This window comes from Bacillus piscicola, from assembly GCF_022458745.1.
Classification (GTDB): Bacteria; Bacillota; Bacilli; order Bacillales; family Marinococcaceae; genus Alteribacillus_A; species Alteribacillus_A piscicola.
In genome coordinates, this window is sequence record NZ_JAJJJF010000004.1 from 173,014 (window position 1) to 214,138 (window position 41,125).

Here is a 41,125-nt window from a genome sequence, read left to right on the forward strand (position 1 = left end):
TGCATAAGCGAAATAAAAAATCACTGTAAAACCTTGCAGAGCCATCACGACTTCCAACAAAGGAAATAGGTTCCAAGTCACCATGTACAAAGCGCTTCCTTCTTCCACCCCTATTATAAATATAACGGACACAATTAAATAGTACCAAAGCACAGCTCTTGGGAAATTCCACTCTCGGAAAGGAGGAAAGGCCTCAAAGTCCATACGTAATCGTTTCAAAACCGCATAGGCAATCCACTGCGAAATAACAGCATAGCTAACAGCCGTCGCCACAATCAGGACAGGACCGAGATAACCGATTTGATCAATCATTTCATTCCACATCTCTAAATTTTGAGCCGTTTCCTGGCCAAGTGCCCCGAGCATCGATTCTGCCTGTTCCGTTGATTGCCGCATGATATCTTGCAGCGCGGCAAGCGGATCAATATTCAAGATGAGAAGGGATGCAGCATATATAAGGAGGAGAACACTTATGTATGCTAAACTGCTGCCCGCCAAAACGAGAAAAGCATCTTTTTTCCTTCTGATTAACTCTCCGGCCAATATCCCCCCTGCCCCAGCCAGCAGTGCATTCGGGAGTCCAACCAGTCCTCCAACAACAAATGACAGAAAGAGAGTGACCGTTCCCATAACCAGGGCCGATTTTATGCCGTAGCGGGCTGTGTAAATAATAAAGGGCAAAGGCATAAACCATAGCAAGATAGAAATAAGAAAAGGAACAAACAGAGCCAAAAATAACATTACGATAAAAATCCCGCTTACTATGGCGCCTTCCGTTAACCTCCTTGTTTGCTGCACGAACGTCACCTCATTTAAAATACGAATCAATCCATTCGTTCATTGTAATGGATTCTTATAAAAAAAGAAAGATGAACCCGATATACTGACACTATGCAATGGCCAGTACATCGGGTTCTCGGATCATTTTTTCATTCTGTTTTTTCTATTCATGTACTCTTCTATTCGTTATGTTTTGTTAAAATCCTGCTGATTCTTCCTCTTTTTCTGGAAGAGTAAACGTAAACGAGTTTGCCGCAGGCTCTTCCAGATGGTTCCATTTCTGGTACCCTTTTTTCAATGTCTCCAACTGCTCATTAATACGGGTAATAAACTCCTCAACGCTCACGCTGTTTTCCCTCCTCTAAGTCTTGTAGTTCTCTCTAAAAGAAGCACAGGAAGAAGTGGTGCATGGTGCGGTATGCTCTGTATTATCCTATTACCCGACCTTGTTGAACGTTCAAACATTTTCGGAAAAAAATCTTTTCAAGAACAGCCTGGAGTGATACTGCCACAGCCAAGGGCACAATAAAAAAACCCTCGGAGGGCGGCCGAGGGTTTTGACTTATTGTTCTTTTGTATATGGAAGCAAAGCCACGTGACGTGCACGTTTGATTGCTCTTGTAAGTTGACGCTGGTATTTAGCAGACGTACCAGTCACACGGCGGGGCAGGATTTTGCCACGCTCGGAAATAAACTTTTTCAACAACTCTACATCTTTATAGTCAATCTTCTCGATCTTATTGACCGTGAAGTAACAGACTTTTCTGCGCTTTCCTCTGCGACGTGCCATGTTTTCACCCTCTTTCCACTAAAAATTATCGCAGCTGTTTGGGAGTCCTTCTTAAAACGGTAAATCGTCATCGGAAATGTCAACCGGCTGACCGTCATCCGCAAAAGGATCATCATTCAAGTTAGTGGAATTCCTATTTGGACTTTGACTGTAATTTCTGTCTCCGCCCCCTTGATACCCTTCGTAATCATTCCGAGGCCCTCCGCCTCCTCCGGCGTTTTTAGGCTCTAAGAATTGAACACTCTCCGCTTGAACTTCCACGACGTTCACACGACGCCCTTCCTGATTTTCATAACTGCGGCTTTGCAGACGGCCATCTACTCCAGCCAAACTACCTTTCTTCAGGTAGTTGGCTACGTTTTCGGCCTGCTTTCTCCACACCACACAGTTTAAGAAGTCAGCTTCGCGCTCCCCCCGTTGGTTCGTAAACGGACGGTTTACAGCAATCCCAAAATTGGCAACCGCAACCCCATTTGGTGTATATCTTAACTCCGGGTCACGAGTCAAACGGCCGACTAAGACTACACGATTTATCATCAGAACTCCTCCCTCAGCTCATTCCCTTACTCTTCGTTATTGACAATGAGATGGCGGATAACATTGTCATCTATCTTAATTAAACGGTCAAATTCTTGTGTAGCGGCCGGTTCAGCTTTCGTGTGAACGAGCACGTAATAACCGTCATTCAAGTCGTTAATCTCATAAGCAAGACGACGTTTACCCATTTCTTCGACTTTCTCAATTTCTGCTCCGTTTGTAGTCAACACGTTGTTGTAGCGCTCAATCTTTTCTTTCACGCCATTTTCATCAACGCTTGGAGCAATAATGTAAATGATTTCATAGTTACGCATATGCGTCACCTCCTTTTGGACTTAGCGGCTCTTCTCCATGAAAAGAGCAAGGAGCAAATGTATTTGTCTACTTTTACTCACATTAAAGGATTATAACAGAACGAGCCTTCAGATACAACAATAAAAGACAGTATCCCGCTTTTCCTTACACGTTAAAACGGAAGTGGACGACGTCTCCGTCTTTTACGATATATTCTTTTCCTTCCAGACGCACTTTTCCTGCTTCCTTGGCTGCTGTCATGGAGCCGGCTGCCGTTAAGTCTTCGTAGCTGACTACTTCGGCACGAATAAAGCCGCGTTCAAAATCGGTATGAATCACACCGGCTGCTTGCGGGGCTTTCGTTCCGCGCTTAATCGTCCAAGCGCGCACCTCTTGTTCACCGGCTGTGAAATATGTGTCAAGCCCAAGCAGGCTGTAGGCTGCACGAATTAATTGATCCAGACCAGCTTCCTTGATACCAAGTTCGTTTAAAAACTCCTGTTTTTCTTCGCCTTCCAGTTCCGCAATTTCTGACTCAATCTTGGCGCAAATCGTAATAACTTCAGATCCCTCTTTTGCTGCATGCTCTTTCACTGCTTTTACGAGCTCATTGTCTTCTTCACTAAGCAGATCTTCCTCGCTGACATTGGCCACGTACAAGACCGGTTTCATCGTGAGCAGCTGAAAGCCGTGCACCAATTTCTTTTCATCGTCGGTCAGTTCCAAGCTGCGCGCTGGTTGTTCATTTTCGAAAGCTGCCAACAGCTTTTGCAGTACCGCGTGTTCGGCAAGGGCTTCTTTATCTTTTGTTTTCGCAAGTTTCGCTACTTTTGCTGCTCGTTTTTCAACCGTTTCCAAATCAGCAAGAATGAGTTCCAGGTTGATGACCTCGATGTCCCGAATTGGGTCTACACTTCCGGAAACATGTGTAATATCCCCGTCGTTAAAACAGCGAACGACATGAGAAATCGCATCCACCTGACGGATATGGGACAGAAACTTATTCCCCAGTCCCTCTCCTTTACTGGCCCCTTCGACAATACCGGCAATATCTGTAAATTCAAAAGCGGTCGGAACCGTTTTTTTCGGTTTAACCAATTCCGTCAACTTCTGCAGACGCTCGTCCGGCACTTCCACAATCCCGACATTCGGATCGATTGTACAAAATGGATAGTTGGCTGATTCAGCACCAGCCTGTGTGATTGCATTAAACAATGTAGACTTCCCAACGTTGGGAAGGCCTACAATCCCCGTAGTTAAAGCCATATGTTATTCCCTTCCTTCTTCATCTTCACGATCTTTCCATTATATTAAAGAAAGATACAAAAAAACAAGGTTGAATCGTTTCCCAAAAGAAAAACGGAGACAACAGCGAGAGTTATCTCCGGTTAATTTTTCTAAATATTCTTCATTTTTGTTGATCTTAGTTACCTTATACCTTTACAATATAAATTAAGAATCAAAATAATCTGTAGGCTGGCGTTGACTGGCAGCTCTTTTAATCATCTGTATGCTCTATTATCTTCTTAAGTTTTTTGGAAAATTCACGTCGCGGCAGCATGACACTGTGCCCGCATCCTTGACACTTTATACGGATGTCCGCACCCATTCTAATAATTTTCCAACGATTCACACCGCATGGATGAGGTTTTTTCATTTCAACTATGTCATGTAACGCAAATGGATTTTCGCTCATTTTCCGTCACCTCGATTCTATTACTTCGTCTCCTCTAAATATATCAGCCTAGTCTTTTCTGCGCAAAAATTACGTTTATGAATTCTTTTTTCTTAGGTACAAAGGATGGATCAACACCATAATCAACAAATATAAATTTAGAAACCCGTACAGCGGGTATAGAAAAGCAATTAGACTAGAGAAGCCGAACTGCGTAACCGGAAGCATCAAGCATAAAAGAAGAAGCGCCAGCGACCATGGAGGGAGAGCAATAATAGAGCGAAATCTGCTCGTCAAACCAAAAAGTCCTGAAGCAGCGGTTGTGAAAATGGCAGTCCAGAGCAACACAGCCATAAAAGTTGTCATGTGTCTTGGAAATGATTCTAACAAAGCAAAAAGCGGAATTTCATACAACATAATGTCTTCAGCAGCTACGAGTAATGATTCGTTATAAAGCAAAGACACAGTGCCGAGGATAAGCCCGCTCCCAACACTTGCGACCCAAATTTCACCGGGCCTCTTAATTTTTCTCCCGGTGGCACCCAACACAGCAACGAGCGGTAGTAAATTTAATGAAGTAAACATGAAAGCAGCTGGCCAATTACGTTGATTTTGCCAGTTCACCGCATCTGCGTCCACATGGAGGGTATAAAAAGAAAACAACACGAAGGCAAGACTGATAATTAAAACCGGCATCAACAACGAATTAATGCTTGTCAACCCATTAATCCCACGAATTGCAATGATCAACAGCAGGGTGCACATGAACACGATGCCACCCATAAAAGGGATTTGAAAGTATTCAAGTGCTGCACCGCCACCGGCAATCATCACACCAGTCATCGTAAACAAGTAGAAGATAATGATAGCATCATACCCCTTAGACAGCCGGGGACCAAGGATTTCTACCAGCACCTCTGCGTAATCACTTGTTTGGTGACGATAGCTGATGCTTAATACGACATGACAGCTGATCACAAATAAGATTGTGAAAAGCACGATAGCCAGTCCGCTTTCATAGCCAAAAAATTGCCAGATTTCCCGGCCTGACGCATACCCTGCACCTATTGTAGTTCCGATAATTAAAAACATCCATTTTAGTCCATCAACTATCATCGCTCTCTCCCTCTGTTTCTACTCATCAATTCATGGATACATGTATAGAAATTAAATATGGTTCCTATACTGGAACTAATATGAGTAAGGAGAGACCAATATGCTTGGAAAAAAAACAATCTCCAGCCAATCGTCTTTTGCATTTCAAGTCCAGGCAAACGCTCCAAGTGCTTCTTCCCTTTTATCCGAACAAATAAAAAAGAAGCTGGATCCAGTGCCTTCTTTACGTGATTATGTCATTGTTTGCATTGGAACCGATCGTTCAACAGGAGATTCACTCGGGCCCTTAATCGGTTCTGCTTTAGAGAAAAATACCTTACAGAATTTTCACACTTACGGAACCTTGGCGAAGCCTGTACACGCCGTCAATTTAGAGGAACGATTGACAGCGATCTACGAGCATCATACCAACCCATTTGTGATTGCGATTGACGCCTGTCTCGGCCGACTGAAAAACGTCGGCAAAATAAACTTTTCTGAAGGACCGGTCATACCAGGAGCAGCGATGAAAAAAAAGCTTCCTCATGTAGGCGATATGCATATGACAGGGATTGTTAATGTAAGCGGGATGATGGAGTATTTCGTGTTACAGAATACCCGCCTTCATACTGTCATGGAGATGGCGGACTGTATTACAGAGGGATTCATTCAAGCAGATAAAATGTTAAAACGACGTGCTGTCTCTACTATTTTTAATAAACCTGACACCTCTCACTATCAATCAAAACATCTATCCGGTGCGGAAACAGCGTTTTCCTTACAGGATGAATGGGACCGGGACGGTAAATAATCGGAAGAGATCCGTTCCCCCATATTTTCTGTAAAAACGAAAAAAGGTCCTGTTTTACAAGGACCTCCTTCTATTTCTTTTGTTCTAGCAACTCTAGTATTCGTTCTAAATCTTCTTCCGTCATGAATTCAATCTCTATTTTCCCCTTTCTTTTTCCAGTTTTTATAGAAACCGAGGTCCCAAAGTACGTCTGTAAATCCTCTTCTTTTGTTTGAATAAATAAGGAACGATTATCTTCTTTTTTTGTTGTTTCACGTGGAACATTGTTGTGATTTAATTGTTGGACAAGTTCTTCTGTCTGCCGGACACTTAACGCTTCATTCATAATTTTTTCCGCAACGAAGCGTGCATTTTCTTTATCCTTTAACCCCAAAATCGTTCGTCCGTGACCCATTGAAATATTTTTTTCGGCAATGTCATGCTGAATTTCTTCCGGCAGTTGGAGTAAACGAAGATGATTTGCAATATGGGGCCTGCTTTTTCCGAGGCGTTTAGAGAGCTCATCCTGCGTTACCCCTAAATAGGTCATTAATTTTTCATAAGCTCGGGCTTCTTCCAGGGGGTTGAGGTTTTCTCTTTGCAAGTTTTCAATTAACGCAATCTCCATCATTTTCTCATCTGAGAATTCTTTTACGAGCGCCGGCACGGTCGTGAAGCCCCCTGCTTTTGCCGCTCTGAACCTGCGTTCACCTGCTACAATTTCGTACCCTTTAATACTTTTCCGAACAATCAATGGTTGCAGGATGCCGTGCTCGTTAATTGAATCTTTCAATTCACTGATCGCATCGTCTGTGAATATTTTTCGCGGCTGATAGGGATTCGGACGTAAATCCTTCACTTTTATTTCCTCTACGTTCTGATCACGTTTTTTAGACTCTCCTGGGAACAGAGCATCCAGTCCTCTTCCAAGTCCCCTACTCATCGCTCACCACTTCCTTTGCTAAATCTACATACACCTCTGCACCTTTTGACTTGGCATCATACAAAATAATAGGAAGTCCGTGGCTTGGTGCCTCTCCTAAGCGAACATTCCGCGGAATGATAGTCGCGAAAACTTTATCTTGAAAGTATTTCTTCACTTCTTCAATAACCTGCAAGCCAAGGTTCGTTCTAGCGTCAAGCATGGTTAATAGAACCCCTTTAATGGCAAGTTCTGTGTTCAAGTGTTTTTGAACGAGTCGGACTGTGTTGAGAAGCTGACTTAGACCTTCCAACGCGTAATACTCGCATTGAACAGGGATTAAAACGGAATCCGATGCGGTTAAGGCATTAATTGTCAAAAGACCAAGAGAAGGAGGACAGTCAATAATGATAAAATCATACTCTTTCTTTACGTCGCTTAATGATTTTTTTAAACGTATTTCTCTTGATATAGTAGGCACTAGTTCTATCTCAGCGCCGGATAGCTGAATAGTGGATGGCACAACATCTAAATGATCAACAGTTGATGGTTTTATGATTCGTGCGATCTCTGCATCCTCAACTAATAAATTATAAATACATTCATCAACATCACCTTTTTCAACCCCGGCTCCGCTGGTAGCATTCCCTTGTGGGTCCATGTCCACAAGCAGAACCTTTTGGCCTATATATGCCAAGCAAGCACTAAGGTTCACGGCAGTAGTTGTTTTTCCCACACCGCCTTTTTGGTTTGCAACAGCAATCACTTGCCCCATCAATACACCCACTTTCCTCTGACTGCTTGTTTATAATGATAATTTTTTCATTGTTTCATTTATTCTATCATGTTTTTGACGATTCTTTTGCATTAGTTTGGGTTAAAAAAATAATCTGCCGACTGTCTTGGCAGATTATTTCTTCGGGATGCGTATCGTGATTTGGTAGTAATCATCATGGTCCTCTTCGTCTGTGTTAATATCCATTCCGGTTTTCATCACCATATCGATCGATTGACGAATGGTGTTCATGGCCAGACGGGTATCTCTGGCGAAATGCTTGCGTGTTATTTTTTTTGGCTTTGGTTTCTCCTCTTTTGATTGTTTAATTAGTTCCTCGGCCTGCTTCACATTCAATTCTCGGTCGATAATCTCCTGAAGCATTTCATCTTGTTTCTCCGGAACTTTAATCGCAAGCAAAGCTCGGGCATGCCGCTCCGTGATCGCTTTCCTTTTCAATGCTTCCTGAACGCTGTCGGTTAAATGAAGAAGACGTAATTTATTTGCAACGGTGGACTGCCCTTTTCCTAAACGCTGCGCAAGGCTTTCCTGGGTTAAGCCGTGGAGCTCAATAAGCTTCGCATACGCTGTCGCCTCTTCAATAGCCGTTAGTTCTTCCCGCTGCAGATTTTCGATTAAGGCGAGTGAAGCAGTCTGTGTATCATTAAAATCTTTAATAATGGCGGGGATTTCTTGCATACCGAGACTTTGCGCTGCGCGAAAGCGTCGCTCTCCCGCAATAATCTCGTATTGATTATTACGTTTCCGTACCGTTATTGGCTGTAACAGACCATGTGTCCGAATAGATTGTGCAAGCTCCGCAATCTTTTCCTCTTGAAAAATCGTACGTGGTTGATAGGGATTGGCCACAATCTCTGTTACAGGAAGTTTTATAATTTCCTCTTTTTCTTCTTGAGGTGCCTCCACTTGATCCTCTTTATTATCTTGTGGATCCCCAAGACCCAACCACTTTTGAAGTGATTGCTTCATTGCCTGACACCACCTTACTAAAAGCTTCCGACATTTCTACTATTCGCTGTGAAACGACGAAAATCCTTCCCATTCTCCCGTTTCTCCTTGTCGCTCTCTCTTTTATTCTATCATGCCGGCCGCCGTTGTTCTATTGTCTAGTTTTCTTTGTATGCGTTTCTCAGCATGGTTATCAGAACAATACTTTCATTCGCTATTTGTTGCAACCGATATCCAATCGCTCTGGGCGGAGGCTCTTTTCATTTAAAAAAACTAAAAATCTTTTTTTGTTAGTTGCACAAACATTTTTTCTTAACAGCCGTGTGTGCTTACAGGAGTGGTTTTTTGGCGGGGGTTCCTGCTTTTCTTGGATAGCTTTTCGGTGTGGGTTTTATTTTCTTCATGCGCAAAATATAACGCTCACTGTTCTCGTTAGGCAGTTTTTGAGTAAACGAGTCAAGCCATTCACAGCCAAGCTGTTGACAAGCTTTATCTGCTTCTTTTTTCTCTACTAATCCCGAAGCCCCTTTCATGCCAAGAAATATTCCGTCTTTCTTGACAAAAGGGACACACAGTTCGGTTAATACCGGCATGCGTGCTACCGCTCTGGCAAGCGCTGTATCGTATTGTTCCCGGTGCCCTTTATCACGGGCAATGTCCTCCGCGCGACCGTGTACTAACTGGACATGATCAAGCTGTAAGGCGCTAACAAGCTCTTCAAGAAATGTGATCCTTTTTTTCAACGAGTCAACAATCACGATTGCAAGGTGCGGGTAACAGATCTTAATAGGCAAGCTTGGAAATCCCGCTCCTGCACCAATATCAATGACTTTCCCAGTATTAAGGAAGTCGTGAGCAAAAGCCGCAGTCAGCGAGTCATAAAAATGTTTTTCATAGACCTCATCTTCTTCGGTAATGCTCGTTAAATTCATCTTCTTGTTCCATTCCACTAATAACTGATAATACGTCTGGAATTGCTGCTCCTGCTTCTCAGAAAGGTGAATACCTTCTTGCTGCAGCCAGTCTGGAAAATGTAATTTACTCATAAATGAGAGCCACCTTACTTTGATATATGTATGAAAACTCCAGCGCCATCCCTTTTCTATCCTCTAAAAAGGATACGCAGGGACACTGGAGTTTCCTTGTTAATCTGCTGTTCTCGCTAATCTTCCTTGTTCTAAATAGACAAGCAGTATCGAAATGTCAGATGGATTGACGCCTGATACCCGGGAAGCCTGGCCGACAGAAAGAGGCCTTACTTCGGACAATTGGTATTTGGCTTCTGTGGCAAGTCCATTAATTTGATGATAATCCAAGTCTTCTGGTATTTTCTTTTCTTCCATCTTTTTCATCCGAGCTACTTGCTCAAGCTGTTTCGCAATATACCCTTCATATTTCGTTTGGATTTCCACTTGTTCAGCTACGTCCGGCAATACATTCTCTTCCCCTGGAGCAAACGGGATCACGTCTTCATACTTAAGCTCTGGACGTTTCAGAAGATGAGCTGCAGGCACTGCTTCTTTCATAGGGGATGATTGTTTTTCTTCTAACAACTTCTGTAGCGGAGCAGATGGCTTTACAATTGTATTTTCAAGCCGTGCTTTTTCACGGGCGATCGCTTCGCGTTTTCGAGTGAAGCGTTCATACCGATCTTCTGAAATTAAACCAACGCTGTGGCCGATTTCTGTTAAACGTAGATCGGCATTATCATGGCGGAGCAGTAAGCGATATTCAGCACGAGACGTGAGCAAACGGTAAGGCTCGTCCACTCCCTTTGTGACTAAATCATCGATCAGTACGCCAATATAGCCATCGGAGCGATTCAGGACAACTCCTTCTTTTCCTTGAACTTTACGGGCCGCATTGATACCAGCCATAATGCCTTGCGCACCAGCTTCTTCATATCCCGATGTTCCATTAATCTGGCCTGCTGTAAACAAGTTTTCAATCACTTTTGTTTCCAATGTCGGCCACAACTGCGTCGGAACAATCGCATCATACTCAATCGCATGTCCCGGCCGCATCATTTGCGCATTTTCTAGACCTGGTACCGATTTGATCATCTCAAACTGTACGTCTTCCGGCATGCTCGTAGACAAGCCTTGTACGTAAACTTCTGAAGTATTACGGCCTTCTGGTTCAAGAAAAATTTGATGTTTTGGTTTATCGTGAAAACGGACGATTTTATCTTCCACTGAAGGGCAATAACGAGGTCCGTTTCCTTGAATCATCCCGGAATACATCGGAGACCGGGAGAGATTATCATTAATAATTTGATGGGTTTCCGGAGACGTATACGTGAGCCAGCAAGGAAGCTGATCGGTAATATACTTCGTCGTTTCAAATGAAAAAGCACGCGGCTCTTCATCCCCCGGCTGCATTTCTGTTTTATCATAATCAATTGTGTTGCCATTAATTCGCGGCGGGGTACCCGTTTTAAACCGTTCCATGGCGAAACCGAGATCCTTCAGGTTGTAAGCAAGATTCACAGACGGCTGCATATTATTCGGCCCGCTTTCGTAAGCAAGGTCGCCGATGATAATTTGTCCACGTAGGAATGTGCCGGTTGTAATGATAACTGTTTTGGCGTAATAGGTTGTACCCGTGTTCATTACTACCCCTTTGCACACGCCATTTTCTACGATAAGTTCCTCTACCATACCTTGACGAAGCTGTAAATTTTCTTCTTTTTCGAGTGCTTTTTTCATCTCAGCTTGATAGAGCGCCTTGTCTGCCTGCGCACGCAAAGCCCTGACAGCTGGCCCTTTGCCTGTATTTAATAGCCGCATCTGAATGTGTGTTTTGTCAATATTCCGAGCCATCTCACCGCCCAGGGCGTCTATTTCTCGCACAACTACCCCTTTCGCCGGTCCGCCCAAAGACGGGTTGCACGGCATAAAGGCAACGGCGTCCATGTTTAAGGTGAGCATTAACGTTTTCACACCCATGCGTGCTGCTGCTAATCCAGCTTCCGTTCCGGCATGGCCTGCACCAATTACAATGACGTCAAATTCACCGCCTTTGTACTGTTTCATTTCGATAACCTCCAATAATTATATACAGCAACAAGCTGCTATTTATTTTCCTAAACAGAATTGGGAGAAAAGCTGGTCAATCAATCCGTCGTGGACGTTTTCCCCGATGATCTCACCGAGCTGCTCCCATGCCTGGGTAATGTCAATTTGGATCATGTCAACTGGCATTGCTGCTTCCGCTGCTTCCAACGCATCGTCTATCGCTCGTTTTGCCTGGTTCAACAACCCGATATGACGAGCATTGGAAACGTAACTTAAATCCTGCGTCTCAATGCCTTCTTGAAAGAAAAGCTGGGCGATGGCTCGTTCGAGTTCATCAATCCCTTCGTCTTTTAAAAGGGACGCATATAAGATGGGACGACCCTCCGCTAATTCACGGATACGTTTCTCATCCGCTTTTACAGACAGATCTGTTTTGTTCAATACAAGGACTGCGTTCAATCCCTGTATAGCTTCAAAGAGCGCCTCATCTTCCTGGGTCAATTCTTCTGCAATGTTTAAGACGAGCAAAATAAGATCGGCTTCTTTCAGGACTTGCCGGGAACGTTCTACCCCAATTTTTTCGACAATATCCTCGGTCTCCCGAATGCCGGCAGTATCGATGAGGCGAAGCGGAACACCTCGTACGTTGACGTACTCCTCTAATACATCCCGGGTGGTCCCTGGTACATCGGTCACGATCGCTTTATTTTCTTGCACCAGGCTGTTCATCAGGGAGGATTTTCCAACATTTGGGCGGCCGATGATCGCAGTGCTGATGCCTTCTCGTAATATTTTCCCTTGCTTTGCCGTTGCTAACAGTTCCTCGATTTCTTCGCGAACTGCCCCTGCTTCCTTTTTAATCATCTCAATCGTTACCGATTCGGCATCATATTCCGGATAATCAATATTCACTTCCACACTAGCCACGGTTTCAATAAGCTGCTGGCGTAAGCGGCGGATACGGTCAGATAGTCGCCCTTCGACCTGTTTTAAGGCAACATTCATAGCTCGGTCCGTCTTAGCACGGATAAGATCAATAACGCCTTCTGCTTGAGAAAGATCAATACGCCCATTTAAGAACGCACGCTTCGTAAATTCTCCCGGTTCCGCAAGTCTTGCTCCTTGAGAAAGCACAAGGTGAAGTACTTTATTGACGGAAACCAGGCCGCCGTGGCAGTTAATTTCCACGATATTTTCACGTGTAAAGGTCCGAGGCGCCCGTAATACAGATACCATTGCTTCTTCGACGATATCCTCGGTTTCCGGGTCGATAATATGGCCGTAATGAATCGTGTGGGAGGTAGCGTCCGTCAGTTGTTTCTTCCCTTTATACAACCGGTCGGCTATGGATAAAGCGTCATCCCCGCTCAAACGGACAATGGCAATTGCTCCTTCTCCAGAAGGAGTTGATATAGCCGCAATTGTATCAAATTCCATTTCCTTCCCTCCCTTTCCAACAGATTCTCTATTTAGTAAGTCTATCTAATAGTATAGACTCCTTGTTCCTCTTTTAAGGGGTTTACTTGTGAATTGTTTTCCCCTAACACAATAGACTATCACATTCCACTGTCCAGAGAAAGAGGGAATTATCCACATGTGGATAATTCCCTCTTATGTAAAGACATCCTGAGATATGCAGGAAACAGGCACGGGTGAGTGTCAGCAACAAAAAAATCCATCCCAGGCAACCAGGATGGATATCTACAGGAAAGAATCGGGAAGGGCAGTTAGCGTTTCGGAGTAATGACGACATGGCGGCGGGGTTCGGCGCCATTCGAATGTGTTTGCACTCCTTCTTTGTTCTGCAAGGCGGCATGGATAATTTTCCGTTCGCGGGCGTTCATCGGTTCTAACGTTACTTCTCCGCCGATCCGCTTCGCTTTTTCTGCAAGACGGTGAGCAAGCTGTACCAGAGCTTCTTGGCGGCGTGCCCGGTAATTTTCCGCGTCTAATACGATGTGCGTATAACGGTCACTCTGACGGTTTGCAGCAAGGTTCACCAGATACTGGAGAGAATCGAGCGTTTTTCCCCGTTTCCCGATCAAAACTCCAATATCTTCACCGCTTAAGAGAAATTCTACTTCTTTCCCATTCTCGCGTACCTCCACGGCAGCTTCTACATTCATGGCCTCGATGACATTCCGGAGAAAAAGAAAGGCTTCTTCCGTTGGATCAGGTTTTAGAGACGCTTCGATAAGCGCCTGTTTCGCACCAATAAAGCCGAGAAACCCTTTGGATGGTTCTTCCAACACAGTATATTCTACATTCTCTTTGCTGTCTGTTCCCAGTAGTCGAAGTGCCTCGTCGATCGCATCTGCAATTGTTTTTCCCGACACTTTTACTGTTTTCACTTTTTCTTCGCTCCCCCCGTTTTTGCTTCTGCTTTTGCTTCTGCGCGTTTTCTAGCACCAGGTCCTGTTATGAAATAGGTTTGCGTAATCATAAACAAGTTACCGACTACCCAGTACAATGCCAAGGCGGATGGGAAAAAGAAAGCAAACCCTGTAATCATAAAAGGCATCATATACATAAGTATTCTCATTTGCGGGTTGTCTTGCACCATCATCATGCGCTGCTGGATAAAGGTCGTAATCCCTGCTATCAACGGCAAAACGTAATCAGGGCTTCCGAGCTGAAACCATAAAAAAGTATGGGTACCGATTTCTTCCGTTCTCATAATGGCGTGGTAAAACGCAATTAAAATCGGCATTTGTATAAAGATCGGCAAACAACCAGCGAGCGGATTAATATTCTTTTCCTGAAACATTTTCATCGTTTCCTGCTGAAGCTTCTGTTGAGTCTGCTGATCTTTCGCGCTGTATTTTTCTCTTAGCTTCTGCATTTCAGGCTGAATCTCCTGCATGGCACGTGCACTCTTTGTCTGTTTAATCATAAGCGGCAGAATCAATGTCCGTATAATAATGGTGACGATGATAATAGATAAGCCGAAATTTTCACCAAAAAATTCCGCAACCTTAATAATGAATAGAGAAAGGGGATACACAAATATTGAATTCCAAATACCTTCGCTTTCCGCGGTGATCGGCTGATTCGTATCCATACACCCGGACATCAGCACCACGGCAGCAAGAAGCATACCTGTCAGTCCTATTTTTTTGTACACTAAAGGTTCCTCCTTGGACAGTTTTCACGTATGTTCTATATTTTATCGAAGAGCAGGCCAGAAATAAAGGAACAAATCAATTCCCCCTCGCAACAAAAAAGGATGATGACAAGGTCAACTCCCTTTCCATACGCCCGCAACCCGCAGCACGTGTCTTAAACTCTTTTTTATATCCTTATATGACATGTCCACTATCGGTTTTCTCGCAATAATAATATAATCTTTTTCCTGAACAAGCTGGCTGCCGATTTCGTGAAGAATCTCCCGAAGTACGCGTTTTATACGGTTTCTGACGACGGCGTTCCCCATTTTCTTACTTACCGTAATACCAACTCGAAAGTGAGACTGCTCTGGTTTATCCAGCACATAAACGACAAACTGACGATTCGCAGAGGACACGCCCTTATCAAATACCCGGCTGAACTCATGGTTTTTTTTAATGCGATAATCCTTTTTCACACCTAACCCCCTAATAAAAAACAAAGTATCACGCGTTAGGTTCTATCCTATACGAAAAAAAAGACCACTGGGAGACAGTGATCTTAAGCAGATAGTACTTTTCTTCCTTTACGGCGACGGTTTTTCAAAATGTTACGGCCGTTTTTCGTACTCATGCGTTCACGAAAACCGTGGACTTTTTTCCGTTTCCGTTGGTTCGGTTTAAACGTTGGTTTACCCATTTTTATCTTGCACCTCCCTCGAGGACACTTAACCTATCAAGACATTCCTGTAAATTATATAGAGGAATGAATTTAATTGTCAAGGCCTCGAAAGAAACTTCCAATTTTTTCAGCTGTCCTCGTAAAAATGATTAACTCCTTTCTAACGGGATCTGTTCCTAACATGTGGATAACGAAATATGATGCACAGCCATTTTTCGACAAGTTTATCTACAAGTTACACACATAATATAGTGGTGTGGATGAAAATATTGCACAAGTTATTGATTTTGTGGATAACCATGACGAATCCCGTTGTAACACGTCTTTTTTTTTGGTATGATATATTTGTTTTTAATTTGGATAACAAGTTCTAAAAAATATATTATCCACATATGTTGATAACAGTGTGGATAATTTTCCACACCCTTAGGATAGAACTATCCACAGTCCTGTGAACGATGTACATAACACTTCTTTATTCTATTGCATTCGCAATTGCCATCTCCCCTTACATCATCGATATACACACGTATTCGTGAAGGCTTCCTTCTTCATCACAAAGAGTGGGAGCCTTTCGTGCCTTCATCACGTTCAGAAGCTGTAACAGGGGATCGATTACTATATATATTTGAAAGGAGGGCGCAGCTGTTGGAGAATATTTCTGATTTATGGGACCAAACGTTAGAGGTTATGCAAAAAAAAGTGAGTAAACCCAGTTATGAAACGTGGTTAAAATTCACAAAGGCCTCTGAAATCCAAGAAGATGTAATTATTATCACCGCTCCAAATGAGTTTGCGCGCGATTGGCTGGAAAACCGCTATTCTACTTTCATTTCCGAAACACTGGAGGATATTACCGGTGCAAAACTGCAAATTAAGTTTGTTATCCCAGATAGCACCGGGGAAGAAGAAGCTGCGGCTGAACAGGAAGCTCGTTTGGCAAAAACGCCTGTCATGCAAACGGATGATGTTCCAAAAAGCATGCTGAATGATAAATATTCTTTTGACACGTTCGTCATCGGTTCTGGCAACCGCTTTGCCCATGCAGCTTCTCTTGCTGTTGCAGAAGCCCCGGCTAAAGCTTACAACCCATTATTTATCTACGGTGGGGTAGGACTTGGTAAAACTCACTTGATGCATGCGATTGGTCATTATGTCATTGATCATAACCCTGAAGCTCGAGTCGTCTATCTGTCTTCCGAAAAATTCACCAATGAATTTATTAATTCAATTCGTGATAACAAAGCGGAAATCTTCAGAAACAAGTATCGAAACGTAGATGTACTGTTAATTGATGATATTCAGTTTCTTGCTGGAAAAGAACAGACCCAAGAAGAATTTTTTCATACGTTTAATTCTCTTCACGAAGAGAGTAAGCAAATCGTCATTTCCAGTGACAGGCCGCCTAAAGAGATACCTACACTTGAGGACAGGCTGCGCTCTCGTTTTGAGTGGGGATTGATTACGGACATCACCCCACCGGACTTAGAAACGCGAATTGCGATATTACGAAAAAAAGCCAAAGCAGAGAAATTGGATATCCCAAATGAAGTGATGCTCTATATCGCGAATCAAATTGATACGAATATACGAGAGTTAGAGGGAGCGTTAATACGGGTAGTCGCCTATTCTTCTCTTATTAATCAAGATATGAATGCTGATCTGGCGGCAGAAGCACTAAAAGATATCATTCCAAGTGCCAAACCGAAAAAGATATCGATTCCTGACATTCAACAAATAGTAGCGGAGCACTTTCAGTTACAAGTAAAGGAACTGAAGGCGAAGAAACGCACAAAGGCTATTGCCTTCCCGCGTCAAATTGCGATGTATTTATCACGGGAAATGACGGAATCCTCTCTTCCTAAAATTGGCGAAGAGTTTGGCGGACGGGATCATACAACCGTCATTCACGCACATGAGAAAATCTCAAAGTTACTAGCAGCTGATGCTGACTTGCAAAAACAGCTTGAAGAAATTATCGACAAGCTGAAAACATAGTGTGTAAAACCGAGCGGCGGTATCCACAAGGTATCCACATGTGCACAACTTCATCCTGCAAGGTTTCTTTGGAATTATCCACATTTTACACAAGCCCTATTACTAGTACTACTACTAATTAATTAAAATATATATATATGTTAAAGGGAGATGTAGTATGCATTTTATTGTTCAACGTGAGCAATTTGTCCAAAGCGTTCAGCACGTCAATAAAGCCGTCTCTTCTCGAACTACCATCCCTATTCTTACTGGGATCAAGCTAAATGTTACCTTTCACGGTATTACATTGACCGGTAGTGATTCTGATATTTCGATAGAATCGTTTATCCCGGCAGCGGATGAAGAAAGAGAATTGGCAGAAATAAAAGAGGAAGGAAGTATCGTCTTACAATCCCGTTTTTTTGCGGACATTGTGAAGAAACTTCCTGGTGAGGAAATTGAGATATTTGTGAAAGACCAATTTGCAGCAACGGTGAAATCTGGAAGTGTCGTTTTTAATTTGAACGGACTCGATCCAGAAGAGTATCCACGCCTTCCAACATTGGAGGAGGATCAGACATTCAGCCTGCCGCAATCGTTATTAAAAGACATGATTAGACAGACTGTCTTTGCTGTCTCCACCCAGGAGACACGCCCCGTGTTGACAGGTGTAAACCTTGAAGCGGCGGACGGAATCTTGCTCTGTACTGCAACAGACAGCCACCGTTTAGCGATGCGAAAAGCAAGCTTAGAGACGGATAATGAAAGTTTAGAAATTAAAAATATCGTTGTCCCGGGGAAAAGCTTAAACGAATTAAATAAAGTTCTTGAGGAAACCGATGAACTCGTGGATATTATCGTGACAGACAGTCAGGTTTTATTTAAACTGGAACGTTTGCTGTTCTTTTCTCGGCTTCTAGACGGCAAGTATCCCGTAACGAGTACGATGATTCCAGATCAATTTAAAACGAAAATTGAACTATCCAAGAGGGATTTGCTGCAATCATTGGAACGCGCACTGCTTTTATCGAGAGAGGCCAAAAATAATGTAGTGAATTTAAAATCATTAGACGGCCGTCAAATAGAAATCACTTCTGTTTCGGTAGAAGTAGGGAAAGTCACCGAGCGTGTTGACTGTACAGAGTTAGACGGCGAAGAACTGCGTATTTCTTTTAACGGCAAAAACCTCATCGATGCCCTTCGTGTCATTGACAGCGATGTGATCAGCATTGCTTTCACCGGCGCCATGAGTCCATTTGTTTTGAAACCAGCAGATCACGAGCAAATGTTGCACCTATTTTCCCCAGTACGTACGTATTAAGCAGCCCTCCGAAAGGTGAGAGACCTTTACTTAAAACATTGGCTTTATGAGCAATTATTTAGTAAAATGGAATAAGCAATGACAACGGTAGCGTTTCTTTATGTGAAATAATGACAATGAGGCGGTCAGGGAGGATCATGCATGAGTCGTTCAGTTGAAATAGACACGGAATACATTACACTCGGACAGTTGTTAAAAGAGACGGGTGTGATAGACAGCGGCGGCATGGCGAAAATGTTTCTTGCCGAGCATGCTGTTTCAGTCAATGGCGAACCGGAACAGCGGCGCGGAAAAAAGCTATACGACGGATCTAACGTCCACATCGAAGGAGCAGGAAGCTTTACGATAATTTCACAAAAAAAATAGAGGGATCTCTTTGCATATTGACACACTCTATCTCAAACAATTCCGCAACTATAAACAGATGGGACTGGACGTTGATAATACAATTAATTTAATCCTCGGGGAAAACGCCCAAGGGAAAACAAACATGATGGAAGCTGTATACGTATTGGCATTTGCCAAATCTCACCGCACCTCTAAAGATAAGGAACTCATTCAGTGGGAAGAAGACTTTGCCAGAATCGAGGCAGAGATCTCGCGGAAAACGGGTCCCTTATCTCTTGAGGTCATTATTTCTTCTAGAGGAAAAAAGACAAAAGTAAACGGTCTGGAACAGCGGAAATTAAGCGAGTACATTGGCGCCCTTAACGTCGTCATGTTTGCTCCGGAAGATCTTAATCTTGTAAAGGGCGGGCCGCAGTTGCGACGCCGCTTTATTGATATGGAAATTGGCCAGATCAGCCCGGTTTACTTGCATAACCTTACCCTCTACCAACGGGTTTTAAAACAGCGCAATCAGCTATTGAAAAATATGTTCCCCGTCCCTGACCATGAACAGGAAATGATGTTAGACGTCTTAACCGACCAGCTTGCTCGAGCAGCAGCCCAAGTGATCGTACGCCGGTTTTCGTTTTTACGAATGCTTGCTCCTTGGTCGCAGGACATCCACCGGCAGATAAGCCGTGAAAAAGAAGAACTGTCTCTCACATATGTGCCGACTGCAGAGGTATCAGAAGGCATGGATTTGTCGATGATAGAAGAAAAAGTAAAAGAAAAGCTAATGCAAAACAGGCAAAATGAAATCCGCAGAGGTGTAACGTTAAGTGGCCCGCATCGTGATGAGTTATCCTTGTGCATTAACAATAAAGAAGTACAAACATTCGGCTCACAAGGACAGCAGCGAACTGCCGCCCTCTCGTTGAAACTCGCGGAAATTGAATTAATAAACGACAATATCGGGGAATACCCGATATTATTATTGGATGATGTTCTATCTGAATTGGACAATCACAGACAGTCTCACTTACTTCATGCCATTGAAGGAAAAGTACAGACGTTTGTAACTGCCACAGGTGTTAATGGTGTTGAGCACCAGACGTTAAAAAAAGCGTCCACCTATTACGCAGAGGCAGGCACACTAAGGCAAGTGAAATGAGGTGAAACCCATGTTTATCCACTTGGGAGGAGATACGGTAATCCGCTCCAAAGATGTGGTCGCCATTCTTGATCAAGATACACATGATTCCTCTTCCATTACGAGGGAGTTTTTGTCCTGCCAAGAACAAGAGAATATCGAAACGATTTCAGAAGAGCTTACGAAATCCATTATTATTACAGTCGATAAAATTTATTTATCCCCCATCTCCTCCTTGACGCTTAAACGGCGGGCACAAGTAATAGCAGGATTTGAGAATTTTAGTGAAGAGGCTGTAGAGGAGAACATGGATTCCTGATTATGGAAGCGAAGGTGAAGAAATTGTCAGCAAATCAACACTCCTATGATGAAAACCAGATCCAAGTGCTAGAAGGTTTAGAAGCGGTACGGAAGCGGCCGGGTATGTACATTGGATCAACGAGCAGCCGCGGTCTCCATCACCTAGTATGGGAAATTGTAGATAACAGCATTGACGAAGCGATGGCCGGCTACTGTGACCATGTATCCGTGACAATAGAAACCGATAATAGTATTACCATTCAAGATAATGGCCGCGGCATACCGGTCGGTATTCATGAAAAAATGGGCAGACCAGCTGTTGAAGTGATTATGACCGTTCTGCATGCAGGCGGGAAATTTGGCGGGGGCGGCTATAAAGTGTCAGGGGGCCTTCACGGTGTCGGTGCTTCTGTCGTGAATGCTCTTTCTGAAAAGCTTGAAGTGGAGGTACACCGCGATGGGCATATTTATTACCAACCGTTTGCGCGTGGCGTTCCCCAGCATGACTTGGAAGTAATTGGGGAGACCGACATTCAAGGTACAAAGATTCATTTCAAGCCGGACTTCCAGATCTTTGACGAGGAATCCGAGTATGAATACGACATATTGGCTACCCGCTTACGGGAGCTTGCCTTCTTAAACAAAGGTCTGCATATTACCCTTAACGATAAGCGCGATGCGGATAAAGAGGAAGTCGAATACCATTATGAAGGCGGTATTGCTTCTTTTGTTGAGTATATTAACCGGAAGAAAGAAGTGCTTCATGAACCACCTGTTTTTATTGAAGGGGAAAAAGCAACCATTCAAGTGGAGGCAGCCATACAATATAATACAAGCTATACGAGTAATATTTACTCTTTTGCCAATAACATTAATACCCATGAAGGCGGTACCCATGAGTCCGGCTTTAAAACAGCACTTACACGTGTTATTAATGATTACGCCCGAACCCATCAATTATTCAAGGAAAATGACCCCAATTTAATTGGCGATGACGTTCGGGAAGGCCTGACGGCAATTATTTCTGTGAAGATTGCGGATCCTCAGTTTGAGGGGCAGACGAAAACAAAGCTAGGTAATAGTGAAGCGCGGACCATTACAGACTCCCTGTTTAGTGAGTACTTTTCACGTTTTTTATCCGAAAATCCAGATACCGCAAAAAAAATCGTAGAAAAAGGGTTAATGGCCTCCAGAGCGCGTGATGCGGCGAAAAAAGCCCGTGAATTGACACGGCGTAAAAATGCTCTTGAAGTAAGTTCTCTTCCCGGGAAGTTAGCTGATTGTTCTTCTCGTGATGCTGCTATCAGTGAAATTTATATCGTGGAGGGCGATTCGGCAGGAGGGTCTGCTAAACAAGGAAGAGACCGGCATTTCCAGGCTATCCTGCCTCTGCGGGGGAAGATTATTAATGTTGAAAAAGCGAGATTAGACCGGATTTTAGCTAATAATGAAATCCGTATGATTATAACTGCGCTCGGAACCGGGATCGGGGATGACTTTGATATCGAAAAAGCCCGCTATCATAAAGTGTTTATTATGACTGATGCGGATGTGGACGGTGCCCATATTCGTACCCTCCTGTTAACGTTCTTCTACCGATATATGAGACCATTAATTGAAAAAGGGTATGTCTATATTGCGCAGCCGCCTCTTTATAAAATTACTCAAGGCAAGAAAATTCTTTACGCCTATGAAGAAAGAGAACTGCAAAAGATTTTAAGCGAGCTGCCGGCACAGCCCAAACCAAGCTATCAGCGTTATAAAGGTTTAGGAGAAATGAATCCATCCCAACTTTGGGAGACGACGATGGATCCGGATACACGTTCCGTCCTCCAAGTGAATCTAGAGGATGCGATGATAGCAGATGAGATTTTTGAAACATTGATGGGGGACCGTGTGGAACCAAGGCGTGACTTTATTCAGGAAAATGCTCATTATGTCAAAAATTTAGATATATAGGCTGCAATAATAATGCAGGAGCGAAACTGGCAGAAGCGTCTAGAAATTGGAGGTGACAGGGGTTGGCGGATAATCAATCAAGAGTAACGGAAATAAATATTGGGCAGGAAATGCGGACATCCTTTCTGGATTACGCGATGAGTGTAATCGTCAGCCGGGCACTGCCCGACGTAAGAGACGGTTTAAAACCGGTACACCGCCGGATTTTATTCGCGATGAACGAACTGGGAATGACGCCTGATAAACCTTTCCGTAAATCAGCACGTATTGTGGGGGATGTTATCGGTAAATATCACCCACACGGTGACTCAGCTGTCTATGAAACAATGGTAAGGATGGCGCAAGATTTTAGTTACCGTTATATGCTTGTAGAAGGTCACGGCAACTTTGGATCGGTTGATGGAGATGCGGCAGCAGCCATGCGTTATACCGAAGCAAGATTGTCTAAGATTTCGATGGAGATCCTTCGTGATATTAATAAAGATACGATAGATTATCAAGATAACTATGATGGAAATGAACGAGAACCGATCGTTTTACCAGCACGTTTTCCTAATCTACTTGTGAACGGGGCAGCTGGAATTGCTGTTGGTATGGCAACAAACATCCCACCTCACCAGCTGGGGGAAGTCATAGATGGGGTGCTTGCCCTCAGTGAAAATCCAGAAATCAGTATACCAGAACTAATGGAATATATCCCTGGACCGGATTTTCCAACAGGAGCAGCTATTCTGGGAAGATCCGGTATTAGACGGGCTTATCAAACGGGCCGGGGTTCTATCATTATTCGAGCCAATGCTTACATTGAGGAACAGAAGAGCGGCAAAGAAATGATCATTGTAGACGAGCTCCCTTACCAGGTGAATAAAGCACGGCTCATCGAGAAAATTGCCGAGCTCGTTCGGGAAAAGAAGATCGACGGGATTACAGACCTCCGCGATGAATCAGACCGTAACGGTATGCGCATTGTGATTGAAGTGAGGAAGGACGCGAATGCCAACGTATTATTAAACAACCTGTATAAGCAGACAGCCCTGCAGACAAGCTTCGGTATTAATATGCTTGCTTTAGTAAATGGCCGTCCAGAAGTTTTGAACTTAAAACAGTGTTTGGAGTATTATTTAGAACACCAAATAGAAGTGATTAAACGCCGGACCGCTTTTGAGTTAAGAAAAGCGGAAGCACGCGCCCATATTTTGGAAGGACTGCGTGTTGCTCTTGACCATTTAGATGCAGTAATTGAACTGATTCGCAGTTCCGAAACGACAGATATTGCCCGAAACGGCTTAATGGAGAAATTTTCACTCAGCCATGAACAAGCCCAAGCTATTCTTGATATGCGTCTCCAGCGTTTAACCGGCCTTGAAAGAGACAAAATTGAACAAGAATATCAAGAACTTATTGAGCGAATTAAGGAATTAAAGGCTATCTTAGCGAGTGAAGAGCGGGTCTTGGAAATTATCCGCCAGGAATTAACAGAGCTGAAAGAAAAGTTTAATGACGTGCGTCGAACGGAGATTACGGCGGGCGACAATAATATTGAAGATGAAGACTTAATCCCGCGGGAAAATGTGGTCATTACGATTTCCCACCACGGATATATAAAGCGGATGCCTAGTGATACGTATCGCAGCCAACGCAGAGGCGGCCGTGGAATTCAAGGAATGGGAACGAATGAAGATGACTTCGTTGAACATCTGTTTACCACAAGTTCTCATCATACGATTTTATTTTTTACCAATAAAGGAAAAGTGTATCGATTAAAAGCGTATGAAATTCCGGAATTGAAGCGGACGGCGAAAGGGATACCTGTCATTAATCTGCTGCAAATTGAAAAAGACGAAGAAATTAGCACGGTTATCCCTGTTGAAGAGTATTCCGATGATGCGTTCTTATTCTTTTTAACAAAACAGGGAATCGCCAAGCGCACCCGTTTGTCTGCCTTTACTAACATACGACGGGGCGGATTGTTTGCCATTAGTGTCCGCGAAGGCGATGAACTGCATGGCGTACGACTTACACACGGAAATGAAAACATTATTGTTGGTACGAAGCACGGAACAGCGATTCATTTTCACGAGAACGACGTGCGATTTATGGGCCGGACCGCAGCAGGGGTCAAAGCCATTTCTTTAGAAGCTGATGATGAAGTGATCGGCATGGATATTACGTCGGAAGATAAAGACGTACTCATGGTCACAGATAACGGTTTTGGCAAACGGACACCGATCCAGGAATTTCGGATCCAGAACCGTGGCGGGAAAGGTCTTAAGGCTTGTACCTTAACAGAACGCAATGGGGAATTGATTGCGCTCCGCTGCATCTCTGATGATCACGATATTATGGTGATGACAATCCACGGTGTGTTAATCCGCATTGAAGCACAGGAGATCTCCAAGCTTGGCCGTTACGCGCAAGGAGTCACGTTAATTCGCCTTGGGGACGGGGAGAAAGTTTCGACTGTCGCCCCTGTGGAAATGCCGGAAGCCGAAGAAGAACCAGTTGATAACGAGCAGCAATCTGGCGATATACAAGAAAATATGACTGAGACACCGAGCGACCTTGAGGATGATGATCCGCTTGGTGAAGAATAAACGCAACTACCTCCGGACCTCGGTCCGGAGGTTTTGTTTTTATCTTGGGAAGGAGTCTGTCTCCCCGATTTACCATATCATTGGGAAAAGTGTATAATAAAGCCAATGAATAAGTGGCAGGAGAGGGGAATGGCTAGTGAAGGTTAAGACAAAGGATCTGCAGGAAGGCTGTATTGTAAAAGAAGATGTGTTTGCGGTCACGTCACGGCCTCTTATCCGAAAGAAATCAGTTATTACACAACAGCATGTAGAAGTGCTGAAAGCCTTTCTAATAAATGAAGTGGACGTGGAAAAGACGCTGATTAACGGCAATTCATTCCAACCCGCGAGTGGAACGAATGAATCAGAAAGTGAGAAGGAATCTACCGAACAAACTAGTTTTCTTGACTGCTACAATCTCGCTGTTCTTACATATAAAAAAATGTTCCACTCCTGGGCAGCAGGAACAAAACCCGATACAGGAACCATTCGTAAGGTACTTTCTCCTCTTTTTGCCGAAGTGGAAAAAAAACCAGGCATCGTCTTTGTGTTAAATAAGTGGAATAAAAAAGAAGAATATCTTTACCATCATGCGGTTGCGGTTGCCCTTTTAGCGTATTCGTTAGCCAGGAAGCTTGGTTTACCAAAAAAAGAATGCTTGCAGGCTGGAATGGCGGGGGTATTATGTGATGCAGGCATGAGTCAGCTTTCACCTTCGCTTCTTTACAATAAAGGTTTCTTGTCAGAAAAAGAAATGAAGGAACTTCACAAGCACCCTACGTATTCCTATAAAATGTTGAAAGAGACACCTGGAATTTCCAACCACGTATTACTAGCCGTTTTGCAGCATCATGAACGAGAAAATGGTAGCGGATATCCGTTAGGCGTAACGGAAGCGAACATTCACACACTAAGCAGAGTGGTTGCGGTCGCGGACGTCTATCATGCCATGACTAGCGAACGCCTATACCGAAAGAGGCAGCTCCCTTTTCAAGTCATCGAAGAAATGGCAAAGAAACAGTTTGGGAAACTTCATGCCGAAACGATTTCGATCCTCATGGATGCGTTTTTGGCATTCGCTCTAAATACAAGTGTTTTACTAAGTAATGGAGAGACAGCTGAAATTGTGTTTATCGATCAAAAGGAAATAACAACTCCTTTCGTACGCAAGAAAGACAGCCAAGATGTTTTTCAAGTTGGAAAGGAAGAAGGTCTCCACATTAGCGACATTATCGTAAAATAAACAGTTTGAGCCAATTTCATAATTAGCATTCATTTATTAAAATCCGAACAAATTGGACTTGGCATGGAAGATTGATTTCCACTGCAGGCGGACGCTTTCCGTTACAATCATTGTGCATATCTATAATCTGGTGAGCACTTATGAAATTGATTCAGTTAACAGTCTAAAAATAAGGTTGAAAAAGCTTGGGGATAGTAGTACCGGCAGCTTCTAGATAGCTTTTAATAAATGGGTAATCTAACGACTGCTGCTGGCTTAACAGTTCTCCCCACCATTCTCCTTCATAGCGGGAAATCATACTTAAGTTATACAGAAGAAGGTAATGGGTACAAACGGCAGGCAGCTCGTTTGCGAGAGACGGAAAATTATCCGTCTCTATTATTTTTTGAAAAAGGGCCAACAGGCTGTCTTCTTTCATTAATAGTTCTTTCATTTTCCACTTTTCACCGGCAGCGTGTTCCACGTGAAACAAGACATTGGAGAAATGCGGAAAAAACCCTTTCTTTTGTATCTTTATCTCATCCTCCAGGAATGTATAGCCTTTTCTTTTTCTTTTTCGTGTAGTCACACCGTGTGCAAGCATTTCTGCACTAGCAGGATAAACTGGATCCTCTAGTAAAATAATGCCTTTTAATAAATGGGTCATCCCGTAGAACAACAGTAGTGGTTTAATCATTAAAGGGGCTCTGAGTCCCTCTTTCCAATAAGAGCGGCCGATCATCCACTCATAGTGAAAAACGGGAGTATTATTATAACTTTGGGTGGCAGCCTGTTGATAAAAGTCGGGGTGCTTCTCGTATTGCTGTTTTAACCAATGGCATAAAAACTCTTGAGATTCATATGGTGCATAGTACGAAAAAAGTCGTGTTATGTCGTCATGTGTCGCCAATGTAGACCGTCCTTGCATGTAATAATTTAGAAAGTTTAAACTTATTTCTTTTTATCGTTCCCATTCTAAAAAAATGGTAAGATATTAGGAAATCTCATGATAAAGTCTTGATTTTAATCACATTACTAGTATGAACAGCTCCCCCCGTATTTATGAGTTCTGTCGTACATGACTAAAAGGCACGGTAAAAAATCTATATTAGGAAGAAAGGATGATAATGCTGTGAGAGAAGATAAGTTTGTGAAAGAGAGTTTGACATTTGATGACGTGCTGTTAGTTCCCGCCCGTTCCGATATCCATCCACGTGATGTGTCGGTCAAAACATCGTTAACAGAGAAATTGAATTTGAACATTCCGATCGTTAGTGCAGGAATGGATACTGTAACAGAAGCTTCCCTTGCTATTGCGATAGCGAGAGAGGGCGGCCTCGGCATTATTCATAAAAACATGTCTATTGAAGCACAAGCGGAAATGGTAGACCGAATCAAACGTTCGGAGAGCGGTGTTATTACGGATCCTTTCTTTTTAACTCCGGAACGTCAAGTATTTGATGCAGAACACTTGATGGGGAAATATCGTATTTCCGGAGTTCCAATTGTAGATGAAGAGCAAAAATTAGTTGGTATCTTAACGAATCGGGACTTGCGCTTTATTGAAGATTATTCTATTAAAATAAAAGATGTCATGACTAGTACGAACCTTGTTACAGCGCCGGTAGGAACGACGCTTAATGAAGCAGAGAAAGTGCTGCAGAAGCACCGCATTGAAAAGCTTCCGCTTGTAGAAGAGGACGGAACCTTAAAAGGACTTATTACGATCAAGGATATTGAAAAAGTAATTGAGTTTCCAAACTCTGCTAAAGACGAACACGGGCGTCTCTTGGCAGGAGCGGCTATCGGTGTAACGGCTGATGCGATGAAACGGGCAGATGCATTAGTGAATGCCGGGGTAGATGCGCTTGTTATTGATACAGCCCATGGCCATTCAAAGGGTGTGCTTGAAAAAGTCCAGGAGATCAGAGAGGCGTTTCCTAATGTTGTGTTAATTGCTGGAAATGTAGCTACACCTGAGGGCACTCGCGACTTAATTCAAGCAGGCGTGGATGTAGTCAAAGTAGGAATTGGACCGGGGTCAATCTGTACTACCCGTGTGATTGCAGGTGTCGGGGTTCCGCAGATTACGGCTGTCTACGATTGTGCCGTAGAAGCGAGCAAGCACAATGTACCGATCATTGCTGACGGCGGTATCAAATACTCCGGTGACATCGTCAAGGCCCTCGCTGCAGGTGGACATGCTGTGATGCTCGGCAGCCTGCTTGCCGGTGTGGAGGAAAGTCCTGGAGAAACGGTCATTTATCAAGGAAGACAATTTAAAGTGTACCGTGGTATGGGCTCCTTGACTGCCATGGAACAAGGAAGTAAAGATCGTTATTTCCAGGAAAATAGTCAAAAACTAGTTCCGGAAGGTATCGAAGGGCGTATTCCTTTCAAAGGGCCTTTATCGGCAACGATCCATCAATTAATTGGCGGACTTCAGGCTGGCATGGGTTACTGTGGAACTCCTGATCTTGAGGACTTACGGGAAAATGCTCGTTTTACTCGCATTACGAATGCAGGACTTCGCGAAAGCCATCCGCACGATGTTCAAATTACAAAAGAAGCGCCTAACTACAGCTTGTAAATGGTAAGAGCTGAAAAAGGTTCTGCTTTTCCAATCTGGTTGTGACAGCTTTCTCATATGCTGTCTCGCCGGCTGCTGAAAAGCAGACCTTTTTCTTTTTGTATAAATGGGCCTCTGGGCTATCTATGTTTTTGGTTATTCCTGTGATAAAATAGCGTTTGTGCAAGCAGATTGTGGAGGTGCGAGGTTTTGAAAAGCATGAAAATGATAAAAACGAGTATGTTAACTTCGGTTATCTTTTCCTTTTTATGGGTGAGCGGCGGGACAGCCCTGGCAGAGGAACCGAATTTAGAGGCGGAATCTGCCATTTTAGTAGACGCAGAGACAGGTAAAATTATATACGATGATGAAATAGATGTTATTTTACCTCCAGCCAGTATGACAAAGATCATGACAGAATACCTCGTGAATGAAGCGGTTAAAAGCGGGAAGATAGCGTGGGATGACGAGGTTAAAATTAGTGACACGGTACGTGAACTATCGCTGGAAACCAACCTTTCCAATGTACCACTCCGCCAGGATGAAACGTATACCGTCAAAGAATTATATGAGGCAATGGCCATTTATTCTGCAAACGGTGCTACGATAGCTCTTGCCGAGCATGTGGCTGGTTCGGAGGGTGAATTTGTCAAACTCATGAACGAAAAAGCAAAAGAAATTGGAATGGAGAATTACAAGTTTGTAAACTCAACCGGGCTAAACAATAAATCGATGGACGGGCAGCATCCGAAAGGGACAAAAGCGGATGAAGAGAATATGATGTCGGCCAGAGCGACAGCTACACTCGCTTACCATCTCTTAAAAGAGTATCCAGAGACACTTGAGACGACTAGTATCCGTGCCAAAACATTTAAAGAAGGAACAGAAGATTACATAGACATGCAAAACTGGAATTGGATGCTTCCTGGGAGTGTTTTCGCTTATGAAGGTGTAGACGGATTGAAAACGGGTTATACCGATATGGCCGGAAATGCTTTTACCGGCACGGCTGAAAGAGACGGCATGCGGTTCATTTCTGTCGTTATGCGCACCGATTCACGCGAAGCACGTTTTAAAGAAACAGCAAAGCTCCTTGATTACGGGTTCGACACCTTTACTTATGAAAAAGTGATAGAAAAGGGCGAGTCTGTAAAAGGGAAAAAGGCGTTGCCTGTATCAAAAGGTAAGGAAGATGCCGTAACAGTTGCGGCTGGTCACACCTTGTCTGTACTAGTAGAAAAAGATCAAAAAGAAAAAATGACTCCTGTTGTTACATTAAACAAGAAGTATTTTAATGAAGACGGAGAATTGATTGCCCCTCTAAAAAAAGGACAAGCTGTTGGACTCATCACAATAGAAAATGACAAAGACGATGAATATTTACAAGAAGAGATGCGTGAAAATGTAAAAGTGCCACTGGTTATTCAAGAGGATGTTGAAAAAGCAGGTTGGTTCTCCCTTTCTCTTCGTAGTATTGGCGGATTCTTTGGAGAGATGTGGAGTGGCGCAGCTTCGTTTGTAAAAGAATTATTCTAATAAAATGAACCTTATGAAACAGTACTTTATTAACAGCTACCATAATGGTAAAATAATAAGGATAATATATAAGAGATAGTGGAGGAATGGAAAATGGCAGACAGAGGAACAAATAGAGTAAAACGCGGGATGGCAGAAATGCAAAAAGGCGGCGTTATTATGGACGTCGTCAATGCAGAACAGGCAAAAGTTGCTGAAGAAGCTGGTGCTGTAGCAGTTATGGCACTAGAACGTGTGCCTTCCGACATCCGTGCTGCTGGCGGCGTTGCCCGGATGGCAGATCCAACAATCGTGGAAGAAGTGATGAATGCAGTCTCCATTCCGGTCATGGCAAAAGCTCGTATTGGCCATATTGTAGAAGCGCGAGTACTAGAAGCTTTAGGTGCTGATTATATAGACGAAAGTGAAGTACTAACACCGGCAGACGACGTATATCACATGGATAAAAATGCGTTCACCGTACCTTTCGTATGCGGTTGCCGTGATTTAGGAGAAGCACTTCGCCGGATCGGTGAAGGAGCGTCCATGCTGCGGACAAAAGGAGAGCCGGGAACAGGAAACATCGTGGAAGCCGTTCGTCATATCCGCATGGTACAAGCCCAATTGAAGAAAGTGACAAACATGTCCAAAGACGAACTGATGACCGAAGCTAAAAACCTTGGTGCTCCGTATGAGCTGCTTCTTGATATCCAGGAAAACGGCAAATTACCGGTCGTTAACTTTGCTGCAGGTGGTGTAGCTACACCTTCGGATGCTGCTTTAATGATGGAACTTGGTGCAGACGGCGTGTTTGTCGGCTCCGGTATTTTTAAATCGGACAATCCTCAGAAGTTTGCACGCTCCATTGTGGAAGCTACTGCTCATTACCAAGATTATGACTTAATTGCAAAGCTTTCTAAAGGTCTTGGCACAGCTATGAAGGGAATCGAAATGTCAACTCTTGATCCTTCTCAGCGTATGCAAGACCGAAGCGAGTAATTACACCAAGACTAGTCACTTATAAAGGAGGGCGCCTCATGGTAAAAATAGGAGTATTGGCCTTACAAGGAGCGGTTCGGGAACATGTGAAGAGCTTAGAAGAAGCTCCTGATTGTGAGGTTACCCTTGTCAAGTGCGCCGAACAACTTGAAGAATTAGATGGTTTAGTTTTTCCGGGTGGGGAAAGTACGACCATGCGCCGGTTAATTGATAAATATGATTTTCGTGAACCGCTGCGTTCATTCGCGGAAGCTGGAAAACCAATCTTCGGTACGTGTGCCGGGTTGATTTTGATGGCTAAAAACATCGCAGGGGAAGCGGAAGGCCATCTGCAGCTTATGGATATGATGGTAGAACGCAATGCATTTGGCAGACAGCGGGAAAGCTTCGAAACGACCTTATCTGTCAAAGGAGTCGCGGATGACCTGGAGGCTGTGTTTATTCGAGCTCCTCTTATTCAGAGTGTTGGCGACCAGGTTGAGATTTTAGCTGAATATGAGGGAGAAATTGTCGCAGCTCGCGAAGGTCACTTGCTGGCATGTTCCTTTCACCCTGAGCTAACAACAGACAGCCGTTTCCATCACTATTTTGCGCAAATGGTGAAAGAGGCAAAAACGACGGCTGCGCTTTAATGGAAAGCAGTCATTAACATATGTGTGAAAAAGCGCTGACGGGCCCAAGTATCAGTGTAACCCGCATACAGAGAGCCGGTGGTTGGTGTGAACCGGCTGTGGAACGCTAGAGAATCCCGCCCTGAGTGAAAGAGTGAACGGATACGTAACTCTTTTCGTCTTATCCGCGTTACAGGATCCAAAGCAGCAGAGAAGGCGCTCCTTCTCTGAAATTGGGTGGCAACGCGGTCACAAACCGTCCCTTTCATGAAACGAAGGGGACGGTTTTTTCTTTTGTTAAACAACTTGAACCAATTTTATAAGTCACGTACACTTATTAAAACCCGAACAATTTAGAAATAGCATAGAAAATTTGATTTCCACTGCAGGCGGACGCTTTCCGCGGGCAACGCCTCAGCCTCCTCGACCTGCAAAGCAGGTCTGTGGGGTCTTCGGACTGTTGCTTTTCCCGCAGGAGTCGCCGCCTTCCGTTACAATCAACAATGGATATTTATGAAAGTAAATGAATAATGTTTTCATATTATTGTTCGTATTTTTATCTAATTAACACTTATGAAATCATGTATGAAATCATTTATGATCTATTAATGAGGGGGTATTGGAATGCTTGATGTGAAACGGTTACGGAATGATTTTGAAGAAGTGAAGAGGAAATTGCAAAAACGTGGAGAAAACCTTGGGGATTTGGAGAAGTTTGAGGATCTTGATAAAAAGCGTCGCACTCTCATCCAAGAGACGGAAGAGTTAAAGCAGCGCCGTAACCAAGTATCACAAGAAGTTGCTCAGTTGAAAAGGGAAAAGAAAGATGCTGATCATCTTATCCAAGAGACGAAAGAAGTCTCACAAAAAATAAAAGAAATCGATACGGAATTAAAAGAAACCGAAGAAACATTGCAGCAGCTGCTATTGTCGATTCCCAATATCCCGCATGACAGCGTCCCTGTCGGTGAGGACGAGGAAGACAATGAAGAGGCCCGCAAGTGGGGGGACATACCTGTTTTTCCATTTGAAGCGAAGGCTCATTGGGAACTGGGAACAGACCTGGGCATGCTTGAGTTTGAGAAAGCTTCCAAAGTAACAGGAAGCCGGTTTGTTTTTTATAAGGGCGCAGGTGCGCGTTTAGAAAGAGCGTTGATTAACTTCATGATGGAACTGCATGCCGAGGAACACGGCTATGAGGAAATGATTCCGCCATACATGGTGAACCGTACGAGCATGACGGGTACCGGACAGCTCCCGAAATTTGAAGAGGATGCATTCGGCATTCGGGAAGAAGATTATTTCCTCATTCCAACTGCCGAGGTACCGGTTACTAACTTTCATCGTGATGAAATAGTAGACGGTACCTCACTTCCCATTGCATATGTTGCCTACAGTGCTTGTTTCCGCTCTGAAGCAGGATCAGCTGGCCGGGATACACGTGGCCTTATCCGCCAGCACCAATTTAACAAAGTAGAGCTCGTCCGTTTCGTTAAGCCGGAAGATTCTTATGACGAACTGGAGAAGATAACCGGTCACGCGGAGAAAGTGCTTCAGCTACTCAAGCTACCTTACCGGGTGATGAATATGTGCACGGGGGACCTTGGATTTACAGCTGCGAAGAAGTATGATATTGAAGTATGGCTGCCAAGCTACAATGACTATAAGGAAATTTCGTCTTGCAGTAACTTTGAAGATTTCCAAGCGCGCCGTGCCAATATTCGTTTTAAGCGCGACAGCAAAGCAAAAGCAGAGCATGTCCATACGTTAAATGGATCAGGACTGGCACTCGGAAGAACAGTTGCTGCTATTATGGAAAATTACCAGGTAGAAGACGGTACGATCCGTATTCCGGATGCATTGCGGCCGTATATGGGAAATAAAGAATTCATCGGAAAATAAATATAATCGCTCCTCGGGCAATCACGCCCGAGGGTGCTTTTCTTTTATGCAAACGTGTATGCTGTATGAAAAAACTTTGTTTATTTTTGAGAAAATACCTTGCTTCCTTAAAATCACTATGTTAGTATTATCTTTGTCAGCAAAAAAGAAAGCAAACGGAGGAGTACCCAAGTCTGGCTGAAGGGAGCGGTCTTGAAAACCGCCAGGGGCTTTGCGGCTCGCGGGGGTTCGAATCCCTCCTCCTCCGCCATTACTTAACAACACAAACGTTATAACGGAATATAAATAAAAGCATAACTCGGCATGAAATGCCCGGTTATGCTTTTACTTTTCATTCAGCTTTATACTACATTTTATATAAGTACTGTCAGCTGCCAATTCAAGCTGGCAGTTTTTTAGTGTGATATATCTGCTTCCTAAATGTAGGTGGCCATGCCCGCAGAAAAAACAGGTCAGTTTATTCGAGTCTCTTATGCGTTTGCCTCGCTAGCGGAAGTGGAAGAAGGTACATACAGATGGGGAAAAATGATTGACCAGTCACACAACGCACAATGAGACCAACAATGGGGGCAGCTTGACGGTTGCTTCTTTGATCGGTATAATTGACTGACAGTCAGTCAACTTTCGGGAGGATGTATGAATAAATTAAAAACAGAATCAACATATAAGGCTCTTTTGGATGCAGCTGTCGTGGTGATGCAGGAAAAGGGCTTTGAGAAAGCGTCCGTTTCTGCTATTACGAAACAGGCGGGCGTTGCTCATGGAACTTTTTATACGTATTTCACCGCAAAAAATGAAGTGATTCCGGCACTTGCGGAGAACATTGTACAAGAGACATTAAACAAGATGAAACAACGGACAGAACCACATACCGAGCCTGCCAAGCTCATGCAGGATCTGATCGATGTGACCTTTGAGATGACAGAAATATATAAGGATGTCATCACATTTTGTTATGCGGGGCTTGCATTTTATAATTCTTTTGACCGCTGGGAAGCAATATATGCTCCCTACTATCAATGGCTCGAAGAACATTTGGAAGGAGACTACCACAACAACGATAAGATGATTTTGATTCCTATGATCGTGGATGTCATCGAAAATGCAGCCGACCGCTATTATATTGCGGGAAATAAGAAAATTAACCAAACGCAGCTAAAACAAGCTATCTTTGAGGTCGTCATGAGAATGCTGCCTCACTAATTAATAATGAGTTTTGGGGAGAAGGAATGGAATGAATGTCACGATTCGAATGATATGGTTATCCGTAATAGCATCCCTTCTATTTGCACTTGTAGGTGTAATTTGGGGATTGTATGCGAAGTCATCTATGATTTTATTTGACGGTGTGTATTCTTTTATCAGCTTGGCTCTTTCGCTCCTATCATTAGGGGCTACTTCTTTTATTAAGAAGCGTGATGAGAAGCGGTTTCCATATGGGAAAGGGATGATTGAGCCGATTGTACTTTTTGTGAAACATAGTGCGCTCGCTATTCTATGTGCGGTTGCTATGGTGACAGCGCTCTATGATTTGTTCACAGGAGGACGGGATGTTGATCCTGCCCAAGGATTCCTTTATGCCATCCTTTGCGTTAGTGGTTGTGCGGTTGTTTTTTTTATTTTAAAACGAAAGGCAAGGACTTCTCCGTTCATTGAAGCAGAAAGTCGTCAATGGATGATGGATACGTTTCTAAGCGTTGCTGTTCTTGCCGGTTTCGCCGCTGCCTTGCTATTAACTGGTACAGGATATGCCTTTTTAGTGCCGTATGTAGACCCTTTTATGGTTCTTGTTAGTGCGAGTGCTTTTCTTATTGTTCCACTGAAAAGTTTAAAAGATAATGGAAAAGAACTGCTCGAAATGGCACCAGCACCGGATATTCAAGAGGTGGTTAGGGGATCGGTGGAAGAAGCCGAGGCTTCTTTTTCTATTTCTGAATCAGTGATACGGTTGGCCAAAGCGGGACCGACCCTTTTTGTCGATATCGATTTTATTTTAGGCCCAGAAACGGAAATACGCGATGTTCGCGACATGGATGATATGCGGGAAAAAATTAACCGTTCACTCCAGGACCTTCCCTATGATCTGTGGCTTACCGTCACTTTCACAGCAGACCGTAAATGGGCCACTTAATTATCTTAAAGCAGGAGTACTCACGGTATCACCCAGCAGTTTATGCTGTAAATAGATCGAGAAGAAAAAGGAGAAGGAATGGAAACCAAAGGGCTCCATTCCTTCTCCTTTTTAATTAATGAAGAAGAGTTTGGCATTTTTCGATGCATTTCTCCAGATCGGAAACAGCATGCTGCATTTTTTGTCTGGCTTCTTCATGAGCATTTGTCATCGCGTGATCTAGGTGGGACAGGGCACTTTCACGCTCTGTGATTCAATTTTGTAAACTTTCTTGGTTCATTTCATGATCGCTCCTTTTTTTGTGAGAGCCTTTCAGGTATATTATTGCTTATTACGCTTTATTTATGAATGTTTTTAGGTGAAACTGGAGAGTAACGGTTACGTATTGTGTTAGACATTGGATCGAGGTGTTAATGGTATGCAGGACATTGCATTAATGGACCGGAGTTGGATGCAAAAAGCAATTGCACAAGCACGAACTGCAGAATTGGACGGAGAAGTTCCGATTGGCTGTGTCATCGTGTACCAAAACCGGATCATTGGCTGTGGTTATAACAGAAGAGAAACTCACCAGTCTGCGTTGGCTCATGCTGAACTAATCGCGATTCAGGAAGCATGCAGGACATTAGGGAGCTGGCGTCTCGAAGATTGCACGCTGTATGCAACGCTTGAGCCGTGCCCGATGTGTGCGGGAGCGATCGTGCAGGCGCGTATTCCGCGTGTGGTTTTTGGAGCTGCTGATCCGAAGGCAGGCTGTGCCGGGACAATTATGAATGTATTGGAAGAAGACCGGTTTAACCACCGCTGTGAAGTTATCCGCGGTGTGCTCGAGGACGAATGTGCTGAGTTATTAACCGTTTTTTTTCGAAAACTTCGTGCAGAAAAGCGGATTAGAAAACAACGAAAACGGGAAGAGGAAAATGGGATGGATGGCGAATTGGATTAGCAGACACACCGTGTTATAGTAAATGCAGGTGAAAAAGCAGGAGGGGAAAATGGTGCGTTCTAATCAATTTACTGCTGAAACAGCGAAAAAGCTCGCGGAAAAGCTTAACATGCCTGTTGAACATATTGTGCATACATCACCGGAAGAGGTTATGGAAAAAATAAATGAGCTGGAGAAAAAAGAATTAAAAACATAATGATAGACAGAGTAGCGCTGGTAATAATCAGTGCCTCTTTTTTACTCTTGCATTCTGTCATATAAATATGTATACTGGGTTGTACGCTGACACAAAGCGTTTTAATAAGTTATCCAATTTGCCGTGCTAAGTGGGGAGGTAGCGGTGCCCTGTACTCGCAATCCGCTAAAGCGAGACCGAATCCCTTCTTTAGGCTTTGTCTCCGTGAAGTCTGCCCCGTGTAAGTGGTGTTGACGTCCGGGTTCTGCGCAACGGAAACCCGTGAACCCTGTCAGGTCCGGAAGGAAGCAGCAGTAAGCGGACCCTTCTGTGTGCCGCAGAGTCGCCTGGGCTGAGCTAACTGCCCGGGTAACGTTCATGGAGGCATTGCCGACGGAAGGTGCACGGCTTTATACATACTAAGAACGGTTCCAGAAGGGACTGTTCTTTTTTTATTGCTGTGTTTGCTGCTGTTGGAGGATTCGTAGAGATCGGAAAGCAGGGGTAACACACTGCATATTAATTTTGAAATGGAAAGAGCTACGCGGTATAATGAGAGAATGAAAGCACTGGAAGGAAGGGGGTCTCGAGAGTGAGCTACAAGGCGCTTTACCGGGTATGGCGGCCGCAGACGCTGGAAGATGTCACCGGACAGAAACACATTACCAGAACACTTCAAAATGCTCTTGTGCAGGAGAAATTTTCTCACGCCTACTTGTTTAGCGGGCCGCGCGGTACAGGGAAAACGAGTGCTGCGAAAATTATTGCGAAAGCAGTTAACTGTGAAAAGGCACCGGTGAAGGAACCATGTAATACGTGTAGGTCCTGTCAAGGTATTACGGATGGTTCGGTCGTCGACGTCATTGAAATTGATGCGGCTTCCAATAACGGGGTGGATGAAATTCGCTATATCCGTGAAAATGTGATAGCTGCCCCTCGAGATGTCCGTTATAAAGTTTATATTATCGATGAAGTGCACATGCTTTCCACGGGTGCTTTCAATGCTTTATTAAAAACATTGGAAGAACCTCCGCGCCATGTCATCTTTATTTTAGCGACGACAGAGCCACATAAAATACCTCTAACGATTATTTCCCGCTGCCAGCGTTTTGATTTTAAACGTATCGGTACAGAGGAGCTGGTAGCAAGGATGACATATATTTTGGAACAGCAGGGTTGGCAGGCTGAGGAAGAAGCGCTCTATTTAATCGCCCGGGCAGCAGAAGGTGGAATGCGTGATGCGCTCAGCCTTTTGGATCAGGCTGTTTCGTTCGCGGAGGAGAAAATCTCGGCTGATGATGTGCTTCTGATCACAGGTACAGTTTCACAGCGCTTCTTAACGAGAGTGGTTTATGCTTTAAAGGAGACGGACACAACAGCAGCCATTGAAGCGGCAGACTCGTTAATTCAAGAAGGGAAAGATCCGCTTCAGTTTGTCGAGGATCTGCTGTATTATCTCAGAGACATGCTTTTATACAAAACGGCACCTGAGCTGGATGAAGTGCGTAACAGGGTGACGATTGATGATGCTTTCCGAGGTTTAGCCAGCCAGACAGAGAAGGACTGGTTGTACGACATTATTCACCAGCTTAATGAATGTCATCAAGACATGAAACGGACCAATCATCCGAAGATTTTACTGGAAATGGCACTGATTGCGATGTGTCATGCTAACGAGAACCGCTTGCCGGATGTAGAAAAAGGCATCTCGTCTCCCGATATTCAAGAACTGCAGCAGAAAGTAGCTGACCTTGAAAAGGAACTGAAGGCATGGAAAAGAAACGCCCCCTCAGGGAAAGAATCTTCTGTTGCGAGTAGCACGCAGTCCAGCCCAGTGTCACGTGAGAAGGTATCCCGAAAAATTTCTGCGACCCTCGGAGAAAATCAAAAAATAAACGAAGTAATGAATGCGGCAACGAAAACGGAGCTCCAGCTAATAAAAGACAAGTGGGCGGATGTGATGCAGCAGGTTAAGCGTGAAAGTGTGCCGGCTCATGCGTGGCTCAGTGACGCAAAACCAGCTGTTTCCGATGGGGAAACGGTGGTGCTTGCTTTCCAAAATGAAATGCACCGAAGCATGGTCGATACCAAATTTCACGGTATTGTGGATACGGCCCTATCAGAAGCTTGCGGGAAACCGCTCCAGCTTGTGACTATTCTCACCGACCAATGGGAAAAGATCAAAGAAGCATATAAGAAAAAACAAGAAGCTTCCGGGGAACTTGCTGCTGAAGAAAAAAAAGGAGACGACCCCATTGTTGACGAAGCTATAAAGTTAGTAGGGAAAGAGTTAGTGGAAATTATCGAAGAAAATCAATGATAGATGGAGGCAGTTATTATGAAAAACATGGGAAACATGATGAAACAAATGCAAAAGATGCAAAAGCAAATGCAAAAGGCCCAGGAAGAGCTTAAAGATAAAACGGTAGAAGCCACGGCAGGAGGCGGCGCGGTGAAGGTAGTTGCTGCTGGAGATAAACGTATTGTTGATATTGAAATTGATGAAGACGTGGTCGATCCGGAAGACGTAGAGATGCTTCAAGACCTTATTTTGGCTGCTATGAATGAAGCATTGAAAAAAGTGGATGAATTGGTAGAACAGGATCTTGGTAAGTTTACGAAAGGACTAAACATGCCGGGAATGTTCTAGAAGGAGGAGCTCGTGCAATATCCAGCACCCATATCAAAATTAATAGATGGTTTTATGAAACTGCCGGGTATTGGCCCCAAAACGGCGAGCCGCCTGGCTTTTTATGTTCTTGATATGAAAGAAGACGATGTTTTGGAGTTCGCAAAGTCGCTCGTGAACGCAAAGCGGGATTTGACATACTGCTCTGTCTGTCATCACATCACAGACACGGATCCGTGCAGAATTTGTGACGACAAAGAGCGTGACCAGACGGTTGTATGTGTCGTGCAAGATTCTAAAGATGTCATCGCAATGGAAAAAATGCGTGAATACAGTGGTCTTTATCATGTGCTGCGAGGGGCCATTTCGCCGATGGATGGGATAGGGCCGGAAGACATCAATATTCCTGATTTGTTGAAACGCCTGCAGGATGATCAAATCCAAGAAGTGATCGTTGCGACAAACCCGACGATTGAAGGAGAAGCGACTGCAATGTATCTGTCTCGGCTTATTAAACCTACGGGAATCAAAGTAACGCGCATTGCGCACGGTCTTCCAATCGGAGGCGATCTAGAGTACGCAGATGAAGTAACGCTTTCAAAAGCTATGGAAGGACGCCGCGAATTGTAGGAGTTGGCAATGGCCATGCTGTTAAAAAGAAAAAAAACGATACGACAAGCTGAGAATGAACGGCTTGTCCTTACCATCCAGACCGTTAAGCAGGATTTAGATCGTTATGAAAATATGATAGAAAAAAGTATCGATCCTTCTGATGATATAGTGGCCCATCTTAAATTGATGCGAGCCAAATATATCTTCCTATTAAAAGAAGCTCGTCAGCGTCGAATTAATGGCTATCTTGATAATTAAGGTGGGAGGTAGAGCTCACTTTGTTTGTATAAACCGTCGCGCTTATGCTGCTGGCGGTTTTTTATTTGGCAATTTCATAGTTCAAATAACTGGAACCCAAACTATTCGTATATGGCATAGAAAGGTTGATTTGCCCTGCAGACAGACACCTCCCTGCAGGGTCTCAAGACTCATGCTATCCTCGCCGGAATCTTCGCTTTCCGTTACAATCAACAATGGCTAATTATGAATTGAATAATGTTGCAAATGAAAATTTCCGGATATTGGATTGGATAAACAGTTGTTTTTTAAAAAAAAGCAAGTATAATAGTATTTCCGTAACGCAATAGTTTCTACAAAGAAAAATGATATTTATTTTTTAAAAAAACTGTTGCTTACTTTATAAAAAGATGATATATTATTACTTGTCGCTAAAAAGCGACGCCACCTTTTCAAAAAGAGGTCAAAAATTAAGTATTGACTTTTTGAAAGACGGTGTTATAATATTAAGAGTCGCTAAGAAAACGCGAGAGAAACTAG

The 41,125-nt window shown here is 43.7% G+C and carries 42 protein-coding genes, 1 tRNA gene, 1 other RNA gene and 1 other annotated feature (1 of these 45 cut by a window edge); of the genes, 25 read left to right on the plus strand and 19 right to left on the minus strand.

The window, feature by feature from the left end; genetic code table 11:
• The 8 genes from LOR49_RS09530 to LOR49_RS09565 form a co-directional block, all read right to left on the minus strand.
• Nucleotides 1-798, minus strand: partial view of a YybS family protein gene (locus LOR49_RS09530; protein WP_240376300.1) — the 5' portion only. The gene continues 141 nt to the left of window position 1, outside the view; 798 of the gene's 939 nt are visible here — the first part of the coding sequence; the start codon lies at nt 796-798; the stop codon falls past the left edge of the window.
• 178 nt (nt 799-976) lie between these two features.
• The gene (locus LOR49_RS09535) at nt 977-1,126 is read right to left on the minus strand and encodes a hypothetical protein (RefSeq protein ID WP_240376302.1); all 150 of its coding nucleotides are present in this window, start codon (nt 1,124-1,126) and stop codon (nt 977-979) included.
• A gap of 216 nt (nt 1,127-1,342) precedes the next feature.
• Nucleotides 1,343-1,570: a 30S ribosomal protein S18 gene (gene rpsR, locus LOR49_RS09540; RefSeq protein WP_240376303.1), complete on the minus strand. Its 228-nt coding sequence runs from the start codon at nt 1,568-1,570 to the stop codon at nt 1,343-1,345.
• Between the two features lie 51 nt (nt 1,571-1,621).
• Complete coding sequence (ssb, locus tag LOR49_RS09545) at nt 1,622-2,107, minus strand: single-stranded DNA-binding protein (RefSeq protein ID WP_240376304.1); 486 nt, start codon at nt 2,105-2,107, stop codon at nt 1,622-1,624.
• 26 nt (nt 2,108-2,133) lie between these two features.
• On the minus strand, nt 2,134-2,421 hold the full coding sequence (rpsF, locus tag LOR49_RS09550) for a 30S ribosomal protein S6 (protein ID WP_240376305.1): 288 nt from the start codon (nt 2,419-2,421) through the stop codon (nt 2,134-2,136).
• Between the two features lie 145 nt (nt 2,422-2,566).
• Entirely contained in the window at nt 2,567-3,667 is a 1,101-nt protein-coding gene (gene ychF, locus LOR49_RS09555; RefSeq protein ID WP_240376306.1) for a redox-regulated ATPase YchF, read from the minus strand.
• Between the two features lie 232 nt (nt 3,668-3,899).
• Nucleotides 3,900-4,097 carry a DUF951 domain-containing protein gene (locus LOR49_RS09560; RefSeq protein WP_240376307.1) on the minus strand — a complete coding sequence of 66 codons (198 nt, stop codon included), beginning with the start codon at nt 4,095-4,097 and terminating at the stop codon, nt 3,900-3,902.
• A 75-nt stretch (nt 4,098-4,172) separates the two neighbouring features.
• The gene (locus tag LOR49_RS09565) at nt 4,173-5,192 is read right to left on the minus strand and encodes a YkvI family membrane protein (RefSeq protein ID WP_240376308.1); all 1,020 of its coding nucleotides are present in this window, start codon (nt 5,190-5,192) and stop codon (nt 4,173-4,175) included.
• A 100-nt stretch (nt 5,193-5,292) separates the two neighbouring features.
• Between LOR49_RS09565 and yyaC the strand changes: the two genes are divergently transcribed.
• Nucleotides 5,293-5,982 (plus strand): spore protease YyaC, encoded by a 690-nt coding sequence (gene yyaC / locus LOR49_RS09570; protein ID WP_240376309.1) that lies wholly within the window; start codon nt 5,293-5,295, stop codon nt 5,980-5,982.
• Nucleotides 5,983-6,052: 70 nt separating this feature from the next.
• Here yyaC and LOR49_RS09575 read toward each other — a convergent pair whose 3' ends face one another.
• From LOR49_RS09575 to rpmH, 10 genes are all read right to left on the minus strand, one after another.
• Nucleotides 6,053-6,904 carry a ParB/RepB/Spo0J family partition protein gene (locus LOR49_RS09575; RefSeq protein ID WP_240376311.1) on the minus strand — a complete coding sequence of 284 codons (852 nt, stop codon included), beginning with the start codon at nt 6,902-6,904 and terminating at the stop codon, nt 6,053-6,055.
• Entirely contained in the window at nt 6,897-7,658 is a 762-nt protein-coding gene (locus tag LOR49_RS09580; RefSeq protein WP_240376313.1) for a ParA family protein, read from the minus strand. The genes LOR49_RS09575 and LOR49_RS09580 overlap by 8 nt, the downstream gene beginning before the upstream one ends.
• A 135-nt stretch (nt 7,659-7,793) precedes the next feature.
• Nucleotides 7,794-8,648: a nucleoid occlusion protein gene (noc, locus tag LOR49_RS09585; protein WP_240376315.1), complete on the minus strand. Its 855-nt coding sequence runs from the start codon at nt 8,646-8,648 to the stop codon at nt 7,794-7,796.
• 308 nt (nt 8,649-8,956) lie between these two features.
• Nucleotides 8,957-9,673, minus strand: a complete 717-nt coding sequence (gene rsmG, locus LOR49_RS09590) for a 16S rRNA (guanine(527)-N(7))-methyltransferase RsmG (protein WP_240376317.1) — start codon at nt 9,671-9,673, stop codon at nt 8,957-8,959.
• 99 nt (nt 9,674-9,772) lie between these two features.
• On the minus strand, nt 9,773-11,662 hold the full coding sequence (gene mnmG, locus LOR49_RS09595) for a tRNA uridine-5-carboxymethylaminomethyl(34) synthesis enzyme MnmG (protein WP_240376318.1): 1,890 nt from the start codon (nt 11,660-11,662) through the stop codon (nt 9,773-9,775).
• Nucleotides 11,663-11,704: 42 nt separating this feature from the next.
• Nucleotides 11,705-13,081 carry a tRNA uridine-5-carboxymethylaminomethyl(34) synthesis GTPase MnmE gene (gene mnmE / locus LOR49_RS09600; protein ID WP_240376319.1) on the minus strand — a complete coding sequence of 459 codons (1,377 nt, stop codon included), beginning with the start codon at nt 13,079-13,081 and terminating at the stop codon, nt 11,705-11,707.
• 290 nt (nt 13,082-13,371) lie between these two features.
• Complete coding sequence (gene jag, locus LOR49_RS09605) at nt 13,372-13,995, minus strand: RNA-binding cell elongation regulator Jag/EloR (RefSeq protein WP_240376320.1); 624 nt, start codon at nt 13,993-13,995, stop codon at nt 13,372-13,374.
• Nucleotides 13,992-14,768, minus strand: a complete 777-nt coding sequence (gene spoIIIJ, locus LOR49_RS09610) for a YidC family membrane integrase SpoIIIJ (protein ID WP_240376321.1) — start codon at nt 14,766-14,768, stop codon at nt 13,992-13,994. The genes jag and spoIIIJ overlap by 4 nt, the downstream gene beginning before the upstream one ends.
• A gap of 114 nt (nt 14,769-14,882) precedes the next feature.
• A complete protein-coding gene (rnpA, locus tag LOR49_RS09615; RefSeq protein WP_240376322.1) occupies nt 14,883-15,227 on the minus strand; it encodes a ribonuclease P protein component in 345 nt (114 codons plus the stop codon).
• Between the two features lie 83 nt (nt 15,228-15,310).
• A complete protein-coding gene (rpmH, locus tag LOR49_RS09620) occupies nt 15,311-15,448 on the minus strand; it encodes a 50S ribosomal protein L34 (RefSeq protein ID WP_240376324.1) in 138 nt (45 codons plus the stop codon).
• Between the two features lie 630 nt (nt 15,449-16,078).
• On the opposite strand from rpmH, the gene dnaA reads away from it, so the two are divergent.
• The 8 genes from dnaA to LOR49_RS09660 all read left to right on the plus strand — a co-directional run bounded on the left by dnaA (nt 16,079) and on the right by LOR49_RS09660 (nt 26,280).
• Nucleotides 16,079-17,428, plus strand: a complete 1,350-nt coding sequence (gene dnaA, locus LOR49_RS09625; RefSeq protein WP_240376325.1) for a chromosomal replication initiator protein DnaA — start codon at nt 16,079-16,081, stop codon at nt 17,426-17,428.
• Between the two features lie 157 nt (nt 17,429-17,585).
• Nucleotides 17,586-18,728 (plus strand): DNA polymerase III subunit beta, encoded by a 1,143-nt coding sequence (gene dnaN, locus LOR49_RS09630; RefSeq protein ID WP_240376326.1) that lies wholly within the window; start codon nt 17,586-17,588, stop codon nt 18,726-18,728.
• 141 nt (nt 18,729-18,869) lie between these two features.
• A complete protein-coding gene (gene yaaA, locus LOR49_RS09635) occupies nt 18,870-19,094 on the plus strand; it encodes a S4 domain-containing protein YaaA (RefSeq protein WP_240376329.1) in 225 nt (74 codons plus the stop codon).
• 10 nt (nt 19,095-19,104) lie between these two features.
• A complete protein-coding gene (gene recF / locus LOR49_RS09640; protein ID WP_240376331.1) occupies nt 19,105-20,226 on the plus strand; it encodes a DNA replication/repair protein RecF in 1,122 nt (373 codons plus the stop codon).
• Between the two features lie 10 nt (nt 20,227-20,236).
• On the plus strand, nt 20,237-20,524 hold the full coding sequence (remB, locus tag LOR49_RS09645) for an extracellular matrix regulator RemB (RefSeq protein ID WP_240376333.1): 288 nt from the start codon (nt 20,237-20,239) through the stop codon (nt 20,522-20,524).
• Nucleotides 20,525-20,526: 2 nt separating this feature from the next.
• On the plus strand, nt 20,527-22,464 hold the full coding sequence (gene gyrB, locus LOR49_RS09650; RefSeq protein ID WP_420830423.1) for a DNA topoisomerase (ATP-hydrolyzing) subunit B: 1,938 nt from the start codon (nt 20,527-20,529) through the stop codon (nt 22,462-22,464).
• Nucleotides 22,465-22,574: 110 nt separating this feature from the next.
• Nucleotides 22,575-25,058: a DNA gyrase subunit A gene (gene gyrA, locus LOR49_RS09655; protein WP_240376384.1), complete on the plus strand. Its 2,484-nt coding sequence runs from the start codon at nt 22,575-22,577 to the stop codon at nt 25,056-25,058.
• Between the two features lie 136 nt (nt 25,059-25,194).
• Entirely contained in the window at nt 25,195-26,280 is a 1,086-nt protein-coding gene (locus LOR49_RS09660; RefSeq protein ID WP_240376336.1) for an HD-GYP domain-containing protein, read from the plus strand.
• Between the two features lie 163 nt (nt 26,281-26,443).
• Here LOR49_RS09660 and LOR49_RS09665 read toward each other — a convergent pair whose 3' ends face one another.
• Entirely contained in the window at nt 26,444-27,169 is a 726-nt protein-coding gene (locus tag LOR49_RS09665; protein WP_240376338.1) for a YaaC family protein, read from the minus strand.
• 222 nt (nt 27,170-27,391) lie between these two features.
• On the opposite strand from LOR49_RS09665, the gene guaB reads away from it, so the two are divergent.
• The 16 genes from guaB (at nt 27,392) to LOR49_RS09740 (ending at nt 40,606) form a co-directional block, all read left to right on the plus strand.
• On the plus strand, nt 27,392-28,849 hold the full coding sequence (guaB, locus tag LOR49_RS09670; RefSeq protein WP_240376340.1) for an IMP dehydrogenase: 1,458 nt from the start codon (nt 27,392-27,394) through the stop codon (nt 28,847-28,849).
• A 198-nt stretch (nt 28,850-29,047) separates the two neighbouring features.
• On the plus strand, nt 29,048-30,364 hold the full coding sequence (locus LOR49_RS09675; protein WP_240376385.1) for a D-alanyl-D-alanine carboxypeptidase family protein: 1,317 nt from the start codon (nt 29,048-29,050) through the stop codon (nt 30,362-30,364).
• A 93-nt stretch (nt 30,365-30,457) separates the two neighbouring features.
• Nucleotides 30,458-31,342: a pyridoxal 5'-phosphate synthase lyase subunit PdxS gene (gene pdxS / locus LOR49_RS09680; RefSeq protein WP_240376342.1), complete on the plus strand. Its 885-nt coding sequence runs from the start codon at nt 30,458-30,460 to the stop codon at nt 31,340-31,342.
• A 38-nt stretch (nt 31,343-31,380) separates the two neighbouring features.
• Complete coding sequence (gene pdxT, locus LOR49_RS09685; RefSeq protein WP_240376344.1) at nt 31,381-31,974, plus strand: pyridoxal 5'-phosphate synthase glutaminase subunit PdxT; 594 nt, start codon at nt 31,381-31,383, stop codon at nt 31,972-31,974.
• Between the two features lie 26 nt (nt 31,975-32,000).
• Nucleotides 32,001-32,220, plus strand: a binding site (T-box leader).
• A gap of 357 nt (nt 32,221-32,577) precedes the next feature.
• Complete coding sequence (serS, locus tag LOR49_RS09690; RefSeq protein ID WP_240376345.1) at nt 32,578-33,855, plus strand: serine--tRNA ligase; 1,278 nt, start codon at nt 32,578-32,580, stop codon at nt 33,853-33,855.
• Nucleotides 33,856-34,012: 157 nt separating this feature from the next.
• Nucleotides 34,013-34,105 (plus strand) — tRNA-Ser (locus LOR49_RS09695).
• Nucleotides 34,106-34,287: 182 nt separating this feature from the next.
• A complete protein-coding gene (locus LOR49_RS17490; protein WP_275899601.1) occupies nt 34,288-34,410 on the plus strand; it encodes a hypothetical protein in 123 nt (40 codons plus the stop codon).
• Nucleotides 34,411-34,491: 81 nt separating this feature from the next.
• Nucleotides 34,492-35,058, plus strand: a complete 567-nt coding sequence (locus LOR49_RS09700; RefSeq protein WP_240376346.1) for a TetR/AcrR family transcriptional regulator — start codon at nt 34,492-34,494, stop codon at nt 35,056-35,058.
• Nucleotides 35,059-35,089: 31 nt separating this feature from the next.
• Complete coding sequence (locus tag LOR49_RS09705) at nt 35,090-35,986, plus strand: cation diffusion facilitator family transporter (protein ID WP_240376347.1); 897 nt, start codon at nt 35,090-35,092, stop codon at nt 35,984-35,986.
• Nucleotides 35,987-36,404: 418 nt separating this feature from the next.
• Nucleotides 36,405-36,932 (plus strand): tRNA adenosine(34) deaminase TadA, encoded by a 528-nt coding sequence (gene tadA, locus LOR49_RS09710; protein WP_240376348.1) that lies wholly within the window; start codon nt 36,405-36,407, stop codon nt 36,930-36,932.
• A 49-nt stretch (nt 36,933-36,981) separates the two neighbouring features.
• Entirely contained in the window at nt 36,982-37,128 is a 147-nt protein-coding gene (locus LOR49_RS09715; RefSeq protein WP_240376349.1) for a YycC family protein, read from the plus strand.
• Between the two features lie 121 nt (nt 37,129-37,249).
• Nucleotides 37,250-37,515, plus strand: an RNA gene (gene ffs, locus LOR49_RS09720) — signal recognition particle sRNA large type.
• A 184-nt stretch (nt 37,516-37,699) separates the two neighbouring features.
• Nucleotides 37,700-39,427, plus strand: coding sequence for a DNA polymerase III subunit gamma/tau (gene dnaX / locus LOR49_RS09725; protein WP_240376351.1), 1,728 nt, complete (start codon nt 37,700-37,702; stop codon nt 39,425-39,427).
• 18 nt (nt 39,428-39,445) lie between these two features.
• Nucleotides 39,446-39,757, plus strand: a complete 312-nt coding sequence (locus LOR49_RS09730; protein ID WP_240376353.1) for a YbaB/EbfC family nucleoid-associated protein — start codon at nt 39,446-39,448, stop codon at nt 39,755-39,757.
• A 12-nt stretch (nt 39,758-39,769) separates the two neighbouring features.
• Nucleotides 39,770-40,366 carry a recombination mediator RecR gene (gene recR, locus LOR49_RS09735; protein ID WP_240376354.1) on the plus strand — a complete coding sequence of 199 codons (597 nt, stop codon included), beginning with the start codon at nt 39,770-39,772 and terminating at the stop codon, nt 40,364-40,366.
• Nucleotides 40,367-40,375: 9 nt separating this feature from the next.
• Nucleotides 40,376-40,606, plus strand: coding sequence for a YaaL family protein (locus tag LOR49_RS09740; RefSeq protein ID WP_240376356.1), 231 nt, complete (start codon nt 40,376-40,378; stop codon nt 40,604-40,606).
• Nucleotides 40,607-41,125: the final 519 nt, after the last annotated feature.

Excerpts from the sequence above, each read along its gene's own strand:
- serS (WP_240376345.1), top strand. The coding sequence starts at position 32,578 with ATGCTTGATGTGAAACGGTTACGGAATGATTTTGAAGAAGTGAAGAGG.
- gyrA (WP_240376384.1), top strand. The coding sequence starts at position 22,575 with ATGCGGACATCCTTTCTGGATTACGCGATGAGTGTAATCGTCAGCCGG.
- LOR49_RS09565 (WP_240376308.1), bottom strand. The coding sequence starts at position 5,192 with ATGATAGTTGATGGACTAAAATGGATGTTTTTAATTATCGGAACTACA.
- rpsR (WP_240376303.1), bottom strand. The coding sequence starts at position 1,570 with ATGGCACGTCGCAGAGGAAAGCGCAGAAAAGTCTGTTACTTCACGGTC.
- noc (WP_240376315.1), bottom strand. The coding sequence starts at position 8,648 with ATGAAGCAATCACTTCAAAAGTGGTTGGGTCTTGGGGATCCACAAGAT.
- yaaA (WP_240376329.1), top strand. The coding sequence starts at position 18,870 with ATGAGTCGTTCAGTTGAAATAGACACGGAATACATTACACTCGGACAG.
- LOR49_RS09730 (WP_240376353.1), top strand. The coding sequence starts at position 39,446 with ATGAAAAACATGGGAAACATGATGAAACAAATGCAAAAGATGCAAAAG.
- rsmG (WP_240376317.1), bottom strand. The coding sequence starts at position 9,673 with ATGAGTAAATTACATTTTCCAGACTGGCTGCAGCAAGAAGGTATTCAC.
- LOR49_RS09715 (WP_240376349.1), top strand. The coding sequence starts at position 36,982 with ATGGTGCGTTCTAATCAATTTACTGCTGAAACAGCGAAAAAGCTCGCG.
- gyrB (WP_420830423.1), top strand. The coding sequence starts at position 20,527 with ATGGAAGCGAAGGTGAAGAAATTGTCAGCAAATCAACACTCCTATGAT.
- LOR49_RS09560 (WP_240376307.1), bottom strand. The coding sequence starts at position 4,097 with ATGAGCGAAAATCCATTTGCGTTACATGACATAGTTGAAATGAAAAAA.
- mnmG (WP_240376318.1), bottom strand. The coding sequence starts at position 11,662 with ATGAAACAGTACAAAGGCGGTGAATTTGACGTCATTGTAATTGGTGCA.
- tadA (WP_240376348.1), top strand. The coding sequence starts at position 36,405 with ATGCAGGACATTGCATTAATGGACCGGAGTTGGATGCAAAAAGCAATT.
- LOR49_RS09675 (WP_240376385.1), top strand. The coding sequence starts at position 29,048 with ATGAAAATGATAAAAACGAGTATGTTAACTTCGGTTATCTTTTCCTTT.
- LOR49_RS17490 (WP_275899601.1), top strand. The coding sequence starts at position 34,288 with ATGCCCGCAGAAAAAACAGGTCAGTTTATTCGAGTCTCTTATGCGTTT.
- pdxS (WP_240376342.1), top strand. The coding sequence starts at position 30,458 with ATGGCAGACAGAGGAACAAATAGAGTAAAACGCGGGATGGCAGAAATG.
- rpsF (WP_240376305.1), bottom strand. The coding sequence starts at position 2,421 with ATGCGTAACTATGAAATCATTTACATTATTGCTCCAAGCGTTGATGAA.
- pdxT (WP_240376344.1), top strand. The coding sequence starts at position 31,381 with ATGGTAAAAATAGGAGTATTGGCCTTACAAGGAGCGGTTCGGGAACAT.
- remB (WP_240376333.1), top strand. The coding sequence starts at position 20,237 with ATGTTTATCCACTTGGGAGGAGATACGGTAATCCGCTCCAAAGATGTG.
- LOR49_RS09705 (WP_240376347.1), top strand. The coding sequence starts at position 35,090 with ATGAATGTCACGATTCGAATGATATGGTTATCCGTAATAGCATCCCTT.
- LOR49_RS09580 (WP_240376313.1), bottom strand. The coding sequence starts at position 7,658 with ATGGGGCAAGTGATTGCTGTTGCAAACCAAAAAGGCGGTGTGGGAAAA.
- LOR49_RS09700 (WP_240376346.1), top strand. The coding sequence starts at position 34,492 with ATGAATAAATTAAAAACAGAATCAACATATAAGGCTCTTTTGGATGCA.
- LOR49_RS09740 (WP_240376356.1), top strand. The coding sequence starts at position 40,376 with ATGGCCATGCTGTTAAAAAGAAAAAAAACGATACGACAAGCTGAGAAT.
- ychF (WP_240376306.1), bottom strand. The coding sequence starts at position 3,667 with ATGGCTTTAACTACGGGGATTGTAGGCCTTCCCAACGTTGGGAAGTCT.
- mnmE (WP_240376319.1), bottom strand. The coding sequence starts at position 13,081 with ATGGAATTTGATACAATTGCGGCTATATCAACTCCTTCTGGAGAAGGA.
- dnaN (WP_240376326.1), top strand. The coding sequence starts at position 17,586 with ATGCATTTTATTGTTCAACGTGAGCAATTTGTCCAAAGCGTTCAGCAC.
- rpmH (WP_240376324.1), bottom strand. The coding sequence starts at position 15,448 with ATGGGTAAACCAACGTTTAAACCGAACCAACGGAAACGGAAAAAAGTC.
- yyaC (WP_240376309.1), top strand. The coding sequence starts at position 5,293 with ATGCTTGGAAAAAAAACAATCTCCAGCCAATCGTCTTTTGCATTTCAA.
- LOR49_RS09575 (WP_240376311.1), bottom strand. The coding sequence starts at position 6,904 with ATGAGTAGGGGACTTGGAAGAGGACTGGATGCTCTGTTCCCAGGAGAG.
- ssb (WP_240376304.1), bottom strand. The coding sequence starts at position 2,107 with ATGATAAATCGTGTAGTCTTAGTCGGCCGTTTGACTCGTGACCCGGAG.